We start from the raw sequence: 56,316 nt of genomic DNA on the forward strand, positions 1-56,316 counted from the left end.
TGCCGTTCCTCGACTACGACATCGAGGTCCGGAGGGTGATCTGTACGACGAACGCGATCGAATCGTTGAACGCCCGCTACCGGCGAGCGGTCCGAGCGCGAGGGCATTTCCCCAGCGAGCAGGCCGCGATGAAATGTCTGTACCTTGTCACCCGCAGCCTCGTCACCCGCAGCCTCGACCCGACCGGACGAGGCCACACCCGATGGATGATGCGCTGGAAGCCAGTCCTCAACGCCTTCGCCATCACTTTCGGTGACCGCTGGCCGGGCGCCGAGCACTACTGACAACATCGCCGGAACCACCGTTCTCGTTACAGACCCACGGACCCCAGCACGACCAGGGCGAGCACGCACCGCCAGAACGACGCCGTCGCCGGGTCGGTACCCGCCATCGCGACGAGGATGCCGGTCCAGGCCAGGACGGAGGCGCCGGCGAGCAGGAGCAGGGCGGAGTGCGGGTCGGGGGCGGTGCGTGCGTTCACGTGATCCACGATCCCTCTCCGCACCGCGAAGATCCAATGATTGTTCCTACCCGATACCGCTAAGCTAGGCTTTGTGATTTCCTGGGACCGGCTGCGCGTGTTCGATGCCGTCGCCGAGCACGGCTCGGTCGGCGCCGCCGCGGCCGCACTGCACATCACCGGGCCGGCGGTGACCCAGCAGCTGCGCAAGCTCGAACGCGAGACCGGCACCCGGCTCGTCGAACCGGACGGGCGCGGCATCCGACTCACCGCCGCCGGGCACGTGCTGGCCGGGCACGCGGCCGCCGCGGCGGCGACCGTCGCCGGTGCCGAGCGCGACCTCGCCGCCCTGCACGACGACGCCGCCGGACCGCTGCGGATCGGCTCGGTCGCGAGCGCGCTGCGCACGCTGCTGCCCGAGGTCATCGACGGGCTGGCCGCCGCACACCCCCGGCTGGTCCCCACCGTCGACGACGGCGAGGTCGTCGACCTGCTGCCCGCCCTGCAGTCCCGCGACCTGGACGCGGTGCTCATGGAGAGCTGGACGCAGGCCCCGGCCCGGCTGCCCGCCGGGATCCGGGTGACCGCACTGGCCACCGAGCCCGCGATGCTCGCCGTCCCCGCCGACGACCCGCTCACCGGGCCCGACCCGGTGCCGCTGCGCACCCTGGCCGGGCGGGTGTGGACCTCCGGCCCGGTCGGCACCGAGCCCTACGCGGCGCTGCTGCAGCTGCTGCGCGGCGTCGGGTTCGAGCCGGACATCCGCTACCGGGTCGGTGACTTCGCCACCCAGCTGGCACTGGTCCGCGCGCGGCTCGCGATCGCGCTGGTCCCGGGCATGGCGGTGGCGGGGTCGGCCGTCCCCGGCGGCACCGGACCGGTCCCGGTCACGGCCGACGACGGCGTCCGGCTGCTCCCCTGCCGGCCCGCGGCGGGCCGCTCACTGGTGCTGGCCACCCGCGGGTCCGACGCCGACCTGCCCGCGCTGCGCGCCCTGGTCGACGGCCTGCGCGCCGCGGCGGCCCGCATCATCCCCACCTGACCGCAGCCCACCACCAGCCCGCACCCACACCCCCTGGCCGCCATCCACACCCGTCGCAACGGGTGTGGCTGCCCGGGGGCGGGTGTGGATCCGCTCAGGCGAGCATGTCGCGGACCATGGGGATCACGCGGGTGCCGTACAGCTCGACGGCACGGAGGCGGGCCGAGATCGGCTGCGGGCCGACGGTGTAGATCAGGTCGAAGCGCTGGGCGCCCAGCGACCGCACCGAGTCGGCGATGCGGCGGGCCACCGTCTCCGGGGACCCGACGTGCAGCGCCCCGCCGGAGATCTCGGCCTCGAACCGGGCGCGGTCCAGCGGGGGCCAGCCGCGCTGGGCACCGATCCGGTCCATCTGCGCCTTGTACGGGGCGAAGAAGATCTCCTTCGCCTCGGCGTCGGTGTCGGCGACGAAGCCCGGCGAGTGCATGCCCACCGGCTTCGCCGCGTGCCCGAACTGCTCGACGGCGCGGTGGTAGAGGTCGACGTAGGGCGCGAACCGTCCGGCGGGACCGCCGATGATGGCCAGCATCAGGCCGAGGTCGTGGCGGGCGGTGCGCACCACCGACTCCGGCGAGCCGCCGACGCCGACCCACACGGGCAGCCGGCGGCCCGTCGTCGGGAAGACCTCGAGGCCGTCGATCGCGGCGCGGGTCCCACCCGGCCAGGTCACCGGCTTCTCGTCGAGGAGCTGCACGAACAGCTCGAGCTTCTCCTCGAACAGCCGCTCGTAGTCGTCCATGGAGTAGCCGAACAGCGGGAAGGACTCGGTGAACGAGCCACGGCCCACGATCACCTCGGCGCGTCCGTCGGACAGCGCGTCGAGCGTGGCGAAACGCTGGTACACCCGCACCGGGTCGTCCGAGCTCAGCACGGTGACGCCGGAGGACAGCCGGATCCGGGAGGTCCGGGTCGCGATCCCGGCGAGCACCGTCTCCGGGGTGGAGATCGCGTACTCGGGGCGGTGGTGCTCCCCCAGCGCGACGACGTCGACGCCCACCCCGTCGGCCAACACCACCTCGTCGACGACCTGACGGATGGCCTGCGGGTGCGACAGCAGCGTCCCGTCGTCGCCCACCGGGACGTCGCCGAAGGTGTCCATGCCGAAGATGATCTCGCTCATCCGGTCCCCCAGTTGGTTGATGGCTCAATCATGCCACGGGTTCCACGGGCCGGAGGCACCGCACGGCAGGGGGCGCCGGTCGAGCCCCGACGGGACTAGCGCTCGCGGGCCCCCAGGCGACGCAGCAGGTTCGCTCCGAACCGGTCCCCGGTCACGTCCATCGTCGCCTTCATCGTGCGGGTCACCACCGGCGCCGCGAGCCGCGACAGCGGCATGTCGACGTCGACGGTCAGCGAGATCTCCAGATGTGTCGCGGGCGTGCCGTCCGGTTCCGGCTCGGCGTCGCTCAACGCGTAGTAGCCCTCCGCACCCGCCCACTCGGTGGCCCCGGCGGGCGGTGCGTGGGTGAACTCGATCCGCTTGCCCTCGACGAAGGTCATCCGCTCGGTGAACACCGGCTTGATGCCCACTCCGAGCACCGCGATTCGCACCATGTGCCAGCGCCACAGCTCGTAGCCGTCGACGGCCGCGTCCCGCGCGGAGTCGGCCTCGATCCGGTTGAGCAGCGGCGTCAACGTCGGCAGCACAGCGGGGTCGGTCAGGACGCGCCAGACGTCGTCACGCGAGGCCGTGACGACGGCCTCGGACGCGGTGGTCGCGGAGAAGCGGGTCAGGACGCCCCGTCCCCACCCAGCGCCCCACCGGCGGCCGGGCTGTCGTCCCCGCCCGCCACGTCGGGCTCCGGCTCCTCGGTGCCGCGGTTCACGGCCGGCAGCAGGTCCGCCAGCGCCGCACCCTCGAGACGACGGAAGGTCCGCCGCGGGCGGGTCCGGTCGAGCACCGCGACCTCGAGCGCCTCGGCACCCAGGACCCGCGGCTGTGCGTTCGCGCCGTTGCCGGGCGACGCCGGGTCCGCCCCGGGCACCTGCAGCCCGCCGAGCGCGACCTCGATCGCCGCGCCCAGCTCCAGGCCGTGCGCGTAGGTCTCGGAGAGCTTCTGGGAGATCGGCTCGGTCTGCCCGCCCATGACGACGAACCGCGGCTCGTCGGTGATCGAGCCGTCGTAGGTGATCCGGTACAGCTGGTCCCCGGAGGCCTCGACACCCACCTCGGCGACGCACAGTTCCACCTCGAACGGCTTCTGCTGCTCGACGAACGCCGTGCCCAGCGCCTGGGCGTAGGCGTTGGCCAGCATCCGGCCGGTCACGTCGCGCCGGTCGTAGGTGAACCCGCGGAAGTCGGCCATCCGGATCCCGCCGGTGCGCAGGTTCTCGAACTCGTTGTACCGGCCGACCGCGGCGAAGCCGATCTTGTCGTAGATCTCGGAGACCTTGTGCAGGGCCGTCGACCGGTTCTCCGCGACGAACAGCACGCCACCGGCGTAGGTCAGCACGACCACGCTGCGGCCGCGCGAGATGCCCTTGCGGGCCAGCTCGGAACGGTCGCGCAGCAGCTGGTCGACGGAGGAGTAGAACGGCATCGTCATGGGGAGGCGCTCCAGGCTCGTGCTTCGTGCGGGGAGGGGGTCAGCGGGACGGGCCGCCCGGGCGCTCCCGGCGCCCGGCGATCACCTGGTCGACGACGGCGGCGATCTCGGCCTCGTCGCGGCGCACGGCGCCCTCGGCGGTGATGCCGACGACCACCGGGTAGATGCGCCGCACCGTGTCCGGCCCACCGGTGGCGGTGTCGTCGTCCGCGGCGTCGTAGAGCGCCTCGATCGCGGTGCGCACCGCACCGTCGAAGTCCGCGGCCGGGTCGTGCAGCTTCTTCAGCGAGGACTTGGCGAACACCGAGCCCGATCCCACGGCGTGGAAGCCGAGGTTCTCGTCGTACCGGCCGCCGGTGGGATCGAAGGTGACGATCCGGCCGGCCTGGGCCGGGTCGGCGGCGTCGGTGTCGTAGCCCGCGAACAGCGGGACGACGACGAAGCCCTGCATCGCCGCGCCCAGGTTCTGGCGGACCATCCCCGCGAGCTTGTTGGCCTTGCCGTCCAGCGAGAGCGGGACACCCTCGAGCTTCTCGTAGTGCTCGAGGTCCACCGAGAACAGCCGGACCATCTCCAGCGCGATCCCCGCGGAGCCGGCGATGCCGACCGCGGAGTGGGTGTCGGTGACGAACACCTTCTCGATGTCGCGCTGGGCGATCACGTTGCCCGCGGTCGCGCGCCGGTCACCGGCGATCACGACGCCGCCGGAGAACAGCAGCGCGACGATCGTGGTGCCGTGCGGGACGCCCAGGGCGTCGGCGGAGGTGCCGGGACCGGCTGTCCGGTCCCGGCCCGCGCCGGGGAGCAGGTGCGGGGCCGCGCCGCCGACGAAGTCGGAGAACGACTGCGACCCGGTCAGGAAGGTGCCGAGCTGACCCGTGTGGTGCCCGGGCACCAGCCCGGAGGTGACCGACGGCCGGAACTCCATCTCTCGGACGTGCCTTTCGTTCGAACTGCGTGCGCCGGGGGTCCCGCTCCCCCACCTCGGCGGGGGTCGGCGGCCCTTCCGGCACGGCCGGGCCCGCAGGTGCGGACCCGGCCGGGACGGTACTGCTGGTGCCGGGGTGCGGCACGGTGAATGGCCCCGTGGAGCTCACTCACCGCCCTTCTGCACGTAGGACCGCACGAAGTCCTCCGCGTTCTCCTCCAGCACGTCGTCGATCTCGTCGAGGATGGTGTCGACGTCCTCACCGAGCTTCTCGCGGCGCTCCTGGCCGGATCCGGACGCGTTCTCGCCGGACTCGTCGTCTCCGTCGCCGCCACCCTGGCGCTTGGTCTGCTCCTGGGACATGACGCTCCTCCTTGCAGATCTCCTCGCAGAGAATTGCCTGCGTGTTCACCCTACCTACCGGGGGCGACAAAATCGCCTGTTGCGCAGCGGCGTGTGATCCGCTTCCCGGCGGGACGGCTCAGGAGGCGGTGAGCTTGTCGACCAGCTCCTCGGCCGTCGACACCGCCTCGAACAGCTCCCCCACGTGCTTGCGGGTTCCGCGCAGCGGCTCCAGCGTCGGGATCCGGACCAGGGACTCGCGCCCCAGGTCGAAGATCACCGAGTCCCACGACGCGGCGGCGACCTCGACCGGGAACCGGCCCATGCAGGTGCCGCGGAAGTAGGCCCGGGTGTCCTCGGGCGGCTCCGTCATCGCCGCGGCGACCTGCTCCTCGGTGACCAGCCGCCGCATCGACCCTCGGGTGACCAGCCGGTTGTAGAGGCCCTTCGCCAGCCGGACGTCGGAGTACTGCAGGTCGACCATCCCGAGCCGGCCCGACGCCCAGGTCAGGCCGTCGCGCTCGCGGTAGGCCTCGAGCAGCTTGAGCTTGGCCGTCCAGTCGAGCCGGTCGGCGGTCAGCATCGGGTCGCGCTCCAGGTCGACCAGCACCGACTCCCACTCCTCCACGACCTCGCGGGTGTCGGGGTCCCACTCCTCGCGGCGCGGGGAGACCGTCTGCTCCAGGTGCTCGACCGCGCGGGCCAGGTACTCCTGCTGGATCTGCACCGCGGTGAGGTGACGGCCGTCGGCCAGCGGGACGGTCCGCTGCAGCGTCGGGTCGTGGCTGATCCGCGAGACCGACTTCACCGGCTCGGCCAGGCGCAGGTCCTCGAACGAGCGCCCCTTCTCGATCATGTCGAGGACCAGGGCGGTGGTGCCGACCTTGAGCAGCGTCGCGACCTCGGACAGGTTCGCGTCGCCGATGATGACGTGCAGGCGGCGGTACTTGTCGGCGTCGGCGTGCGGCTCGTCGCGGGTGTTGATGATGCCGCGCTTGAGCGTGGTCTCCAGGCCGACCTCGACCTCGACGTAGTCCGAGCGCTGGGCGATCTGGTAGCCGGCCTCGTCGCCCTGCTGGCCCAGGCCGACCCGGCCGGCACCGCAGACGACCTGGCGGGTCACGAAGAACGGGGTCAGCCCGGTGACGATCGACGGGAACGTCGTCGAGCGGGCCATCAGGTAGTTCTCGTGGGAGCCGTAGCTGGCGCCCTTGCCGTCGACGTTGTTCTTGTACAGCTGCATCCGCGGCGCGCCCGGCACGGTGGCCGCGCGGTTCGCCGCCTCCAGCATGATCCGCTCGCCGGCCTTGTCCCAGGTCACGACATCGCGCGGGGACAGGACCTCGGGCGTGGAGTACTCCGGGTGGGCGTGGTCGACGTAGAACCGCGCACCGTTGGTGAGGATGACGTTCGCCGCACCGAGGTCGTCGAGGTCGGTGTCGAGCTGCGGCGCCAGCGACGGCGCCGACAGGTCGAACCCGCGGGCGTCGCGCAGCGGCGACTCGACCTCGTAGTCCCAGCGCGCCCGACGGTTGCGGGGCACGTCCGCCGCGGCGGCGTAGGCGAGCACCACCTGCGTCGAGGTGACGACGGGGTTCGCGGTGGGGTCACCCGGCACGGCGATGCCGTACTCCACCTCGGTGCCCATGATCCGGCGGGCCGTCACGACCGGCCCCCTGCGCGAGAGTGCATTGCACGAGACTAACCGTCCGCGCCCCGGTCCGGGGTGCACCGCGGCCCGGCGGGATCATCGTGGCGTGACCGATCCCGCACGTGAGCGCCTGACCGTCTTCGACGACGAGGGCACGCCCACCGGCGTCGCCGAGCGCGGCGAGGTCTACGCGCGCTCGCTGTGGCACGCGACGACGGCGGTCCTGCTCCGCTCGGCCGACGGCACGCGGGCCTACGTGCACCGGCGCACCGACACCAAGCTGGTCATGGCGGGGATGTGGGACTGCCTGGCCGGCGGGGTCCTCGACGAGGGCGAGACGCCCGACGCCGGCGCCGCCCGCGAGCTGGGCGAGGAGCTCGGCGTGACCGGCGTGCCGCTGGAGAAGCTCGCCGTGGTCCCCTTCGACGCCGCCGCGCTGGGCGTCGACACCGGGCCCGGCACCGGCCCGGACGGGCTGCGGGCCCACGTGCACGTCTACCGCGCCTTCTCCGACGGCCCGGTGACCCACCAGCCCTCGGAGGTGGCCGAGGGCGGCTGGTGGACCCTCGACGAGCTGGTGGCCCGGGTCGGCACCCCGGACCGGCCCTGGGTCCCCGACGGCCTCTACGTCACCCGCCTCCTCCTGACAGATCTCGTCCGTTAAAGTCCTCGGGCCAGCGCGTTTACCAGTGGGTAACATATGTCACCCACACCGGTACCTGAATCGGTCCATGCCGAGCGGGTCGCGCGACGCCACCCCGGGAAGGGCCCAGCGTGAGGCCTCCCCGACGGACCACCACACCCACCACGCGACAGTTCCAGGAGCCACCATGGTCAGCATCTCGGTCTCGGCCCGATCCCTCGCCGCCGCCAGGCTGATCGATCCCGATGTCAACACCGCCGCCGTGCAGGCCGCGGTGGAGGCGGCACTGGCCGCCGAGCGGCACGAGCAGCGCGTCGCCGCGAGCTCGACCACGCGTCGCGAGCACACGGCCCGGCGCGAGCCGGACGCCCGCAGGTCCTGACCCCCGGTACGCCGACGGGCCCGCACCCCGGGGTGGGGATGCGGGCCCGTCGCGGCCGTCGTCAGAAGTTGATCATGTGGCCGGCCAGGCCGTGGATCGCCTCCTGCAGGCACTCCGACAGGGTCGGGTGCGCATGCACGTTGCGCGCCATCTCGTGGACGGTCAGGTCCCACTTCTGGGCCAGGGTCAGCTCGGGCAGCAGCTCGGTCGCCTCGGCGCCGATGATGTGCCCGCCGAGCAGCTCGCCGTAGGTGTCGTCGGCGATCAGCTTCACGAAGCCTGCCGGCTCGGCCAGGCCGTGCGCCTTGCCGTTCGCGGTGAACGGGAAGGTCGCGGTGTTGACCTTCCAGCCCTTCTCGTCGGCCAGCTGCCGGGCCTCGGCCTCGGTGTAGCCGAACGACGCGACCTGCGGATTGCAGAAGGTCGCGCGCGGCATCATCTTGTAGTCCAGCTCCTGGGTCTCGGCGCCCGCCAGGGTCTCGGCGGCGACGATGCCCTGCGCCTCGGCGACGTGGGCGAGCATGAGCTTGGCGGTGACGTCACCGATCGCGTAGACGTGCTCCACGCTGGTGCGCATGTAGTCGTCGATCTCGATCGCGCCGCGCTCGGTGAGGTTCACGCCGAGCTTGTCCAGGCCGTAGCCGTCGACCCGGGGCGCGAAGCCGATGGCCTGCACGACCTTGTCCGCGCGCAGCTCCTCGCTGCCCTTGGCGGAGGAGACCGAGACGGTGACGCCCTTGCCGTCGTCGGTGATGGACTCGACCTTGGTGGAGGTCCGCACCGTGACGCCGAGCTTCTTGTAGGCCTTGGCCAGCTCCTTGGACACGTCCGCGTCCTCGAGCGGGAGCAGGCGGTCCAGGTACTCGACGATGGTGACGTCGACGCCGTAGTTCGCCAGCACGAACGCGAACTCGACGCCGATCGCACCGGCACCGGCGATGATCACGCTCTCCGGCAGCTCACGGGTGAGGATCTGCTCCTCGTAGGTGACGACACGGTCGGAGAGCTCCGTGCCCGGCAGCAGCTTGACCGTGGACCCCGCCGCGATGATCACGTCGTCGTAGGTGACGGTCTCGTTGCCGCCCTTCGACAGCTCGACCTCGATCTCGCCCGGCTTGGTGAACCGGCCGAACCCGTCGAACTCGGTGATCTTGTTCTTCTTCATCAGGAAGTGCACGCCCTTGACGCGCCCGTCCGCGACCGAACGGCTGCGGTCGAAGGCGGCGCCGAAGTCGAGCGACACCTCACCGGACAGGCCGAAGGTCTTCTGCTCCTTGGTGACGATGTGCGCGATCTCGGCGTTGCGCAGCAGCGCCTTGGACGGGATGCAGCCCACGTTGAGACAGACACCGCCCCAGTACTTCTCCTCGATCACCGCCACACTGCGGCCGAGCTGGGCGGCACGGATGGCCGCCACGTATCCACCGGGTCCGGCTCCGAGTACGACGACGTCGAAATGAGGCATGTGCCCAGCCTAGGACGCCTGAGCCGGGCTCGGGCCGTCCGGTCCCGAGTCCCGGGTCACCGGCCACTCCCCGCCACCGGACAGGTGGGCGACGACGGCCTCGCAGGCCTCGCGCAACCCGGCCTGCTGAGCAGGGGTCAGGCCGTCGAACACCGCCTCGCGGACGCTCTCGACGTGGTCCGGGGCGGCGCCGGCCAGGACCTCGAAGCCGCGGTCGGTCAGATGGGCGAGCTGGCCACGCCGGTCGGTGGGGCACGACCGCCGTTCGATCCAGCCCGCCTCCTCCATCCGGGCCACCGCGTGCGACACCCGGCTGCGCGAGGACAGCGCGGAGTCCGCGAGGACGCTCATCCGCAGGGTCCGCTCCGGCGCCTCGGACAGCCGGACCAGGATCTCGTAGTAGGCCTGGGGCATCCCGGCCCCGGACTGCAGCCGTCGCTCGACCTTCTCCGAGACCAGCCGCTGCGCGGCCAGGAAGGCGCGCCAGGTGCGCTGCTCCTCGTCGTCGAGCCAGCGTGTGTGACCCACAGCACCCTCCGAAACATTTGGACGTTCGATCCGTTGGTTCTAGTATCGCTCTCAACAAGTGAGAGTTCAACTAGTTCTTCGGGAGAGATCATGACCACCGCCACCGCCATCCCCGGCTACGTCGTCGGCACCTGGGACATCGACGCTGCGCACTCCGACGTCTCCTTCTCCGTCCGTCACATGATGGTCAGCAAGGTCCGGGGCCGTTTCACCGGTGTGACCGGCGAGCTCGTCACCGCCGAACGCTTCCAGGACTCCAGCGTGACCGCGACCGTGGACGCCACCTCGATCACGACCGGCCAGGAGCAGCGCGACGGCCACATCCGCTCCGCCGACTTCTTCGACGTGGAGAAGTACCCGGAGTGGACCTTCCGCTCCACCGGCCTCGTCGCCAAGGGCGGCGACGACTACGTCCTGGCCGGCGACCTGACCATCAAGGGCGTCACCCGCCCCGTCGAGTTCGCCCTCGAGGTCAACGGCTTCGGCCCGGACGCCTACGGCGGCACCCGCGCCGGCTTCACCGCGACCACCACCATCAAGCGCTCGGAGTTCGGTGTCGACATCGAGATGCCGATGGACGGCGGCGGCGTCGTGGTCGGCGACAAGGTCAGCGTCGAGCTGGAGATCGAGGCGGTCCTGCGCGCCTCCTGAGCTCCGCACACGCGGCCACGGCCCCGGACCGGCGACGCCGGTACCGGGGCCGTGCCGCGTCCGTAGGCTGGCGCGGTGCGCAGCTACGCCGAGACGCCCCCGACCGGACCGCTGCGCGCCGTCGTCGAGGTGGCCTGGCAGGCACGCTCGGGTGCCGAGCCGCACACCCAGCGGGTGCTGCCCGACGGCTGCATGGACCTCCTCCTGTCCGGTGGTGACGTCGTCGTCGCCGGACCGGACACCACCGCGCACCTCGCCGCCTCGCCCGCGGGCGGGGTGACCACCGGCCTGCGGTTCCGTTCCGGCGCCCTCCCGGCCCTGCTGGGCGTCCCGGCGGACGCGCTGCGCGACCGCCGCGTCCCCCTCTCCGAGGTGCTCGACCCCGGACGGCGCAGGCTGCTCCGACCCGACGCCCCCGGGACCGGCGGCGACCGCAGGGGCGACGTCGTGTGGCTCGCCCGGCTGGCACTCGCCCTGCGCACGGCCGCCGTGGACCGTCCGACGCCCGCCCCGCTGCCCCACGCCGCGCTGGGCGCCCTGGCCGGGGGCGTGCCCGCCGCCGAGCTGGCCGACCGGCTCGGCGTCACCGCCCGCACGCTGCACCGGCGCTGCGTCGCCACCCTCGGCTACGGCCCGGCCGTCGCGCGGCGGGTGCTGCGCTTCCGGGCCGCGGCCGCCCTGCTGTACGACGGCGTCACCCCGGCCGAGGTCGCCGCCCGTACCGGCTACGCCGACCAGCCCCACCTGTCCCGCGAGGTCCGCGCCCTGGCCGGGGTGTCGCCGGGCTCGCTGCGGGCCGTCCCCGCCGCGGACGCCGACGACGTCCGCTAGCTCCCGTCGCCGGTGCCGGATGCCCCGTCCGGTGGCGCCCACCGGGCGTGCGCCGGCAGCGACGGACGCCGTGCGGAGCCGGTGAGCAGCCCGGCGAAGGCGGCGGCGGCCGGGACCGGCTGCCGTCCCCGCGGCAGGACCAGCGCGATCCGCCGTCGCACGACCGGGTCGGTCAGCGGGACCGCGGTCAGCCCGGCGAAACCGGTGAGCGGCACGACCAGCCCGGGGACCGCCGTCGCACCGAGGCCGGCGGCGACGAGACCCGCCACCGCGGCGATGTTGCGGGCCGCGAGGCCACGGCCGGGCCGGCATCCCGACTCGTCCAGGGCGCGGTCCACGTGCTGGCGGATGCTCGTGGAGGAGTCGAAGTCGACGAACTCGACGCCGTCGAGCTCGGCCCAGCGCAACGTGCTGCGCCCGGCGAGCGGATGGGTGGCGGGCACCAGAGCGCAGAACCGGTCGGCCGCCACCGGGGTGACCACGAGGTCGTCGGGGACACGGCCGTGCACCACGGTGACGGCGAGGTCGGCACGCCCCGAGCGCACCCGCGCGGTCACCTCGTCGGCCAGGGCGTCGGAGATCTCCGGGCGCACACCCGGCCGCTCCCGCCGGAACGCCGACACCACCCCGGGGAGCAGGATCGCGGCCAGCGAGGGCAGCGTCGCGATCCGCACGGTGCCCGCCCTCCCGTCCAGGACGTGTTCGACGTGGCGCAGCTCGGTCGCGACACCGTCCAGCGCCCGGCGGGCGGCCGCCACGACGGTCTCCCCCACCGGCGTCGGCTCCAGCCGCCGGGTGGTCCGCTCGAACAGCCGCACCCCGAGGAGCCGCTCCACGTCGGCGACCGTGCGGCTCAACGACGGCTGCGCGGTCCGCAGCACGGCCGAGGCCGCGGTGAACCCACCCGCCTCGTGTACCGCGACGACGGCCCTGAGCTGCTGCAACGTCAGATCCATGTGCCCACCGCATCAGTCCATCCGGATTCGGTCTTTGACGATCATAGGTCCGCGCGCGCACCGTTCCCCCGGGCCGACGCCGGTCCGCCCCGCCGACGAGGAGGTCGACGATGCTCGCCGCGATCGGATTCCTGACCATCGCCGTGTTCCTGGCGGCCGTGCTGTCCGGGCGGGTGTCGGTGCTCCTGGCGCTGACCGTCGTGCCCGCGGCCGCCGCCGTCGGCGCCGGGCTGGGCGGCGGGCTGGACGAGTACGTCGCGACCGGCCTGGAGACCGTCGCGCCGGTCGCCATCATGATCACCTTCGCGATCCTGTACTTCAGCCTGATGCTCGACACCGGGCTGTTCGACCCGGCGATCCGCCGGGTGGTCCGGTGGGCGGGCGGGGACCCGCTGAAGATCTGCGTCGGTACGGCCGCGCTGACCGTGCTCGTCGCCCTCGACGGTGACGGCGCCTCCACCTTCCTGATCATGGTGAGCGCCATGCTGCCGCTCTACGACCGGCTCGGCATGCGGCGGATCGTCCTGGCGGCGCTGGTGTGCCTCGGCGCCGGGGTGATGAACATGATCCCCTGGGGTGGCCCGACGGCACGGGCGATGGCCGCCCTCGACCTCACCGCCTCCGACGTGTTCGTGCCGCTGCTGCCCGCCATGGCCGCCGGCATCATCTGGGTGCTGGTCGCGGCCTGGGTGATCGGCCGCCGCGAGCGTGCCCGGCTCGGCGTCGTCGCGCTGCCCGAGCCCGCCGACGCGCCCGGGGCCGCCGAAGCACCCGCCGTGCGGTCGCGGGCCGACCGGGTCAGGTTCGTGGTCAATGTCGTGCTGACCCTGGCCCTGGTGGTGGTCCTGCTCCTGCAGCTGGCCGACCTGCCGGTGGTGTTCCTGTGCGCCTTCGTCGTCGCGCTGCTGGTCAACCGGCCCACCTGGGACGGCCAGCGCGCGCTGTTCGAGAAGCACGGCCACAACGTCGTGCTGGTGACCGCGATGATCTTCGCGGCGGGTGTGTTCACCGGTGTCCTCGGCGGCGCCGGGATGATCACCGCGATGGCGCAGTCGCTGGTCGGGCTCGTCCCCGACGGCGCGGGCGGAGCGCTACCGGTGGCGGTGGCGCTGACCTCGATGCCGCTCAGCCTGGTGTTCACCCCGGACGCCTACTACTTCGGTGTCCTGCCGGTGCTGGCGGAGACCTCGGTGGCGCTGGGCGGCGACCCCGCGGAGGTCGCCCGGGCCGCGATCCTGGGCCAGATGACCTCCGGGTTCCCGCTCAGCCCACTCACCGCCTCCACCTTCATCCTGCTGGGGCTCACCGCCGTCGAGCTGGGCCGCCACCAGCGGTTCGTGTTCGGGTGGGCGTTCGGCACCACCGCCGTCATGACCGTCGTCGCGCTGCTCACCGGCGCCCTGAGCATCTGAGGAGACCCGATGACCCGGACGAGCACCCGGATCGGCAGCGGTGCCGGCTTCGCCGGCGACCGGATCGAGCCTGCCGTCGACCTGGTCCGCCGCGGCGGGCTGGACGACCTCGTCCTGGAGTGCCTGGCCGAGCGCACCATCGCGCTCGGCCACCTCCGGCGTCTCGCCGACCCGGCCACCGGGTACGACCCACGGCTCGGACAGCGGCTGACGGCGCTGTTGCCGGACCTGCTGGCAGGTGGTGTCCGGCTGCTCACCAACATGGGCGCGGCGAACCCTCCCGCGGCCGGTCACATCGTCCGCGAGCACCTCGACGGTCTGGGGTCGGTGGCCCCGGTGGCCGTCGTGACCGGCGACGACGTGCTCGACGTGGTCGATCCGGCGGCACCCGCGGCCGAGGACGGTGTCCCGCTGGGTGAGCACGGGGAGCTGGTGTCGGCCAACGCCTATCTCGGAGCCGACGCGATCGCGCCCGCGCTGGACACCGGGGCCGCGGTGGTCGTCACCGGGCGGGTGGCGGATCCGTCGCTGTTCCTCGCGCCGTTGGCGCAGCGGCTCGGCTGGGACCTCGACCGCCCCGACCGGGCGGCCGCAGGCACCCTGGTGGGCCACCTGCTGGAGTGCGCAGGGCAGCTGACCGGCGGGTACGCCGCCGACCCCGGGCACCTCGACGTCCCCCGGCTGGCCGAGCTCGGGTTCCCGTTCGCCGACGTCGCCGCGGACGGGAGTGCCCACTACGGCAAGCTCGACGGCACCGGCGGCCGCCTCGACCGACACACGGTGCGCGAGCAGCTGCTCTACGAGGTGACCGACCCCACCGGGTACCGCACCCCCGACGTCGTCCTGGACCTGCGTGGCGTCTCCGTGGACCACGACGGCGCGGACCGGGTCCGCGTCTCCGGCGCCACCGGCCGCGCCCGCCCGGACGAGCTGAAGGTCAGCGTCGGCTACCGGGCCGGGCACCGCGTCGAGGCCGGGATCTCCTACGTGGGCCCGAACGCCGCCGCCCGGGCCCGGCTGGCCGCCGACGTGGTCGCCGAGCGGGTCCGCGGGCTCGCCGTCGCCCCCCGGATCGAGGTCCGCGGCGGCGACACCGACGCCCGGCTGCGGGTCGCGGCGCTGCACCGCGACCCGGGCCTGCTCGACGTCCTCGCCCACGAGGTCGAGGCGCTCTACACCAACGGCCCGGCGGGCGGGGGCGGCGTGCGTACCCGGCTCGACGAGGTCGTCGGTGTGCTGTCCACCCTCGTCCCCCGTGCGGCCGTCGTCCCGCGGGTCACCGTCCTGGAGGCCGGCCGTGCTGCTGCATGAGATCGCGCACTGTCGCGCGGGCGACAAGGGAACGGTGGCGACGCTGACGGTGGTCCCGCACGATGACGCGACCTACCCGCTGCTCGTCGCCGTGCTCACCCCGCAGCTGGTCCGGACGGGCCTGAGCCGCTGGGTCGGCGGCGAGGTCACCCGCTACGAGCTGCCCCGGGTGAGCTGTCTGCAGTTCGTCTGCACCGGGGTCCACGGCGGCGGGGTCACCGTGTCGACCCAGCTCGACACGCACGGCAAGTCGCTGTCGTCGCGGCTGCTCGCACTGGAGCTCCCCCTGCCGGCCGGCTCGCGGTGACGTGCTCCTCCGGGTCGGTCAGGCCCAGGCGAACAGGTCCAGCGACGACCCGTCGGGGTCGGCGACGGTCGCGTAGCGCTGGCCCCACGGGGCGTCGAACGGGTCCAGCACCGAGGTGTGCCCGGCCGCCGTGACCCGGCCCCACGCCTCGTCGACGGCGGCGGCGCTGGGCAAGCGGAACGCCAGCGCGACCCGGCCGTTGCCGACCGGCGCGACGCCCGGGTGGAAGCCCTCCACCGCCGACTGCAGGTCCAGGGCCAGCCTCAGGCCGCCGCGCAGGGTGGTCTCCACGTGCGTCTCGGTATCGGAGCCCTCGGGGAAGTCCAGCCCCAGCAGACGGTAGAAGGCCAGCGAACGGGTCATGTCGGTGACCACGATGCCGATCATGTCGAGCTCGGCGCCGATCGAGGTGTCCATGCCCACGACGCTAGGCCGCGGGCGGCCCGGCGTCGTGAACGGATCGGACAGGGGTCAGCGCTTGCCGCGGAAGCGCCGCAGCATGTCCTGTGCCTTCTGCCGGTTGCGCGGATCGCTCGCCATCCGCTTGGCCTGGTCGGTGTAGCGACGTCCCTGCGGGCTCTTCAGGAATGCGGTGATCCGCCCGATGATGCCGGCCATGTGTGGTCCTCCGTGGTGCGGGCCGCGACACGGACGTGCACGGCTCCCTGCACAGGATGCCCGTTTCGTCCGGCCCTCACTCCTCCGGGGCACCGCCACCGGACGCACGACGGGCCCCGCCGCGGGATGCGGCGGGGCCCGTGCGAGCAGAGCGTGCCTACAGGTACTGGCCGGTGTTCGACGCGGTGTCGATCGCGCGGCCGGTGGCGTCGTTCTTGCCGGTGACCAGGGTGCGGATGTAGACGATCCGCTCCCCCTTCTTACCCGAGATCCGCGCCCAGTCGTCGGGGTTGGTCGTGTTCGGGAGGTCCTCGTTCTCGGCGAACTCGTCGACGATCGCGTCCAGCAGGTGCTGGACCCGCAGGCCCGGCTGGCCGGACTCGAGCACCGCCTTGATCGCGGACTTCTTCCCGCGGTCGACGATGTTCTGGATCATCGCGCCGGAGTTGAAGTCCTTGAAGTAGAGCGTCTCCTTGTCACCGTTGGCGTAGGTGACCTCCAGGAACCGGTTCTCCTCGGACTCGTCGTACATCCGCTCGACGATCCGCTGGATCATCGCGGAGGTGCAGGCGCTCCGGTCCCCGCCGAACTCGGCCAGGTCGTCCTCGTGGATGGGCAGGGTGTCGGTGATGTACTTCGAGAAGATGTCGATCGCGCCCTCGGCGTCCGGACGTTCGATCTTGATCTTCACGTCGAGCCGGCCCGGGCGCAGGATGGCCGGGTCGATCATGTCCTCACGGTTCGAGGCGCCGATGACGATGACGTTCTCCAGGCCCTCGACGCCGTCGATCTCGGCGAGGAGCTGGGGGACGATCGTCGTCTCCACGTCGGAGGACACACCCGAACCACGGGTCCGGAAGATCGAGTCCATCTCGTCGAAGAACACGATCACCGGGGTGCCGGCGCTCGCCTTCTCCCGCGCGCGCTGGAAGATCAGCCGGATGTGCCGCTCGGTCTCGCCGACGAACTTGTTGAGCAGCTCGGGGCCCTTGATGTTGAGGAAGAACGCGCGGCCCTCGTCCGGGTCGTCGCCCCGCTGCTTGGCGATCTTCTTCGCCAGCGAGTTCGCGACGGCCTTCGCGATGAGCGTCTTCCCGCAGCCGGGCGGCCCGTAGAGCAGCACGCCCTTGGGCGGACGCAGCTCGTACTGGGTGAAGAGCTCGGTGTGCAGGAACGGCAGCTCGACCGCGTCCTGGATCTGCTCGATCTGCCGGGTCAGGCCACCGATGTCGGAGTAGGCGATGTCCGGGACCTCCTCCAGCACGAGGTCCTCGACCTCGGCCTTGGCGACCCGTTCGTAGGCGTAGCCCGCCCGCGAGTCGACCATGACCGAGTCACCGGACTTGAGCGGGCTGGTGCCCTCCTCCTGCCCGAGCTCGAACAGCGGCGCAGCCAGCCAGACGACGCGCTCCTCGTCGGAGTGGCCGACGACCAGACCGCGACCGGCCGACCCGTCCTCCCCCGGACGGGAGATGATCTCCCGCAGCGAGTAGAGGTCACCGACCTGCTCGAAGCCCATGGCCTCGACCACGGTGAGTGCTTCGTTGAGCCGGACGGACTGGCCGCTGCGCAGCGTCTCGCCCTCGACCGCCGGGGACACGGGAACCCGCATCCGGCGGCCGGAGGTGAAGACGTCGACCGTGTCGTCGTCGTACCGGCCGAGGAAGACCCCGTAGCCGGACGGCGGCTGCGCGAGCCGGTCCACCTCCTCGCGGAGCGCGACCAGCTGGCCGCGGGCCTCCTTGAGGGTCTCGGTCAGCTTCTCGTTCCGAGCGTTGAGCGCGGACAGCCGGCTCGTGGTCTCGGCGAGACGCTGTTCCAGCACTCGGGCGTGCCGGGGCGTCTCGGTCAGCCGTTGACGCAGTGTGGAGATCTCGTGCTCGAGGTGACGGATGTGCTCGGCGGTCTCAGCGGGGCTGAGGTCGCGGTCAGACTGGAAACCCTGGTTGCCGGGACCGTCGTCGTAGGGGTGGTTCACGGCAGCCTCCCTCCGTGTTCCGTCTCACCACGGTACCCGTGACGGGTGACCGCGACGGTGCGTCGAACCGGTGATCCGGGCCTCAGCCGGTCGGCACCATGTGGTCACTCTGCGGCTTCGCGGGCGTCACCGCCACGTCCACACGGAGGGTAGTTCGTAACGTTCTCGTTCCGCGCTCGGGCGCGTCGCGGTCACCATCCGACCGAAACCGGACACAACGCCCAGGTCAACGGCCGGTCGGTCGCCGCTGCTGCCGGGGCGGCGTGACGCCGTCGGCGAGCCGCCGGGTGGTCAGCAGGAAGGCCGTGTGGGCGATCATCCGGTGCTCCGGACGGACGGCGAGACCGACCACGTGCCAGGGGCGGACCATCGCCTCCCAGGACTCGGGCTCGGTCCAGCACTGCATCTCGCGCAGCGCCTCGGTGAGCACCGACAGCTGGGGTGGTGGTCGCGACGTAGCCGACGAGGATCCCGCCCGGCACCAGGCAGTCGCGGACGGTGTCGAGCACGTCCCACGGGGAGAGCATGTCCAGCACGACCCGGTCGACCTCGCCGCGGTGGTCCCGGACGTCGCCGACGGTCAGCTCCCAGTGCGGGGGCCGCTGCCCGAAGAAGGTCTCGACGTTGGTGACCGCGTGCGGGGCGTGGTCCTCGCGGACCTCGTAGGAGATCACCTTCCCGGTCGGCCCGACGGCCTGCAGCAGCGAGCAGGTCAGCGCGCCGGACCCGGCGCCGGCCTCCAGCACCCGGGCGCCGGGGAACACGTCGCCCCACATCAGGATCTGCGCGGAGTCCTTCGGGTAGATCACCTGGGCGCCACGCGGCATCGACAGGACGTAGTCGGCCAGACGGGGGCGCAGCGTCAGGTACGGCGTGTTGGCCGCCGAGTGCACGAGCCCGCCCTCGGGCTAGCCGATGATGTCGTCGTGGTCGATCTGGCCGCGGTGGGTGTGGTACGACCCGCCCGCCTGCAGGACGACGGTGTAGTGGCGCCCCTTGGGGTCGGTGAGCTGCACCCGGTCGCCCTCGCGGAACGGCCCGCCACGGCGCGGGGGGACCCAGGTGGCCGGCTCGGTGCCGGCGGACTCGGCGCCGGCGGACTCGGTGCCGGCGGACTCGGCGCCGACGGGCTGGGGGGCGACGAGCTCCGCGTCGACGGGTTCCTCGGTGCGGGACTCGGCCTGGGGGGAGTCGAGGGGCGCGGACTCGGTCGGCGCGTCGGGCGTCGGGGCGTCGTGCACGGACGACGACGCTATCCGCGCGCACCCCCGGCCCCGACGCCGGGGCACAGGGCAGGCAGCTCCGGGCCGCACCGGGCCGCCCGGAACCGTCGGGGGTCGCGGCTAGCCTGCCGCCATGACCGCAGCCCCCTCCGACGAGTCCGGCCCGTTCCCGGCCGAGGCGGGCCCCGAGGTCGTGCCCCCGGCCGTCCGCCCGATCGTCGGGGCACCACCGCGCCCGCCCGCGCTGTCGCCGTCGCGGGCGGCGGACTTCCGCCGCTGCCCGCTGCTCTACCGGTTCCGCGCGGTCGACCGTCTGCCGGAGCCGCCGTCGCGCGCGCAGGTCCGCGGCACCCTGGTGCACGCCGTGCTGGAGCAGCTGTTCGCCCGGGAGCCGGCCGACCGGACCCCACGCGCGGCCCGGGAGCTGCTCGGCCCCTGCTGGGACGACCTCGCCGCGGCCGATCCCGCCGTGGCGGCGCTGTTCACCGGCCCGGAGGACCCGCAGCTCGCGCTCTGGCTGGACTCGGCCTCGGCACTGCTGGACCGCTACTTCGCGCTGGAGGACCCGGCCGGCGTCACCGCGACGGCGGTGGAGGCCCGCATCGAGGCGACCCTCGACGGTGCGGACGGCGCGGTCCCGGTACCGCTGCGCGGCATCCTGGACCGGCTCGACGACGGCCCCGACGGCCTGCGGGTCGTCGACTACAAGACCGGCGCCACGCCCGGGGAGGGCTACGAGTCCGGTGTGCTGTTCCAGCTCAAGTTCTACGCGCTCGCGGTCCTGCTGACCCACGGCCGCGTCCCCGACGAGCTGCGCCTGCTCTACCTGGCCGACGGCACCGCCCTGACCTACCGGCCCGACGCCGAGGAGCTCACCCGGTTCGGGCGCCTGCTCGACGCGGTGTGGACCGCCATCCGGCTCGCCGCCCCCACCGGGGACTTCCGGCCCCGCCCCGGCCCGGCCTGCCGCACCTGCGACCACCAGGCCCGCTGCCCCGCCTGGGGCGGCACTCCCCCGCCGTACCCCGGCTGGCCGGGCGGCGGGGCATGATCGACGGGTGAGCGCACCGCCCCCGATCCCGCCCGGCCCGTTCTACCTGCCCCGCGGCGAGCACACCGCCGACGGCGTCACCCACGCCGCGTTCGAGGCGACCCCGTCGACCACCGGCCCCTGGTTCGCCGACGCCCAGCACATGGGACCGCCCTCGGCGCTGCTGGTCCGTGCGCTCGAACGGCTGCCCGCGTCCCGGCCCGGCGGCGCCGAGGACGACTGGCGGATCGCCCGCGTCACCGTCGAGGTGCTCGGGGCGGTGCCCGCCGGGCCGGTCACGGTGACCGCGGGCGTCGAGCGGCCCGGGCGGACGATCGAGCTGCTGTCGGCGACGATGCGCGCCGGCGACCGCGACGTGCTCCGGGCGCGGGCCTGGCGGCTCGTCACCTCCGACACCGCCGCCGTCGCGGTCGGGCAGGCACCGCCGCTGCCCGGCCGGGACACCGCCGTCGTGCGGACCGAGCGGCCGGACGGCTGGCTGCCCGGGTTCCTCGACGCGGTCGAGTGGGCCTGGCTCGACGGCGGCCGCCTCGGCACCGAGGGCCCGGGACGGGGCTGGATCCGGATGCGGGTCCCACTCGTCGAGGGCGAGGAGCCGAGCCCGGCACAGCGGCTGATGGTCGCCGCGGACTGCGCGAACGGGCTCGCCGCACCGCTGGACGTGACCCGCTGGCTGTTCGTCAACACCGAGCTGACGGTGCACCTGCACCGGGCCCCGGCCGGTGAGTGGATCGGCGCGGACGCCGCGACCGTCGTCGGGCCGGACGGGCTGGGCACCTGCTCGGCAACCCTGTTCGACGACCACGGGCACACCGGTCGGAGCGCCCAGGCGCTGACCGTCCGGGCCCGCTAGCGGCCCGCTGGAGACCCCGGCAGCACGACGGCGGCCCGCCCACCGGAGTCACCGGGGGCGGGCCGCCGTGGGGGGAACGGACGTCGGACGGGGACGTGCTCAGTGGCCGTTGACCGTCATCGCGCGGCAGGACCGGATCTCCGAGGTGAGGATCGCGGTGGCGCCGATGTCGGCGAGCTTGTCCATCACGCGGTTGGTGTCCTTGGTGCGCACCATCGTGCGGACCGCGACCCAGCCCTTCTTCGACAGCGGCGAGACCGTCGGCGCCTGCAGGCCCGGCGCGACCTTCTCCACGGCCTCGAGCAGCCCCTCCGGGCAGTCGAAGTCCATCATCAGGTACTCGCGGGCCACGACGACGCCCTGCAGCCGGTCGGCGAAGACCTTCTTCAGACGGGTGGTCTCGGCTTCCTCGGCGCGGTCGTGCCGCTTCTCCCGCTCGATGAGCGTGGCCTGCGAGGTGGCGATGGCCTCGCCGATGATCTGCAGACCGTGCTGGCGCAGCGTGCGGCCGGAGGACACGACGTCGGCGATCGCGTCGGCCAGGCCGAGCTGGATGGAGATCTCCACCGCGCCGTCGAGCTTCACGATCTCGGCGCCGATCCGCTTGCCCGACAGGTAGGAGCGGACCAGGCGGGGGTAGGATGTCGCGATCTTGCGGCCGTCGAGGTCCTCGATCTTCCAGTCGGCGCTGGCCGGGGCGGCGAAGTGGAACCGCGACCTGCCGAAGCCGAGCGGAATGATCTCCTGGGTCTGGCTGCCCGACTCCTCCATGAGGTCGAAGCCGGTGACGCCCAGGTGCAGGTCACCCTTGCCGACGTAGGTCGCGATGTCCTTGGGCCGCAGGTAGAAGAACTCGATCTCGTTCTCCTCGTCGACCACGCTGAGGTCACGCGAGTCGGACCGCTGGCGGTACCCGGCCTCGCGCATCATCGTCGCGGCGGGCTCGGCCAGGGTGCCCTTGTTCGGCAGTGCCACGCGGAGCATTTCCGCTCTCCTGACGGTCGTCATCGGTGGTGGTGTCGGTGTGGCCGGATCGGCCTACAGATGCTTGTACACGTCCTCGAGGGTGAGCCCCCGCTGAAGCATGATCACCTGCAGCCGGTACAGCAGCTGCGAGATCTCCTCCGCCAGCTCGTCGTCGCCCTGGTACTCGGCGGCGATCCAGACCTCACCGGCCTCCTCGAGCACCTTCTTGCCCTGGGCGTGCACCCCGGCGTCGAGCGCGGCGACGGTCCCCGAGCCGGCCGGCCGGTCCCGGGCCTTGGCCGCCAGCTCGGCGAACAAGTCGTCGAAAGTCTTCACGTGTACCAGTGTGAACGGTGACCTACGCCGCATGCCGGGCGCATCCGGGGTGGTAAGCCGTGTGGGCAACGGACCGCGCCGGGTGGTTCACCCGGAGTGAGCAACACCCGGCTGCGGTGCCGTTCGTCGCCGCGAACGGTCCGCTCACGCCGGCGCCTGCGCCGTTCAGCGGGCCCGGACCTCCGCGAGGACCGCCCCGAGCTCGGCCGGGCCGATCCCGGCGAGGGTCTCGCGCAGCACCCGGCGCGGTCCGGCGGGCACGTCGAGCTCGCAGGGCACCACCAGCACCGCGCAGCCGGCCCGCTCCGCCGAGAGCGCACCCGTCGGTGAGTCCTCCACCGCGACGCAGTCGCCGGGGTCGACCCCGATCAGCTCGGCACCGCGCCGGTAGGGCTCGGGCTGCGGCTTGGGCTCGCGCACCTCGTCGCCGGGCACGACGGCGACGAAGTGCTCCCGGCCCAGCGTCTCCAGCGCCCGCTCCACCAGCACCCGGATGGTGTTGGTGACGAGCACGGCCGGGATGCCGGCCTCGCGCAGCGCGGTGAGCAGCTCCCGGGCGCCCGGCCGCCACGGCACGCCGTGGGTGAACAGCTCCCCGGCGCGGTCGTAGAGCCACTCGCCGGTCTCGCGGTACTCGTCGGCGGGCACGGTGTCCGGGTCGCGTCCGGCCTCCCGGAAGCAGATCCGCAGCGACGAGTCCAGCGAACCGCCGACGGACTCCAGCCGCGCCCCGAGGCTCAGCTCGGGGGCACCGAGGTGCTTCATGAGGTCGTTGAGGGCGACCTCCCACACCTTCTCCGAGTCGATCAGGGTGCCGTCCATGTCCAGCAGCACGCCCGCGGGCCGGATCGTCGTCGGCTCAGGCATCGGGGGTGTAGCCCAGGTTCGGGCGCAGCCACTTCTCGACGACGGCGACGTCCACGCCGAGCCGGCCGGCGTAGTCGGCGACCTGGTCGGGCCCGATCCGGCCGACGGTGAAGTACCGCGACTCCGGGTGGGCGAACATCATGCCGCTGACCGCGGCCGCCGGGGTCATGGCGAAGGACTCGGTGAGCCCCACCCCGGTCTCCTCCGCGCCCAGCAGGTCGAACAGCGGCCGCTTGAGCGTGTGGTCCGGGCAGGCCGGGTAGCCGAACGCGGGCCGGATGCCCCGGAAGCGCTCGGCGTGCAGGTCCTCGACGGCCTGGTTCGCGTCGGGTTCGAACCACTCGCGGCGGGCCTGCCGGTGGGCGTACTCGGCGAAGGCCTCGGCGAGCCGGTCGGCCAGCGCCTTCACCATGATGGCCTTGTAGTCGTCGAGCGCGGCCTCGAACTCGGCGGCCATGTCCTCGGCGCCGTGGATGGACACCGCGAACGCGCCGAGGTGGTCCCCCTGGGGCGCCACGTAGTCCACGAGGCTCCGGTTGGCCCGCCCCTGCGGCTTGACGGTCTGCTGGCGCAGCATCGGCAGCCGCACGTCGCCGCCGTCGGGCGAGATCACGATGTCCTCGCCCTCGGCGTGGGCCGGCCAGAAGCCGTAGACGCCGCGGGCGGTGAACCGGTCCTCGGCGATGATCTGGTCGAGCATCGCGTTGGCGTCGTCGTAGAGCTCCTTCGCGACCGGCGAGTTCAGGATCTGCGGGAACTTGCCCTTCAGCTCCCAGGCCAGGAACAGGAACTGCCAGTCGATCAGCTCACGGAGCTCGGCGATCGTCGGCTCGCAGGGCCGGACCCCGGTGAACTCCGGGACGGGCAGCTCGCCGAAGTCGACGACCTCGCGGTTGGCGACGGCGTCGGCGAAGGGCAGCAGGGGCTTGGCCTGCCGTCCCTCGTGCTGCTCGCGCAGCCGCTGCTGGTCGGCGTCGTTGCGCTGGGACAGGGCCTCGGCGCGGTCGTCGTCGAGCAGGTCGGACACGACCCCGACGACGCGGGAGGCGTCGAGGACGTGCAGCACGGTGCCCTGGTACTGCGGGGCGATCTTCACCGCGGTGTGCTGGCGGGAGGTGGTGGCGCCGCCGATGAGCAGCGGCAGCTTCAGGCCGCGCCGCTCCATCTCGGTGGCGACGTTGACCATCTCGTCGAGCGAGGGGGTGATCAGGCCGGACAGCCCGACGACGTCGGCACCCTCGGCGACGGCGGTGTCGAGGATCGTCTGGGCGGGCACCATGACGCCGAGGTCGATGACCTCGTAGCTGTTGCAGCCCAGCACGACGCCGACGATGTTCTTGCCGATGTCGTGCACGTCGCCCTTGACCGTGGCCATGACGACCTTGCCGTTGCCGCGGGTGTCGATCTCACCGCGGGCCTTGGCCTCCTCCTTCTCCTTCTCCATGAAGGGCTCGAGGTAGGCGACGGCGCGCTTCATCACGCGGGCGGACTTCACGACCTGGGGCAGGAACATCTTGCCGCCGCCGAACAGGTCGCCGACCACCTTCATGCCGTCCATCAGCGGGCCCTCGATGACGTCGAGCGGCCGGGCGGCCTGCGCCCTGGCCTCCTCGGTGTCGGCCTCGACGAAGTCGACGATGCCGTGCACGAGGGCGTGCTCCAGGCAGGCGCGGACGTCGTTCTCCCGCCAGGTCAGGTCGACCTTGCGCTGGGTGCCCTCGCCCTTGAACCGGTCGGCGTTCTCCACGAGCCGGTCGGTGGCGTCGGGCCGGCGGTTGAACAGGACGTCCTCGACCATCTCGAGCAGGTCAGCCGGGATGTCCTGGTAGACCGCGAGCTGGCCGGCGTTGACGATGCCCATGTCCAGGCCGGCCTTGATGGCGTGGAACAGGAAGGCCGAGTCCATCGCCTCGCGGACCACGTTGTTGCCGCGGAAGGCGAAGGACAGGTTCGAGACACCACCGGAGATGTGGACGCCGGGACAGCGCTCCTTGATCCGGGGGCAGGCCTCGATGAAGGCCTTCGCGTAGTCGTTGTGCTCCTCCATGCCGGTGGCGACGGCGAGGATGTTCGGGTCGAAGATGATGTCGTGCGGGTCGAGCCCGGCCTTCTCGACGAGCAGGTCGTAGGCGCGTCCGCAGATCTCGACCTTGCGGTCGGCGGTGTCGGCCTGGCCGTCCTCGTCGAAGGCCATGACGACGACGCCCGCGCCGTAGGCCTTGACCTTGCGGGCCTGCTCCAGGAAGGGCTCCTCGCCCTCCTTGAGGCTGATCGAGTTGACGACGCCCTTGCCCTGCACGCACTGCAGGCCGGCCTCGATCACCGACCACCGCGAGCTGTCGATCATGATCGGCAGCCGGGCGACCTCGGGCTCGGTGGCCAGCAGGTTGAGGAAGGTGCGCATCTCGTCGGCGGACTCGAGCAGGTCGGCGTCCATGTTGACGTCGAGCATGTTCGCGCCACCGCGGACCATGTCCAGCGCGACGTCCAGCGCGCCGTTGTAGTCCTTCGACTCGATGAGCCTGCGGAACCGCTTGGACCCGGTGACGTTGGTGCGCTCACCGATCATCACGAAGCCGGTGTCGGGGCCGATCTCGAAGCGCTCCAGACCGGAGAAGCGGGTGCGCTGCGGCGGCTCGGTCGGTACCCGCGGCGGCAGCCCCTTGACCCGGTCGGCGATCTGCCGGATGTGCTCCGGGCCGGTGCCGCAGCAGCCGCCGACGATGTTGACCAGCCCGGACTCGGCGAACTCCTTGAGGTAGTCCGCGGTCTGCTCGGGGGTCTCGTCGTAGCCGCCGAAGGCGTTCGGCAGGCCCGCGTTGGGGTAGGTGGCGACGAACGCGTCGCTGATCTCGGCGAGCGCGACGGCGTGCGGGCGCATCTCGTCGGCGCCCAGCGCGCAGTTCAGCCCGACGACGAGCGGCGCGGCGTGGCGCACCGAGGTCCAGAACGCGTCGACGGTCTGCCCGGACAGCGTGCGCCCGGAGCGGTCGACGATGGTCACCGAGATCCACACCGGCAGGTGCGGGGCGACGTCGTGCGCGGCCTGCAGTGCGGCCTTCGAGTTCAGCGTGTCGAAGATGGTCTCGATCAGCAGGATGTCGACGCCGCCGGAGTCGAGCGCGGCGATCTGCTGGGCGTAGGAGTCGTAGACCTGCTCGTAGGACACCGCGCGGTAGGCGGGGTCCTCGACCTTCGGCGACAGCGACAGCGTGACGTTCAGCGGACCGATCGAGCCGGCCACCCACTTCGGCTCGCCGGTGGCCTTCTCGGCCTCGTCGGCGGCCTCGCGGGCCAGCCGCGCCGCGGCCACGTTCATCTGGTCGACCTTCGACTCCAGGCCGTAGTCCGCCTGGCCGATCGTGGTCGCGGTGAAGGTGTTGGTCGTCGTCAGGTCGGCGCCCGCGTCGAAGTAGTTGCGGTGCGCCTGGAGGATCAGGTCCGGACGGGTGAGGTTGAGCAGGTCCGGGTCGCCGTTGGTGTCCTTGGGGTGGCCCTTCAGCCAGTCCGCGGAGTAGTCCTCCGGGGTCAGGCCGAGGCCCTGGATGACGGTGCCCCAGGCGCCGTCGATCACAGCGATGCGACGGCCGAGGAGCTCCGTCAGCTGCTCGGTACGCTGCGCAGCCCGCCGGACCCGTTCGGGGTCGACCGGGCGGAGGGTGCTGTCGTGCGCCGAGGTGCCCACCGAGTGATCCGCTCCCGTCGTAGATGACACGATCCCCCAGGGTACCTGCTGGAGGGGTAGCGACCAGGCCCCGCGCCCGCGGGGTCGTAGGCTGGGGAGATGACCGACCGAGAGCCGAGCATCACGGGTGGCGACAGCACTCCGCACCTGGTCGATCCGGTCCTCATCGCCGCGTTCGAGGGATGGAACGACGCCGGTGAGGCCGCGAGCACCGCGCTGGAGCACCTCGAGCTCAGCTGGGACGCGAAGCCTCTGACCTCGATCGATCCAGAGGAGTACTACGACTTCCAGGTCACGCGTCCGCACGTCAAGCTCGCCGACGGTGTCACCCGACGGATCGAGTGGCAGACCACCCGGCTGTCCTGGGCGACGCTGCCGGGCACCGACCGCCATGTCGTCCTGGTCAACGGGATCGAGCCGAACCTGCGCTGGAAGACGTTCTGCGCCGAGCTCGTGGGTCACACGGAGCGTCTCGGCGTGACGAAGGTCATCACCTTGGGGGCCCTGCTCACCGAGGTCCCGCACACCCGGCCGACGCCGGTGAACGGCACGTCCTGGGACGCGGAGTCGCAGAAGGCGATGGGCACCGAGCCGTCGAACTACGAGGGCCCGACCGGGATCGTCGCGGTCTTCCAGCAGGCCTGCGTGCAGGCCGGCATCCCGGCCGTCTCCTACTGGGCCGAGGTGCCGCACTACGTCTCGCAGGCCCAGGTCCCCAAGGCCGCGGTCGCGCTGCTGCACCGGATCGAGGAGTCCCTCGACGTCGAGGTGCCGCTCGGGGTGCTGCCGGAGAAGGCCGAGGAGTGGGAGCGGACGGTGTCGGAGATGGCCGACGCCGACGACGAGGTCCGCGAGTACGTCCGCCAGCTGGAGGAGCAGGCCTCGGAGTCCGACGACGAGGAGGCCCGCACCGAGCTGCGCGAGACCTCCGGGGACTCGATCGCGGCGGACTTCGAGCGCTACCTGCGCCGCCGCGGCCCCAACTCCTGACCCGCCCGGTGGTCACCGCCCTGCGCCGGGGGGCGCTGTTCGCCGGGGCGTTCCTCGGCCCGTTCGGCGGCGGGATGACCGCGGCGATGCTGCCCGAGCTGGGCACCGAGTTCGGCGTCCCGACGGCGACCGCGTCGGTCTCGATCACCGCGTACCTGCTGCCGTTCGCCGGGGTCATGCTCGTCTCGGGCACCCTCGGCGACCGTTGGGGGCGGGGGCGCACCGTCGTCGCCGGGTACGCGCTCTACGTCGTCGCCTCGCTGGTCTGCGTGCTGGCGGTGTCCTGGCCGCTGTTCCTGGCGGGGCGGGCGCTGCAGGGCGTCGCGAACGCGTTCACCACTCCCCTGCTGCTGGCGGCGCTGGCCGCCACGGTGGAGCCGGACCGCCTCGGCCGGGTGCTGGGCTGGTTCGGGTCGCTGCAGGCGGCCGGACAGACCTCGGCGCCGCTGGTCGGCGGGCTGGCCGCGGAGGTGGACTGGCGGTGGGCGTTCTGGGGCGCCGCGGGCGTGGCCCTGGTGCTGGCGGTGATCGGCATCCCCGGCGGCGGGGCGCCGTCCGACGGCGCCCCCCGGCCGCGGCTGCGGGCGGCCTGGACCGGCCCGGTGCTGCGGCTCGGGCTGGTCGCCGGGATCGGCTGGGGTTGCCTGGCCGGGCTGAACTTCCTGCTCGCGCTGCGGCTGGAGGAGGTCTTCGGGCTCGGCTCGGGGCCGCGCGGGCTGGTGCTGACCGCGCTGGGGGTCGCCGGGATCCTGACCGCGCGGGTGATCGGCGGGGCCGTGGACCGGTTCGGGGCGCGGCGCTGCGTGCTGGCCGGGTCGGTCGTCGGCGGCGTGCTCGTCGCGGCGATCGGGCTGGTCCCGTGGCTCGGGGTGGTCGTCGCGCTGTGGGCGGTCGGCGGGGTGTGCAGCCAGCTCGTCCTGGTCGGGGTGAACGCGCTGGTCCTCGGTCCGGCCGGGGGCGGCGGGGGCGGGGCGGTGTCGGTGGTGCAGGCGGTCCGCTTCGCCGGGACGGCGGCGTCGCCGGTGGCGCTGACGCCGGTCTACCACGCGGACCCGCTGGTGGCGTTCCTCGCGCCGGCGGCGCTGCTCGCGGCGGGCGCACCGGCCGTCCTCGCTGTCGACCGGGCGCGCCGCGTCTGAGGCTCACCCGACGGCGTGCGCCCGCAGGTCGTCGAGCGCGACCCGTTCCAGGGTGCGGACGTGGGTGGCCTCCGGCACCACCGGCGGCGCCGCACCTCCGCTCAGCGCGGTGCGGGCCACACGGTCCGCAGCTGGTCTACAGCCGCACCCCGAGCAGCGCGTCCAGCGCGGTGCGCACCTGCTGCGGGGCCGCGGTGTCGGTGCCGCGGCGGGTCAGCGCCTCCTCGGCCCAGGCGTCGACGGCGGCGAGCGCACCGGGGGTGTCGAGGTCGTCGGCGAGGTGGGTCCGCACCTTGGCGACCAGCTCGGTCGCGTCCGGCCCGGCGTCGAGCCCCACGGCCTCGCGCCAGCGGGTCACCCGCCGGTCGCCCGTCGCGTGCACCTCGTCGGTCCAGGCCCGGTCGGTGCGGTAGTGCCCGTCGAGCAGGGCGACCCGGATGACGTTCGGGTCGACGCGGGCGTTGCGCAGCTTGGAGACGAAGACCAGGTTGCCCTTGGACTTCGACATCTTCTCGCCGTCGAGGCCGATCATGCCGGTGTGCACGTAGTGCCGGGCGAACGGGTGCTCGCCGGTGAGCGACTCGGCGTGCAGGGCACCGCACTCGTGGTGCGGGAAGATCAGGTCAGAGCCGCCGCCGTTCAGGTCGACCTGCGGGCCGAGCCGGTTCAGCGAGATCGCGGCGCACTCCACGTGCCAGCCGGGACGACCGCGCCCGAGACCCGAGTCCCAGGCCGGCTCACCGGGTCGCGCGGTGCGCCACAGCAGCGGGTCGAGCCGGTTGCGCTTGCCCGGCCGGTCCGGGTCGCCGCCGCGCTCGGCGGAGAAGGCCAGCATGGTGTCGAGGTCGTAGTTCGACTCGTAGCCGAAGTGCCCGGTGGCGGACACGTCGTGGTAGACGTCGGGGTACTCCGGGTCGTCGATCCGGTAGGCCGCGCCGGAGGCGACGAGCTTCTCGACCAGCTCGGCGATCTCGGGGATCGCCTCGACCGCGCCGACGAACTCCCGCGGCGGCAGCACCCGCAGCGCCTCCATGTCCTCGCGGAACAGGGCGGTCTCGCGCAGGCCCAGCACGATCCAGTCGTCCTGGTCGCGCTCGGCGCGCTCCAGCAGCGGCTCGTCGATGTCGGTGACGTTCTGGACGTAGTGCACGTCGTGTCCGAGGTCGCGCCAGTAGCGGTTGACCAGGTCGAACGTCAGGTAGGTGGCGGCGTGGCCGAGGTGGGTCGCGTCGTAGGGGGTGATCCCGCAGACGTACATCGTCGCGACCGGACCGGGCGCCGTGGGCCGGACCCGGCCGGTGGCGGTGTCGTGCAGGCGCAGCGGCGGGCCGCTGCCCTCCAGTGCCGGGACGTCGGTCGGGGCCCAGGTCTCCATGCGGTCAAACCTACCTAGCTCTCGGAAGCGGTCACGCATGCGAACGCGCGGTGCCCGTCGCAGATTCCGGCGCGGGCCTGGCGCCGGTCACCACCACCGGTGGTCGAGCTTGGACTCGATGTCGCGGACGTGGCGGCGGGCACAGGCCGGGCAGAGCCGCCCGTCCCGGCCGCGTTCGTCGCGGTCGGTCACCCAGCCCGCGACGGCGGCGACCCCGGCGTCGTCGGGGCCGGGGATGCCGCAGAGGCGGCAGGCGGACGGCGTCACGCCTGCGATGCTGCCCCGGCGGCCTGCTCGGTGTCGAGTGCCGCGCGACGCCGGCCGACCCGCTCGGCGATCAGTGCGCAGGCCATCAGCTGGATCTGGTGGAACAGCATGAGTGGCAGGACGACCAGTGCCCCGGCGGGGCCACCGAACAGCACACCGGCGATCGGCAGTCCGCTGGCCAGCGACTTCTTCGACCCGCAGAACACGATCGCGATGCGGTCGGCGTCGTCGAACCCGAGCGCGCGGGACCCGTACGCGGTCGCGGCGAGCACCAGGGCGAGCAGCACCAGGCAGATCCCGAGCAGCACGAGCAGCGAGACCGGGGTGAGCCGTCCCCAGATCCCCGCCACGACGCCCTCGCTGAACGCGGCGTAGACGACCAGCAGGATCGATCCGCGGTCGACCAGCGCCAGCCGCGTCCGGTGCCGGGCGACGAACCGGCCGATCAGCGGCCGTGCGGCCTGCCCGGCGAGGAAGGGCACCAGCAGGCGCAGCGCGATGTCGCCGAAGCTCGACGCGTCGACACCGCCGCTGGTCGCCAGCAGCAGCGCGGCCAGCACCGGGGTGAGGACCACGCCGAGCACGTTCGACACCGACGCCGCGACGATCGCGGCGGGCACGTTGCCGCGGGCGACGCCGGTGAAGGCGATGGAGGACTGCACGGTCGAGGGCAGGCAGCACAGGAACACGATCCCGGCGGCGAGCGGCGCGGGCAGCAGCCACTGCGGCAGCAGCAGCACCGACAGCCCGAGCAGCGGGAACAGGACGAACGTCGCCGCCAGGACGGTGCCGTGCAGCCGCCAGTTCCGCAGCCCGCCCAGTGCCTCCGCGGCCGAGAGGCGGGCGCCGTAGAGGAAGAACAGCAGCGCGATCGCCGCGGTGACGGCGACGTCGACCACCCCGACCGCCGCACCGCGCGCGGGGACCAGCGACGCGACTCCGACCGTCACGAGGAGCAGCACCAGGAAGGGATCGGGACGGACACGCATGGTTCCATCCTGCAAGCCGCGTTCCGATCGGGAAACCGGCTGATCACCATGACTGTGTCCGCGAACTACGATGACCGGGTGCTCGACCCCGTGCAGCTGCGGTCCTTCGCCGCCGTCGCGCGCGCCCGCAGCTTCACCCGGGCCGCCGCGCGGCTCGGCGTCGGCCAGTCCACCGTGAGTCAGCACGTGCGACGCCTGGAGGCGACGGTCGGGCGCCCGCTGCTCGAACGCGACACCCACTCGGTGTCGCTCACCGTCGACGGCGAGGCGATGCTGGAGTTCGCCGCCACCATCCTCGACGCGGGTGACCGGGCGATGGCGCACTTCCGGGCCTCGCGGGTGCACGGCCGGGTGCGGTTCGGGGTGTCGGAGGACCTGGTCCTGACCCGGCTGCCCGCGGTGCTGGCGGACTTCCGCCGTCGCCACCCCGAGGTCGACCTGGAGCTGACCGTCGGCCTGGCCGGCGATCTCGAACGCCGCCTCGCCGCCGGGGAGCTGGACCTCATGTTCGCCAAGCGCCTGCCCGGCCCCGACGACGGCCGGCTGGTCGTGCGCCGCGACCGGTTCGTCTGGGTGGGGGCGCCCGGGCTGCCGCTCGGCCCCGGCGACCCGGTGCCGGTCGTCGCCTATCCCCCGCCGAGCCTGTCGCGCACCGCCGCCGTCGGGGCCCTGGAGGCCGCGGGGCGGCCGTGGCGGATGGCCTGCACCAGCGGCAGCCTGTCCGGGCTGCGGGCCGCCGCGCTCGCCGGGCTGGGGGTACTCGCACACGCCGCGACGCTGGTCCCCGACGGGCTCGAGGTCGTCGCCGAGCACGCCGGGCTGCCCGACCTGGGTCCGGTCGACGTGGTGCTGGCGCACGGACGACGCCGCAGCGGCCCGGCCGAGGCGCTGGTCCGCAGCATCCGCTCGGCCGACCTCCGTCCGGAGTCCTGGACTCCCCCGATCGGCGGCTAGGGTCCCGGACCGTGCGCCGCCTGCCGATCGTCCTGCTGCTCCTGCTGCTGGTCACCGGGTGCGGCGCGCCCGCCGCACCGGGGTCCCCGACGCTGGAGCGGGTCGCGTCGTCGCAGGTGCTGCGGGTCTGCTCGACCGGTGACTACCGGCCGCTGACCGCGCTGGCCGCGGACGGCACCTGGTCCGGGATCGACGTCGACATGGCCCGCGACCTCGCCGCCGAGCTCGGCGCCCGGGCCGAGCCGGTGCGCACGACCTGGGCGACCCTGCTCGACGACGTCGTCGCCGGGCGCTGCGACATCGCCGTCGGCGGCATCTCGGTCACCCCCGACCGCGCGGCGCGGGCGGCGTTCACCGAGCCCTACCTGCGCGACGGCAAGACGCCCGTCGTGCGCTGCCCCGACGTCGCCCGCTACGGCACGGTCGCCGACATCGACCGGCCCGGCGTGCGGGTCGTGGTGAACCCGGGCGGGACCAACGAGCGCTTCGCCCGGGAGACCTTCACCCGCGCGACGATCGTCGACCACCCGGACAACTCCACGATCTTCGACGAGATCGTGGCCGGCCGCGCCGACCTGATGGTCACCGACGCGATCGAGACCCGCTGGCAGGCCGCCCGGCACCCCGGGGTGCTCTGCGCGGTGCACCCCGACGCCCCGTTCACCGACTCGGAGAAGGCCTACCTGATGCCGCCCGGCGATCCGGTGTTCGCCGCCCGCGTGGACGACTGGCTGCGCACCGCCCGCACCGACGGCACCTGGGACCGCCTCGCCCGCCCCTGGCTCGGCTGACCCCACACCCGCTGTCGGACCCCTGTGCGACGGTGCGGGCATGCGCATCGTCGTGACGACACCGACCGGCACCGTCGGCTCCCGGGTCCTGCGTCTGCTCGTGCAGGCCGGAATCCGGCCGGTGGCCCTGCTCCGCGACCCGGCACGACTGCCACCGGACCTGGCCGGTCTGGTCGAGCCGGTGGTCGCGGACCAGACCGACGCCGACGCCGTCGTCGGCGCCACCCTGGGCGCGGACCGGCTGTACTGGGTGAACCCGCCGGGCCCGCCCGGCACCGACCCGCTCTCCCACCACGCGGCCTGCGCGGCCGCCGTGGCGGAGGCGGTGCGCCGCAACGGGATCGGCGCGACGGTGTTCCAGAGCAGCGGTGGGGCGGAGCTGCGTCGCGGGGTGGGGGACATCGACGGCCTCGCCGCGACCGAGCAGGCCCTCGACGCGACCGGTGCTCCGGTGCTGCACCTGCGGTGCGGCTACGTCATGTCGAACCTGCTGCACGCGGCCGACGAGCTCGCCGGCGGGACCCTGTCGACGCCGTGGCCGCCGGACCATCCGCTGCCGTGGGTGGCGCCCGGTGACATCGCCGCCGTCGCCGCGGTGCGGCTGCTCGGTCCGGTGTGGTCGGGGCGGCTGGTCCAGGCGGTGCACGGGCCGGCGGACCTGACGTTCGACGAGGCCGCGGCGGTGCTCACCGAGGTCCTCGGCCACCCGGTCCGTGCGGTGCCCCTCGGGAGCCGGGAGTTCCGGGAGATCCTGGCCGGGGCCGGGATGACCCCGGCCGAGGTCGACGCGGCCGCCGGGATGGCGGAGGGGCTCGCCGCCCCCGGGTACGTGCCCGAGCAGCGCCGCGACGCGGTCTCGACGACCCCGACGACCCTGCGGAGCTGGGCCGCCGAACACCTGCGCGCCCCGGAACCCGCCTGACCACAGCGGGCCGCCGACGCTGCTTCGGCTCAGCCGGTGCGGCGGCGCAGGTAGTCCGAGACCACCTCGGCGCCGAGACCGTCGAGGTCGGGCTGCACCACCCGTCCCCCGGCTCGGCGGGCGAGCCGGTTCACGAACGACAGCAGCCCCGGGTCGTCGCCGAGCACGAAGAAGGTGAACGCCGCGTCCATCCCGATCAGCTTGTCCAGCCCGTCCACGGTCGCCCGCAGGGTGTACGGGCTGGGCGGGTAGTCGAAGAACGCCTCGCCGTCGCGCTCCAGGTGCGCCGTCGGCTCGCCGTCGGTCACCACCAGGACCACCGGCGTCGCGTCGGGCTGGCGGGCCAGCCGTTCGCGGGCCAGGAGCAGGGCGTGGTGCAGGTTGGTGCCCTGCATGTACACGCCCTCCAGCCCGATCAGCTCGCCCAGTTCGACGGTCTGCGCGTGTCGGCCGAAGGTGATCAGCGAGAGGTCGTCGCCGCGGAAGCGGGTGGAGATGAGCTGGTGCAGGGCCAGCGCGGTGCGCTTCATCGGCACCCACCGGCCCTCGGCGACCATCGACCACGACGTGTCGACCAGCAGCGTGACCGCGGCCCGGGTGCGCTGCTCGGTCTCGACGATCTCGACGTCGCTGACGTCGAGGGCGCGGTCGTCGCCACCGGCGCGGCGCAGCTGGGCGTTGAGCAGGGTCCGGGGCACCGACCAGGCCTGGGTGTCCCCGAAGGCCCACGGCCGGGTCGCCCCGGTCGCGTCGCCCGCCGCTCCGGCACGCCGGGTGTCGCGCTGCCCCGACCGCCCGGAGATCCGGTCGGCGACGTCGCGCAGCACCGACTGCCCGAGCGTGCGCAGCGCCTTCGGCGAGAGCAGCAGCGAGCCGTCGGGTGCGCGTCGGAACAGGTCCTGGCGCTGCAGCTCGCGCTCCAGCTCGGCGAGGGTGCGGGCGTCGGCGGCGGCCTCCGGGCCGAGCATCTCGGTGAGTAAGTCGAGGTCGATGTCCTCCATCCGCGCACCGGGGTAGCTCTGCGCCAGCTGTTCGGCCAGCGCGTCGAGCTGCCCCAGCTCCTCCAGGGCGCGGGTCGCCTCGCCCATGCCCATCGGGTTCTCGCCGCGGAAGTTCCCCTTCCCCGACCAGTCCTCGCCCGGGCGCAGGCCCTGCAGCTGCGCGTCGAGCCGGGCCAGCGACTGGGCCAGCCTCGGGTCGCCGAACGCCTGCTGGGCCAGCTCGGCCAGCTCGGCGCGCTGCTCGGCCGACATCGAGTTCATCATCCGCTGGGCCGCGGCGGCCCGGGCGGCGAGCGCGTCGACCAGCTCCTCGGTGGTCTGCGGGTTCTCCGGGAAGTGCTCGCCGTGCGCGCGCATGAACTCGGCGAACCGTTCGGTGGTGTCCTCGCCGCGGGCGTGCCGGTCGAGCAGGTCGTTGAGGTCCTCGAGCATCGCGTTGATCCGCTCGACGTCCTCCGGCGTCGCGTTCTGCATGGCCTGCTTCATGCCCTCGAAACGCTGGTCGAGCATCTCCCGGCCGAGCAGGTCACGGATCTCCTGGTAGGCCTCGCGGGCCTCGGAGGACCGCCAGTCGTACTCGCCCAGCTCGCGCACCGCGCCGCCGGTGTCGGTGGGCAGCGCGTCGAGCTGCATCTCGCGGAACCGGGCGTCGTCGGAGTCCTCGTTGTCCAACGACTGCCGCTCGGCGTCCAGCGCCCGCTGCAGGAGCTCACGGACCTCCTGCAGGGTCCCGTCGATCCGGTTGTCGCGCTGCAGGTCCCGCCGACGCTCCCACACCCGACGGGTGAGGTCGTCGAGGCCGCGCCGCCCGTCGAGACCGCGACGCAGCAGCTCCTGCAGCGCCTGGCGCGGCGAGGAGCCCTCCATGACGTCGCGGCCGATCTGGTCCATCGCCGCGCGGATGTCGTAGGGCGGCGCCAGCGGGTCGGGCCCGCCGGCGTAGGGACCGTAGGCGTAACGGCGGCGACGACGCCTGGGATCAGCCATACGACACCGTGTCGCCGTCGTCGGACTCGTCCTTGGCCAGCTTGCGGGTCAGGAACAGGTACTCCAGCGTCAGCTCCGCCGCCGAGGCCATCGGCCCCGGGTCCTCGGTGCCCGAGGCGCCCAGCTTCGCCGCGATCTCGGTGAGCGCGTCGACCTGCGGCAGCGCGGCGACGACGTCCTTCGCCGGGATCCGCTCGCCGGTCCGGACCGGGCGGGTCGAGACCGCGTCGGCGAGCTCGTCGAGGTCGACACCGCGCAGCGCGAACCGGGCGGTGTCGGCGGTGGCGCGACGCAGCAGGTGCTCCAGCACCTCGTCCTCGCGCCCCTCCTCCCCCGACGCGAACTCGATCTTGCCGCGGAGCACCGCAGGGACCGACTCCAGGTCGACCGGGCGGGCGTAGGGGGTCTCCTCCCCGGTCAACGCGGCACGGCGCAGTGCCGCCGCGGCGACGGTCTCGGCGGCGGCCACGGCGAACCGGGCCGACACCCCCGAGCCCTGGTCGACCGCGGAGGAGTCGCGCAGGTGCCGGGTGAACCGGGCGACGACCTCGAGCAGGTGTCGCGGCACCTCGGCGACGAGGTCGGCCTCCTGTGCGACGAGCTCGACCTCGGGGGCCAGCTCCAGCGGGTAGTGGGTGCGGACCTCGGCGCCGAACCGGTCCTTGAGCGGGGTGATGATCCGCCCGCGGTTGGTGTAGTCCTCGGGGTTCGCACTCGCGACGAGCAGCACGTCCAGCGGCAGCCGCAGCGTGTAGCCGCGGACCTGGATGTCGCGCTCCTCCATCACGTTGAGCAGCGCGACCTGGATCCGTTCGGCCAGGTCGGGCAGCTCGTTGATGGCGACGATCCCGCGGTGCGACCGCGGGACGAGCCCGAAGTGGATCGTCTCGGGGTCGCCCAGCGAGCGGCCCTCGGCGACCTTGACCGGGTCGACGTCGCCGATCAGGTCGGCGACCGAGGTGTCGGGCGTGGCGAGCTTCTCGGTGTAGCGGTGGTCGCGGTGCACCCACGCGACCGGCAGGTCGTCGCCGAGCTCGGCGGCGCGCCGGATCGAGGCGGGCACGATCGGCTCGTACGGGTGCTCGCCGATCTCCGAGCCCTCGATGACCGGGGTCCACTCGTCGAGCAGCCCGGCCAGCGAGCGCAGCAGCCGGGTCTTGCCCTGGCCCCGCTCACCGAGCAGCACCAGGTCGTGGCCGGCGATCAGGGCCCGCTCCAGCTGCGGGACGACGGTGTCGTCGAAGCCGACGATGCCGGGCCAGGGGTCGCGGCCCTCGCGCAGGGCCGCCAGGAGGTTGTCGCGGATCTCGTGCTTCACAGGGCGCTGTACGTGGCCGGACGCACGCAGTGCGCCGACGGTACGGGGAAGGTCAGGTGTGACGGGCACGCTCTCCACGCTACGCCCGCTCGTGGGGTGCAGCGCGTCGTCGCGGAACGATGTTCCGCGGGACCGGACTGGAATCTGTCTGGCTGTACAGATAGTTTGTCGGGTATGGCCGATGCCCGCCCCGACGGACGACGACGACGTGGGGCCGACACCCGTCGCGCGCTGGTGCGGGCCGCCGTCGATGTCGTCGTCGCCCACGGCTTCGACCGGCTCACGCTTCGCCAGGTCGCGGACCGTGCGGGCGCCTCCGCCGCGTCGGCGACCTACCACTTCGGCACCGTCGACGCGCTGCTGGAGGCGGTCGTCGTCGAGCTGGAGCGCGACGCCGTCGCACGGCTGGGCGAGCTCACCCGCCGGGCCCGCTCCGGCGAGCTGACCCTGCTCGATGCGTGCACCGCCTACCTGGCCGACCTGCTCGGCCCCCGCCGCCCGGTGTTCCTGACCATGCTGGAGCTGCGCGTCCGCATCGCCCGGGGACACGGCGGCGCCGGCCTGCCCGGCACGGAATCCGACACGGAACCCGACGCGGCCCTGATCGACCTCATCCAGGACCACGTCGGGAACCGGGAACGGGCCCGCGAGCTGTTCGCCGGGGTCTTCGGGCTGTCCGCGCTCGCCGTGTTCGCCCCCGCGCCGCCGACGGAGCACGAACTGCGGGCCCGGATGGCGCGGCTGCTCGCCGGAGCCGGGCTCCCCACCGACGACGACCGCGAGACCCGCCGCCAGATCCGCCGACGGCCGCGGCCCGAGACCCAGGAGGACCGGTTCCCGTGACCGCCACCCGATCCCCCGGCGCGCCCGACCGCGACGCCGTCGCCGCCCGCTTCGGCCCCGCTCGCGCCGACCTCGCGCTGCGCGCCAGGACCACCGGCGACCCGCTCGCCGACGCCGTCGTCGCCGAGATCCGCGCCGCGGGACGCGAGGGCGGCCGGGCGCTCACCGCCCAGCTGCAGCGCGGCATCCGCGAGGGACTCGCCTCGCTGACCGACCCCTCCCCCGCCGTCGCGGCCCTGCTCGGCTCCGCCGAGTCGGTGCCCGCGGGCACCGACCCCGCGATCCTCGACACCGGGGTCCGGCCGATGTTCACCGCGCCGCCCGCGGTGCACACCCTGTCGCTGTCGGCGGGGGCACTGCTGCGCACCTACGGTTCGCCGTCGATCGCGGTGCTGCTCGGCACCACCGGACGGCTGGTGGAGTCCGCCGAGCGCCGCCTCACCGAGACCGGCGCCTGGCTGCTCGCCGCCACCCTGCCCGGCGGCATGCGGCCCGGCAGCCCTGGTTACGTCAGCACCCTGCAGGTCCGCGTGCTGCACGCCCACATGCGCGTGCTCGCCCGCGACCGCGGCCTCGACGAGGCCGTGCACGGCACCCCGGTCAACCAGCTCGACCTGGTCCGGACCTGGCTGGACTTCACGCTCGTCTCGATGCGGGCCGAGGCGACGATCGGGTTCGGGCTCACCCCCGCCGAGATCACCGAGGTCTACGCCTGCTGGCAGCTGCTGGCCCACCAGCTCGGCATCGACCCCGAGCTGGTCCGCGACGTCACCTCGCACGCCACGGCCGAGGAGCTCGACGCGCTGGTCAGCGCCGTCAGCGGGCCGCCCGCTCCCGAGTCACGCGCCCTGGCCGGGGCGCTGATCGGGGCGGTCGCCGCGCTGCTCGTCGAGCCGCTGCGCCTGCCCGTGCCCCACGGCCGACGCCTGCTGCAGGCACTGGCGCGGCGCTTCCACGGCGCCGCGGTGACCACCGGGCTGGGTCTGCGGCGCAGCCCGGGCTGGGAGCTGGCCGTCGCCGTCCTCGGACGGATGGTCGCGCTGCAGCGCCGGTGGGTCCGGCGCAGCCCGGCGTCGCTGGAGGCCGCGCGGGTCCGCAACATCGCCGCGACCCGGGCGCTGCTCGCCGACGACGGCCCCACCCTGTTCGAGGCCTACGGCGCCTGAGGGCAGTCCGGCGCGTCCCACCAGCGCGACGACAGCCCGGCCGACCCGACGGCCGCGGCCAGCGCGGCGCGCCGCCGGTCCGGCCCGATCAGGACCATGCCTCCGCCGTGGCCCAGTGCGGCGGCGACCCGGTCCGCGGGCTGCAGGTGCAGACCCGGCCCGAGGTCCGGCGACCCGAGCTGCGGGTAGGTGTCGGCGACGGCGAGCAGCGGCCCGGCCGGGGCGTCCCGGCGCCCCCACAGGGCGACGACGTGCGCGACCGACCAGTCCGGCCCCGGGCGGGCCCCGGCGTCGAGGTCGGCGACCGGGGTCGCGGCGGCGCCCAGCTCGCCGGTCGCGACCGACGCGAGCACTCCGACCGGGCCGTCGCCGGTGACCGCAGCGAGCAGCCCCACGAGCCGGTCGCCGGTCCACTCCCCGGTCGCCGGGACCGCCGCGAGCGATTCGCCGGAGAACTCCTCGACCGCGCGTCCGAGCCCGGCCACCGGGGTGCCAGAGCGCTCGTCGTCCGCGGCGACCGGCAGTCCCTGCAGGTAGTCGGCGTCCGCAGGCGCGCCGGGCGGCCGCGACGCCACGTCGTCGCCGGGCCGCACCCGGGTGCCCGCCGCGTGGGCGAAGGCCGCCACCGTCGGTGCGGGCAGCGGCGAGAGCGCGGCGACCAGCAGCCGGGCGACGAACGGCCCGGCCAGCTGGTCGGGCTGGGGCAGCGACGCCGCGTGCACCCGCACCAGCGCCTCCGCCCCGGGGAACGCCCGGACCGGGCCGCTCACGGGGCCACCAGCAGCCACACCGGCACCGCCACCAGCGCGACCGCGACCAGCCGGACCAGCCCGTGCACGACACGCGGCAGCGGGGCGGGCGGCGCGGTGATCCGGTCGATCCGGGCCTCCAGCGCATCGGTGAACGACGACAGCGCCGCCGCCGGCGCGGACCCGCCGACGGCCTTGAGCGCGGTCGCCAGCTCGGTCGGGTCGCAGAGCTTGCGGGCGACGTCGTCGGCCCGCATCTCGATCAGCCGGGCCACCGCGAGCTGGGCGTGCACCATGCCGCGTACGGACGGCGCCGTTGCACCCCACGCGACGAAGGGCAGCACGACCAGGTCGTGGCGTTCACGCAGGTGCGCCCGCTCGTGCGCGAGCACCGCGACGACCCCGGCGGTGTCCAGCGCGTCCAGCACCCCCGCCGACACCACCAGCCGGGAGCTGCGCCCGGGCAGGCAGTAGGCGACCGGTACGGGATGGTCGAGCACACGGGTACCGGAGGCGTGGGGCCAGGGCGACGCGAGCACGTCGAGCAGGTCACGGTGGCGGCGACGGGCCCGCAGCGTCCGCACGGTGGTGATCACCAGCACCGACAGCAGCCGCAGCAGCACCCCGACCGCGATCAGCAGCGCCCCGACGTGCAACGGGTCCATCTGCTCCGGCCACTCCCCGGCCGACACCGACGACGCCAGCGCGGCGGCCGCCGAGGGAAGGCTGTCGCCCATCGGGGAGAGCCCGTAGGCCAGCCCGGCACCGAACAGCGAGATGCCGCCGCCGAGCCCGACGGCCTGCCACAGCAGCAGCGCGCCGACCGGGTCGCGTCCGGGCCAGCGCGCCCGGGCCAGGGCACGGCTGACCGGCTCGGCGAGCAGTACGCCGAGCAGTCCGAGTCCGAGCGCGGTCAGCTCCATCGCGTCACATCGTCGCGGAGGGCGCGCCGCGGCGCCGCATCACCCCCGCGACCGGACAGGATCCTCGACCGTCCGGCGCTCAGCCGAGCAGGTCACGCAGGCGCGACCGCTCCTCCTCCGACATCGAACCGAGGAACCGCGCGAGGGCGGCACCGCGGTCGGACGCGTCGTCGAGCGCGTCGGTCATCAGCTCGGCCACGTGGTCCTCCCGGCTGGCCACCGGGCGGTAGTGGTGGGCCCGGCCGTCGCGGATGCGCCGGACCAGCTGCTTGCGCTCGAGCCGACCGAGGACGGTGAGCACGGTCGTCGTGGCCAGGTCGCGGTCGGCGAGCTGATCCTGCACCTCACGGGCCGTCATGTCCCGGTCCGACTCCCAGAGGACGTTCATGACCGCCCGCTCCAACTCGCCCAGACTCGTCACGTAGGTCATCCTACGCGAACCTTTCTACTGCGCGTAGAACCCCCGCGGGAGATGGCTCACACCCGGGTGTGTCGTCAGTGGATCTGCACCTGGTCGCCGACCTGCAGGTTCTCGAACCACTGGCGCGCATCGGACTCGCCGAGCTTGACGCACCCGGCCGACGGGGTCGAGAGGTCGCCCTGGTGGAAGGCGATCCCGCCCTGGGCGAAGAACACCGACCACGGCATCTGGGTCAGCCGCTCCCGGCTGGTCCACTGCTCGGCCTTCCACTGCACGGCGAAGGTGCCCGTCGGTGTGGGGGCCTCCGGGTCGCCCGGGCGCATCGCGACCGGTCCGGCGACGACCTGGCCCGCCTCGATCAGCCAGGTGGAGCGGCTCGCGAGGTCCACACAGGCGCGCGCCGAGGAGGTGCACGGCGTCCCGGCGACGAGCGAGCCGGTCGCGACCTGCCGGTCGGTGGGGTCGGGCTGCTCCGACGGCTCGGCGAGGGCGGGGCCCACCACGAGCCCGGCGAGGGCACCGCTCAGCGCGACACCCGCCACGAGGAGCCCGACGATCCGGCTCCGTCCCCGTGCCCGCATCCGTCCGCTCCTCCGTCGGGTCCGGGCGGGCTCGGCCCGCCCGGACCGACCGGATGCACAGCGCCACCGGTCGTGCTCGAACCGTAGTTGATCACGATCTTGGACTGAACGGGTGCATCGCGTACCACCGATCGGCGGTACGCGAGGCGCGCCGGACGGTCGGCGCCGCCGGTCAGCGGCCCCGGAACACCGGGACGCGCTTCTCGGTGCGGGCGGCGCGGCCCTCCGCGATGTCCTCGGCGGTCCAGCAGCCGCGGAAGTCCGCGGCGAGCCCGTCGACGACGGCCGGGTCGGTGTGCCCGCCACGGCCGAACGCGTTCACCGCACGCTTGTTGTAGGCCAGGGTGAGCGGGGCCATGGTCGCGATGTCACGGGCCAGGGCGAGCGCGGCGTCGCGGTCGCCGAGGGTGTCGGCGAGGCCGCGGGCGTGCGCGGTGGCGGCGTCGACCGTGGCGCAGGCCAGCAGCAGGCTGCGGGCCGTGCCGCCGCCGGCGATCTGCACCAGCCGCTCGATCGTCCACGGGTCCACGGCCAGCCCGAGCCGCGCGGTCGGCAGCCCGAACACCGCCTCCGGGGCGGCGACCCGCAGGTCACAGGCCAGGGCCAGCTGCAGCCCGCCGCCGATCGCGGGCCCGGTCACCGCGGCGACGGTCGGCATCGGAAGATCGGCGACCGCGTGCAGGCCGGTGTAGAGCGCGTCGAGGAACTCGTCGGTGTAGACCTCGCCGAAGTCGGCGCCGGAGCAGAACGCCGACCCGTTCCCGGCGACGACGACCGCCCGCGCGCCGGCCGCGCGGACCTCGGCGGCCGCGTCGACCAGCTGCCGGCAGGTCGCGATGTCCAGGGCGTTGCGGCGCTCGGGGCGGTTCAGCTCGATCAGACCGACGTCGTCGTGGGTGCTCACGGAGATCACGGGCCGGACCCTAACCCGCGGTCGACGCCCCGGACCCGTCCGCGTGACCGGCGCCGCGCCCGGCGGGCGCGGGCTCGCTCCAGCTCTGTCCGCACAGCTCCCGGGCCAGCCCGACCGCGAGCTGGTCGATCCGGCGCAGCATCCGCGCCGCGGCCAGCCGCCGCGTCCGCTCGGTCCCGGGGCCGACCACGGCCCGCGAGGCGGCGTCGGCCTCGGCGGCGTCGAGCAGCTCCTCCGCGGAGCCGACGCCGTAGTCGGCGGGGCTCGCGCCGGGCGGGTGCTCGCGCCGGGCGGTGGGGCCCCACCCGTCGTCGAGGATGCGGCGAAGGCCGTCGAGGTCCGCGCGGACCCGCTCGGCCGCGGGCTCCAGCGTCGCGGCCCAGCCGGGCGCCGACGCCGTCGCGGCCTGGGCGGCGAGCTGGCGGGTGTAGTGGTCGATGGCGCCGACGACGCGGACGGTGTGGTGCACCCCGCGGCGCAGCGGCCTGCGGGCGACAGGGTGCTCCAGCGGCACCGCGCGGGTCCGCACCGTGGCCACCGCGGCGTCGACGGCGCGGGCCCGCTCCAGCGGGTCACCGGCTCCGGGGCGGCCCAGTGCCGCGTCGACCGAGGTGCGCAGGGAGACGTCGACCGCGGTGAGTGCGTCGTCGAGGGCCTCGGCAAAGGCCGTGCGCGAGCGGGTGGGCAGGATCAGGTAGGCGGCGAGCATGCCCAGCGCGCCACCGACGACGGTCTCCTCCACCCGCAGGACCAGGGTCTGCACGCTGAACTGGCCGATCACGCCGTAGAGCAGGGCCAGCACCGCGGTGATCCAGAACGCCATCATCGCCTGCGAGATCCGCACCAGGTACAGGGCGAGGAACACGCAGACGAACAGCAGCGCGAGGCTGGCGACGACGTTGCCGCCCACCAGCAGCGCCAGCAGCATCCCGGCCACGACGCCGCCCGCGGTGCCCACCGCGCGGGCCCAGCCGCGGCTCAGGACGTCACCGCGGCTGGCGGTGCCGGCGAACACGACGAACGCGGCGATCACCGCCCAGTACCAGCGGGCCGGTGAGATGAGCTCGCCGACCACGATCGCGAGGCTGGTGGCGACGCCGACCTGCACCGCCTGGCGGGTGTGCAGCGCGAGCCCCTCGAACCGGTCCCGGCCCGCCGGGGTGTCGCCACCGGTCTCACCGGAGGGAGCGGTCTCACCGGCCGGGGCGGGGTCGCCGGAGGGGACGGGGTCGCCGCCCGCGGTCGCCCGGTCGGTGTCGTGGTGCTCGGCGATCCGCAGCCGGGCCTGCTCGACGGTGGTCTGCATCGCGTCGGCGAGCCGGACGACGGCGAACCCGATGCGCTGCTCGCGGGCGGCGGGCCCGACCCCGGACGGCCGGTCCACGATGTCGGCGACGGCGGACCGGGCGCCGTCGTAGAGGCGGGCGGCGATCGCGCCGGGCGTCCCGACGGCGGTGGCCGCGGCGAGGGCCCGCAGTCCCTCGGCCAGCGCGGCGCGGTCCTCGTCGGGGATCGGGTCGTGGTGCTCGACCGACCGGCGGACCGACATCGCGACCCGTTCGGCGGCCAGCTCGGAGTCGATGATCCACTGCCGCAGGCCGGCAGCGGGTCCCCCGGTGGCGGTCGGGGTGGCGGTCGGGGTGTCGGTCCCGGCGGCGGTGTCGGCGTCGGCGTCCGTGTCGGGGCCGGTGTCGGGGTCGGTGTCGTCGAGCCGGTCGGTCACCAGCAGCGCGGTCTCGTTGAGCCGGGCCTGGGCGCGCACCAGCGGGTCGAGGTCGGGCTCGCCCTCGGTGGTCCGCACCGCCTCGACGGCGGTGAGCAGCCGCGCCTCGAACGCCCGGAACAGCGCGTCCAGCACGGCCTCGGAGCGGCGGGTGAACACCAGGCAGCGCAACAGGAAGGTGCTGCCGATGCCGATCACCACGCCGGCCAGCAGGTACGGCAGCTCGGCGGGGCCGGCGTGCAGGAACTGCACGAAGAAGAACGGCATGAACGCCGCCATGCCCAGCGCGACCCCACGCGGCCCGTACCGCCGGACCGCGACGGCGACGACCATGACCAGGACGAACACGACATCGGCCGCGACCCGGTTCGTCGACAGCAACGCGGACACCGTCGCCGACGCCACGGCGGGCAGCACCATCAGCGCGGTGGTGACCCGCCGCCGTCGCAGGTCGTTCTCGTTCACCGCCAGGTTGCTGATCATCGCCAGCACCACGGAGAACAGCACGATCGTGACCGGCTGCCCGGTCAGCGCGCGCAGCACGCTCGCCAGCACGGCGGCGAGCAGCATCGCCGCCGTCGCGACCGAGGCCAGGTGCAGCCGGGTGTGGCCGGGGTCGACCGCGGCCGCCCACGTCCGCAGCTCGCCCCACCGGGCCGGCACCGGCATGCGCCGTCCGCGCTCGACCGTCCGCGTCACGGTGCGAGTCTGACACGCACCGCGACCGCCGGTCCGGGGGTCAGCCCGCGGTGCGGGCCTGCGGCGGCAGCGATTCGGTCGGCACCGGGTTCGTCGCCCCCGGGACCGGCTGCGAGGCCGGCCGGGCGACCGGGATGCCGAGCACGTCGCCCGCGGCGGCGGCCATCGCGCGCATGCCCTGGGCGTTCGGGTGCACCGGGGCGGCCGGCGAGGTCGGGACCAGGCCCTCGACCCACTTCACGCCGGGCAGCGTGCAGGCGTCGTGGCCGATGGTCGGGGTGTAGGTGTCGACGTAGTCCACCCCGGCGTCGCGCGCGGCGCCGGCCAGCATCGCGTTGAGCTTCTTCTCGGTCTCCCGCAGGTAGGCGGTGTCGCCCGCGCTGAACGGCATGACCGGGTAGCAGCCGGGACCGGTGTCCGGGAGGATCGACGGGTACCCGACGACGGCGACCCGCGCGGCGGGCGACCGCTCGCGGATCTGCTCGAGCACGTCGGAGACCTTCGACTCGGTGCCGTCGATCCGCTCGGCGAGCTGGTCGGTGCCGCCCGCGGTGAAGAAGTCCTTGCAGGCCGCGCCGAACAGGTTCGCCGAGGAGCGGCGCACGCACTCGCTGATGATCCCGGAGAACCCGATGTCGTTGCCGCCGATGGTCAGCGTGACCAGCGACTCGGAGCCGTCGAGGGCGTCGAGCTGCGGCGGGTTCGGGCCGGCCTTCACCTCCTGCGGGGCCGTCATGTCCTCGGTCGTCGCACCGCTGCAGGACACGTCGGTGAACCGGCCGATGCCGGCGGAGCGGGCGAGCACCGAGGGGTAGTTCTGGTTCGAGCGCAGGCACCCCGACGGCGTGCCCTGCTGCACCGGGACCAGCGGGCCCGCGGCATAGGAGTCGCCGAGGGCGACGAAGCGCCCGACCGGGGCGGAGTCGAGGTTGCGCGCGGACAGCGTGGTCTCGGCGAACGTGGTCGGCGCCTCCGCCTGCGCGGGCGCGAGGGCGCTCATCCCGGCCGAGCTCAGCAGGGTCATGGTCGCCACGGCGAGCCACCGGGACGGACGGGGACGGCGCACGGGTTCTCGGACCTCCGGTCGGACGTCACCGGCGTGGGCACGCCGGTCCTGACCGACCAACGATCATCGTCGCGGACCGGTTACGCCCCGTTCGGCGCACGTGACGGGCCGGGACCTCCCGGCCCGTCACGCACCGTGGACGGGGCTCGCTCAGTCGGTGAGCCTGCGCAGCGACAGCGGCGCGACCAGACGGTGCCGCAGCGCGGTCGCGTCCCACAGCTCGGGCTGCGACGGCATCGACGCGAGCCGCTCGGCGGCCACCGCGCCGGGGTCGGCCATCGGCTCGCGGACGCCGGCGAGGAAGGCCCACTCGTGCTCCTCGCACCCGATGTAGACCCCGCGACCGCCGGTCTCGCCGAACACCCCGGCGAAGCGCTGCCAGGCCGAGCGCAGCGTCGCGTCCCGCCACACGGCCGGGCTGCCCGCCTGGAACACCAGGACCCCGCCCGGGGTGAGCCGCTGTGCGCAGGCCCGGACGAACTCCTCCTCGTAGAGCCGGTTGATCTGGGCGTCGGGCTCGTCGGGGCGCTCGTCGGGCAGGTCGACGATCACCAGGTCCCAGTACTCACGCGCGTCCAGGACGAACTGCCGCCCGTCGCCGTAGGTCAGGTGCACCGGGCCCTCCCCGCGCTCGGCCGCGGCCAGGGACTCGGGGGTGTAGCCGTAGGGCAGGTGCTCGGCGCAGATCCGGACGGCCTCGGCGTCGATGTCGACGTGGTCGACCCGGCTCGCGCCGGCCGCGACCGCCATCTCCGACGCGACGCCCTCCGAGGATCCGATGATCAGCACCCGGTCCAGCTCGCGGGCGAGCAGGGCACCCGGCCACACCAGTGCCTCGTGGTAGGTGAGCTGGGTGTGCTCGGTGGACTGGCGCTCGTCGTCGCAGAAGAGGGTGACGCCGTGGGCGGTGTCGGCGACGACGACGTGCTGGAACCCGGTGTCCGCGACGTGGTGGACCCGGCCGAGGTCCCAGCGCCGGGTCAGGCCGGGCGAGAGGGGTTCGGTGACCGTGCGCGGGGCGCCGCCGCGGTCGACGACCTGCAACGCGGTGTCGGTCGCGCCGACCCGGTCGGCGAGGCGGCGCACGGCGTCGACCGGGTCGGCGCTCTCACCGCAGGTGAACACGTCGACGTGCATGCCGCCGTGCTCGGGCCAGGTGTGGATCGAGGCGTGCGACTCGGCCAGGACCGCGACGACGGTCGCCCCCTGCGGTTCGAACCGTTCGACGACCACCTGGCGGACCTGGGCACCGGCCTCGGTCAGCGCGGCGGTCAGATCGCTGCGCAGGCGGGCGCAGTCGTCGAGGATCTCGGGGGCGATGCCGCCGAGCTCGGCCAGGACGTGCCTGCCGACCGGCGACGAGGTGCTGGGCAGTGCGGGCGCGCCCGTCCCGAGCCCGGTGCCCGGATGCAGTTCTCCGGCCGCGGTGGCGGGCTCGGACATGATGGGCGAGGTGGAAGATGACACGTCCGGACACGTTAACCGCGATGTGGGAACGCCGCCCCCTCCTCGCCGACGACCACGTCCAGCGGTCCGAAGCCGTTGAACCCGACCGAGGCGTAGCTGGAGGTGTAGGCGCCGGTCCCGAGCAGGTCGACGACGTCGCCCGCGGCCAGGTCCAGCGGCAGCGCGACCGGGGTCCGGCGGTAGACGACGTCGTCGCCGTCACAGGTGGGGCCCGCCACCACGACCGGTCCGCACGGGCCGGAGCGGCCGGGCACGCGCAGCGGGTAGGCGATCGCCTCGCCCTCGGTCTCGGCCAGGCCCTGGTAGCGGCCGACGTCGAGGTACACCCAGCGACGGTGGTCGACCCCCGGACGGCGGGACACCCGCAGCACCCGGGCACGCAGCACCCCGGCCGGGGCGACCAGCGCGCGACCCGGTTCGAGCAGCAGCGTCGCGTCGTCCACGTGCCCGGCGGCGACGGCCGCGGCCACCGCGCTGCGCACGGCCGCGGCGTAGTCCTGCGCGGGGGCGACGGCGGTGCGGTAGGCCACCGGCCAGCCGCCGCCCAGGTCCAGCTCGGGTCGGCGCAGCCCGGCCCGCCCGGCGACCCGCAGCGCGAGCGCGACGGCCCCGGCGTAGGTGGCGGGGCGGGTCTGCTGGGAGCCCGCGTGGAAGGTGACCCCGGCCGCGTCCAGGCCGCGGTCCGCGACCCGGCCCAGCAGCGCGACGGCGGCGTCGGGCGGCGCGCCGAACTTGCCGTGGAACGGTGTCGCCGAGCCGGTGTCGTCGACCGAGAGGCGGACCTGCACCCGGGCGCCGGGGACCTCGGCGGCGAGGGCGTCGACGTCCTCGACGCTGTCGGTGACGAACCGGGTGACGCCGTCGCGGGCGGCCCGGGCGGCGGCGCCGGGGCCGCGCACCGGGTTGCCGTGCTGCAGGGTCGCCGGGTCCGCCCCGGCGGCCAGGCACAGGTCGATCTCGGCCTGGGAGGCCACGTCGAACCCGGCCCCGGCCGCGACGAGGGTGCGCAGCACGGCGGGTTCCGGGCAGGCCTTGACGGCGTAGAGGATGCGGGCATCGCCGAACGCCGCGGCCAGCGCGCGGTACCGCTCCCCGACGACGACGGGGTCCAGCGCGAGGTACGGCGTCGGACGGTCGGTGGCGAGCAGCCGTTCCAGGCCGGGGCTCAGGGTGTCGGGCACACCGCGATCGTCTCCCGGGCCGGGCCGCGCCCCGCCGCCGGGGCGCGACCTGCGGGGCCACGACCCGCCGGGGCCCGGACCGGCCCGACCGGACCGCTCCGTGCGCCGGGCCCCTGATCTAGGTTCGACCCATGACCGCACCGAAGCCGCAGCGCCGCGCACGGAAGATCGCCATGACCCCGGAGGAGGTCACCGCGTTCCTCGACGCCGAGCGCACCTGCCGGGTCGCCACCAACGGCGTGAACGGCCCGCACGCCACCCCGCTCTGGTACGTGTGGGACGGCGAGGCGCTCTGGCTGACCTCGCTGTCGCGCTCGCAGCGCTGGACCGACCTGCAGCGCGACCCGCGGATCGCCGTCGTCGTCGACGCCGGGCACGACTACGCCGAGCTGCGCGGGGTCGAGCTGCGCGGCTCGGTCGAGGTCGTCGGCGAGGTCCCGCGCACCGGGGAGCCGCACCCCGAGCTGGAGCGGGTCGAGCAGGCGATGGCCGACCGCTACTTCGGCGGGCAGGTCGTGATCGACGGCCGGCACGCCTGGCTGCGGCTGCGCCCGGAGAAGATCACCAGCTGGGACTTCCGGAAGATGTGATCGGCGGACGCGAGGGGATCGGTGCCGGATGTGGCACCGATCCCCTCACTCGTGACGATCACCGGGTTCCGGCCGGGGTCAGGGCCGCCCGGTCACCAGCGGCCAGAGGCCGTCGGCGCCCGCGGCCAGGGCGGCCGCACCGACCCGGTCGTTCCAGTACGCCTCGTTGCCGTCCTCGTCCCGCCAGGCCCACAGCCGGGTCGTGACCAGCCGCAACGCGTGCTCACGGGTGAACCCGATCGCACCGTGCACCTGGTGGGAGATCCGGGCGACGGCCGTGGCCGCCTCCGAGCAGCGGGCCTTCGCCGCGGCGACGGCGAACGCGGTCTCCGCGGCGGCGAACCCCGCGCGCTGCGCGGTCGAGGTCGCCGCGGCGGAGGCGGCCGATGCGGCGGCGACCTCCGACCCGGCCTCGGCGAGCATCTGCTGCACCGCCTGGAAGCGGCCGATGGGGCGACCGAACTGGGTGCGCTCCCCGGCGTAGGCGACCGAGGCGGCCAGCGCGCCGCGGGCCGCGCCGGCGAGCAGCAGCGATCGTGCCAGCGCCGCCCGCAGGGTCAGCTCCGTGGCCGCGCCGGCCGGGGCGGTGCCGGTGGCCGTCGGGGTGACCGCGTCGAGGGTCAGTCCGTCGCGGGGCTCCTCGGCGAGGTTGACGCCCTCGGTGACCCGCGCCGCGGCCGCGTCGAGCACGAGCACCCGGTCGCCGTCGAGCACGACGACGGCGGCGAGCGAGCGCCCCCACGGCACCCGGGTCAGCTCCGCCGACACGGTGCCGCCGTGAGTGCCGCCGCCGGTGAGCGCGCCCCCGGCGGCCCCGGCCGGACGGTCCCCGCCGGTCGCGTCGGTGACGACGGCGGCCAGCGGCCCGTCCGGCACGGCGAGCCCGGCGGCGCGGGCCAGCCACCCGACGAGCAGGTCGGTCTCGGCCAGCGGCAGCCGGGCCGCCGCCGCTCCGGCGACCTCCAGCAGCACGGCGGCGTCGTCGAGGGTGCCGCCGGTCTCCGGGTCGGTCAGCGAGGTCAGCCCGGCCCCGGCGCACGCCTTCCAGGCGGCCGTGTCCAGGCCGCTGCCCTCGCGGTCGTCGGACCCGGCGGCCAGGATCGAGGCGGCCAGGTCGGCGAGGTCGCTGTTGCGGGCCATCAGCGCAGTCCCATCCCCCGCGCGACGATGCCGCGCAGGACCTCGTTGGTACCGCCGCGCAGGGTGAACCCGGGCGCGTGCAGCACGGCGTCGGCGAGCAGCCGGGCGAACCCGGACTCCGCGCCGGGGTCCGGTGGGATGTCGACCAGCAGCCGGGCGGCGTCGACGATCTCGTTCTCGAAGCGGGTGCTGAGGTCCTTGACCAGGGCCGCGGCCAGCTCGGGCGCCTCACCGGACTCCAGCGCCCCGGCGACGGCCAGCGACATGGCCCGCAGCGTCCACAGCCGCGACACCAGCGACCCGACCCGGCGCCGGGTGCCGGTGTCGACACCGCCCGCCGCCGCGGTCAGCTCCCCGACCAGCGACGACAGCAGCGGGTAGGTCGACAGGAACCGCTCCGGCCCGGACCGCTCGAACGCCAGCTCCCCGGTGACCTGGGCCCAGCCGTTGCCGATCTCGCCGAACACCCGCGAGTCCGGGATGAACACGTCGTCGAAGCGGACCTCGTTGAAGTGGTGCGCCCCGGTGAGCAGCGGGATCGGGCGGATCTCCACCCCGGGCGAGTCCAGCTCGACCAGGAACTGGGACAGGCCCGCGTGCCGGTGGGCGTCGTCGCGCGGCTCGGTGCGCACCAGCGCGAAGAACGCGTGCGCGTGGTGGGCCCCGGAGGTCCAGACCTTGGTGCCCGACAGCCGCCACCCGCCGTCGACGCGGGTCGCCCGGGTCCGCACCGACGCCAGGTCGGAACCGGAGTCCGGTTCGGACATGCCGATGCCGAAGTACACCTCGCCGCGGGCGATGCCGGGCAGGAACGCGCGACGCTGCTCCTCGGTGCCGTGGCGCAGCAGCGACGGCCCGATCTGGCGGTCGGCGATCCAGTGCGCGGCCACCGGGGCGCCCGCGGCGAGCAGCTCCTCGGTGACGACGTAGCGCTCCAGCGCGGTGCGGCCGTGCCCGCCGTACTCGGTGGGGATGGTCATACCGAGCCAGCCGCGCTCCCCCAGCCGCCGCGAGAACGACTCGTCCCAGCCGGAGAGCCACACGTCCGCGCGCGGGGTCCAGCGGCCGGCGCCGCGCTCCTCGTCGAGGAAGGACCGGACCTCGGCCCGCAGGTCCGCCAGCCCGGCGGGGAGCTCGACCGGGTCGGGCACGAGCTCGGGCAGCGCCGCTGCCGCTGTCGATGTCACTGCCACGGGCCTCATCATGACCCAGCCCCGCCGACGCCGCCGGTGTCTATGGGCCGACTCACCGGGGTACGTTCCGGGCATGACCACCAATGCTGACGAGCGCAGGGTGCTGGATGCCGTCCCCACCGGCCTGTTCATCGGCGGCCAGTGGCGGCAGGCGGAGAACGGCGCGACCGCGAAGGTCGAGGATCCGGCCACCGGAGAGGTCCTGACCGAGGTCGCCGACGCCTCCCCCGCCGACGGCATGGACGCCCTCGCCGCCGCGCACGCCGCGCAGCCCACGATCGCCGCGATGGCACCGCGGGAGCGCAGCGAGATCCTGCGCCGCGCCTACGACCTGCTCCACGAGCGGATCGACGACCTGGCCCTGCTCATGACCCTGGAGATGGGCAAGCCCTTCGCCGAGGCCAAGGGCGAGGTCACCTACGCCTCGGAGTTCCTCCGCTGGTTCTCCGAGGAGGCCGTGCGCATCGACGGCGGCTACCAGGTCGCCCCGAACGGCCAGACCCGCTTCCTCACCATCCGCCAGCCCGTCGGGGTCTGCGTGTTCGTCACCCCGTGGAACTTCCCGCTGGCCATGGGCACCCGCAAGATCGCCCCGGCGGTCGCCGCCGGCTGCGCCTCGGTGATCAAGCCCGCACCCCAGACCCCGCTGACGATGCTCGCGTTCGCGCAGGTGCTGGCCGACGCCGGCCTCCCCGACGGCGCCCTGAACGTCATCAACGCCACCGACGCCGGCGCGGTCATCGAGCCGATCCTGCGCGACGGCCGCGCCCGGAAGATGTCGTTCACCGGATCCACCCCGGTCGGGAAGCTGCTGCTGTCCCAGGCCTCGGACAAGGTGCTGCGCTCGTCGCTGGAGCTGGGTGGCAACGCCTCGTTCATCGTGCTCGACGACGCCGACGTCGACGCCGCCGTCGAGGGCGCCATGATCGCCAAGATGCGGAACATGGGCGAGGCCTGCACCGCGGCGAACCGGTTCTACGTCCAGCGCGGCGTCGCCGAGGCGTTCACCGCCAAGCTCGCCGAGCGGATGGGTGCGCTCAAGGTCGGCCGTGGCACCGAGGAGGGCGTGAACGTCGGCCCGCTGATCGACGCCAAGGGCCGGGACAAGGTCACCGACCTGGTCGCCGACGCCGTCGCCGCGGGCGCCTCGGTCGCGCTCGGCGGGAAGGCCCAGGACGGGCCGGGCTACTTCTACCCGCCGACCGTGCTCACCGACGTGCCGGTCGACTCCCGGCTCAACCACGAGGAGATCTTCGGCCCGGTCGCGCCGATCACCGTCGTCGACACCGCCGACGAGGCACTGGCCGCGGCCAACGCGACCGAGTTCGGCCTGGTCAACTACGTGTACACACGCGACCTGAACCGGGCGCTGCACATCGCCGAGAACCTCGAGAGCGGCATGATCGGGCTCAACACCGGGCTGGTGTCGAACCCGGCCGCCCCGTTCGGCGGGGTGAAGGAGTCCGGGCTGGGCCGCGAGGGCGGCGCGATCGGCATCGACGAGTTCCTCGAGACCAAGTACGTGGCCATCGGCTACAGCGGCTGACCACGGGCACGGACGAGGGCCCCGGCGCCGTACGGCGCCGGGGCCCTCGTGGTTCGCGGACCGGTCAGTTGGCCGGGGCCGCGGGTGCAGCAGGTGCCGCGGGCGCCGGGGCCTGCGGCTGGATCGGCACCGCCGCATCCTGCCCGGGCACCGGCTCGGCGGGCTGGGTCACGTCGGCCTGACCGCCCGAGACGAGCTCGACCAGCTCGACACCGCCGTTGAGGGTCAGCATCACGATCAACAGCGCCACCGAGGCGACGGCGGCCGCGGTGAGTCCGCGTTGCGCGGACCCGCTGGTGACCAGCCGGCCACGGCTGGTCTCCACCACCCAGGCGCGGGCGGCGAACACCGCCAGCATCAGGCCGAAGGCGAGCCAGGTCAGGAGGAATCCGTTCACGGGTTCGGCACCTCCCCGCCGGCCGCCGGTGCCGGGCCCGTCGCCGGTGCCGGGACACCCGGCGCCGGGGGCGGGTCGTTGCGCACCAGGATCGCGTCGAAGCCGCTCTCGTAGGTCGCGCGGTACTGGCCCGACGCGATCAGCTGGTTGCGGATCTCGAGCGTCCAGCCCGGCTGGCGGTCGTTCAGGACGACGCCCTGCTTCTCGATCGCCGGGTAGAACAGGAGCGTCTGCGGCTGGACCTGGTCGATGCAGCGGAACGGGTCCGCGGCGAGGACCGCGCAGCCCTGACCGCCCGAGGCCATGTTGTTGTGCTCGCCGACGCCCTCCAGGGCGTACGGCCCGACCGTCGACAACGGCTGCACCGTCGCCCCGGGCGGCGCCTCGTCGTAGGCCTTGCGGGTCATCTGGACGTCCTCGGTGGTGACGTCGGTGTAGGCCTCGTTGCCGCCGCGGATGAAGATCAGCAGACCGAAGACCACCACCATGCCCACCGCGAGCAGCCGTTCGCGTTTGCGGTCGACCCGGGCGAAGGCCCGCAGCGCGTCGACGGCCAGGATCGACAGGATCGGCAGGCCGTAGAGCAGCACGCGCAGGAGCAGCTCGCCGCCGTAGCTCTGCACGACCGCCATGCCCATCGGGATGATCGCCAGCAGGATCGGCACGAGGTCGCGCCGGCGGCGCCAGTAGACCCACGCACCGGCGAACCCGAGGACGTAGGTCAGGCCGGTCATGACGACCCGGAGCCCCTTGCCCACCAGCTGACCCGTGTCGCCCTGGAACCGGTCGGCGACGCCGGCCTGCAGCGCACTGCCCTCGTCGCCGCTGCCGATGATCATGCTGATCTGGTTCATCCAGAAGTCGCGGGCGCCGATCAGCACGAACACCGCCACCGCGGCGATCGCGACGATCACCAGCCCGCGGCCGCGGAACCGGCCCACGATCGCCAGTACGACCAGCTGGCCGATGATGGCGAACGGGGTCAGCTGGTGGGCCGGGGCCACCGCGATCACGCACAGCGCCGCGCAGAAGTAGATCAGCAGCAGCTGCCGGGCGGGCAGCGTCGGTGTGTTCGGCGGGGTCAACGCCGACACCAGCCAGCGCCGCCACCGGGGCAGCGGTGGTGCCCCACGGTGCGCCCGTGGCCAGCCCGGCACCCCGGCGTTGTCGACACGACGGGTGGCCAGCGGGCCGAGCGCGAAGGTCAGCACCGTCAGCAGCAGCACGATCGCGGTCGCCTGCGGCGAGAAGTAGTCCTGCTCGATCCAGTTCAGGCCGATGAACAGCCAGGCAGCCACCCACGGTGCGCGGGTGCCCCCGAGCATCGAGCGGGCGAGCGCATACACACCGATCGCCCACACCGCGGTGACGGCGGGCGGGTACCAGCGCAGGACCGTGTCGAGCTGGTCGGCGCCCGCGGCGTCGCGGATCCACGCCCACTGGGCGAAGAACGCCGGCCAGAAGAACCGGGCGTCCACACCGGTGGGCGGGACGCCGTTGTTCCTCGCCACGGCATCGACGAAGCCGGAGATCAGCCAGGCGGTGGTGAACCGGGCCTGGGGCTGCACGACCGAGGGCAGTCCGGTGGAGCACAGCAGCAGCACACCCGTCGCGGCGCCCAGCATCGGGATCCGCGGCCGGCGCGACCACAGCTCGACCAGGCAGGCCCCGATCGCGAGCAGCAGGGCCACCCACGCGAACGGGCTCAGCGCCGGGGCCAGGCCCCAGCCGCCCAGGTCGGACAAGTCGGTCGTCGCCGCGGCGACGGGCAGCAGCAGCACCGCGAGCACGGCCAGGACCGGGGCGCCCCAGACCCACAGCGGGGACAGCGGCTCGGCGGTCTCCGGCGCGGGCGGCGGAGGCGGTGGCGGGCCGTCACTGGGCGGGCGCGGGACCGGGCCGCGGACGGCCATGGTCGGCGAGTCCGGACCCGGCGGCGTGACGAACTGGGTC

Annotated in this window: 55 protein-coding genes and 1 pseudogene (1 of these 56 only partly in view); 20 read left to right on the plus strand and 36 right to left on the minus strand. The window is 73.9% G+C overall.

Annotation, left to right across the window (positions count from 1 at the left end; all coding sequences use genetic code 11):
• Positions 1–284 (plus strand): transposase (locus FVA95_RS04930; RefSeq protein WP_149663143.1); only part of this gene is annotated, 284 nt, incomplete at its 5' end.
• A 26-nt stretch (positions 285–310) separates the two neighbouring features.
• Here the strand turns inward: FVA95_RS04930 and FVA95_RS30725 are convergent.
• Positions 311–481, minus strand: coding sequence for a hypothetical protein (locus tag FVA95_RS30725; RefSeq protein ID WP_161992200.1), 171 nt, complete (start codon positions 479–481; stop codon positions 311–313).
• Between the two features lie 73 nt (positions 482–554).
• On the opposite strand from FVA95_RS30725, the gene FVA95_RS04935 reads away from it, so the two are divergent.
• The gene (locus FVA95_RS04935; RefSeq protein ID WP_149663144.1) at positions 555–1,502 is read left to right on the plus strand and encodes a LysR family transcriptional regulator; all 948 of its coding nucleotides are present in this window, start codon (positions 555–557) and stop codon (positions 1,500–1,502) included.
• 94 nt (positions 1,503–1,596) lie between these two features.
• On the opposite strand, the gene FVA95_RS04940 is transcribed toward FVA95_RS04935, so the two are convergent.
• The 6 genes from FVA95_RS04940 to dop form a co-directional block, all read right to left on the minus strand.
• Positions 1,597–2,622 (minus strand): LLM class flavin-dependent oxidoreductase, encoded by a 1,026-nt coding sequence (locus FVA95_RS04940; protein WP_149663145.1) that lies wholly within the window; start codon positions 2,620–2,622, stop codon positions 1,597–1,599.
• Between the two features lie 95 nt (positions 2,623–2,717).
• Positions 2,718–3,149 carry a hypothetical protein gene (locus FVA95_RS04945; protein ID WP_060711847.1) on the minus strand — a complete coding sequence of 144 codons (432 nt, stop codon included), beginning with the start codon at positions 3,147–3,149 and terminating at the stop codon, positions 2,718–2,720.
• 83 nt (positions 3,150–3,232) lie between these two features.
• Entirely contained in the window at positions 3,233–4,048 is an 816-nt protein-coding gene (gene prcA / locus FVA95_RS04950) for a proteasome subunit alpha (protein ID WP_149663146.1), read from the minus strand.
• A gap of 40 nt (positions 4,049–4,088) precedes the next feature.
• Positions 4,089–4,976, minus strand: a complete 888-nt coding sequence (gene prcB / locus FVA95_RS04955) for a proteasome subunit beta (RefSeq protein WP_149663147.1) — start codon at positions 4,974–4,976, stop codon at positions 4,089–4,091.
• 165 nt (positions 4,977–5,141) lie between these two features.
• Positions 5,142–5,339: a ubiquitin-like protein Pup gene (locus FVA95_RS04960; RefSeq protein ID WP_020626587.1), complete on the minus strand. Its 198-nt coding sequence runs from the start codon at positions 5,337–5,339 to the stop codon at positions 5,142–5,144.
• Positions 5,340–5,457: 118 nt separating this feature from the next.
• The gene (gene dop / locus FVA95_RS04965; RefSeq protein WP_075311775.1) at positions 5,458–6,966 is read right to left on the minus strand and encodes a depupylase/deamidase Dop; all 1,509 of its coding nucleotides are present in this window, start codon (positions 6,964–6,966) and stop codon (positions 5,458–5,460) included.
• A gap of 109 nt (positions 6,967–7,075) precedes the next feature.
• Here dop and FVA95_RS04970 point away from each other — a divergent pair, with 109 nt between their 5' ends.
• Positions 7,076–7,633 (plus strand): NUDIX domain-containing protein, encoded by a 558-nt coding sequence (locus FVA95_RS04970; protein ID WP_205015761.1) that lies wholly within the window; start codon positions 7,076–7,078, stop codon positions 7,631–7,633.
• Positions 7,634–7,799: 166 nt separating this feature from the next.
• A complete protein-coding gene (locus FVA95_RS04975; RefSeq protein WP_020626584.1) occupies positions 7,800–7,994 on the plus strand; it encodes a hypothetical protein in 195 nt (64 codons plus the stop codon).
• A gap of 61 nt (positions 7,995–8,055) precedes the next feature.
• Here the strand turns inward: FVA95_RS04975 and lpdA are convergent, their stop codons facing one another.
• Entirely contained in the window at positions 8,056–9,459 is a 1,404-nt protein-coding gene (lpdA, locus tag FVA95_RS04980) for a dihydrolipoyl dehydrogenase (RefSeq protein WP_149663149.1), read from the minus strand.
• 9 nt (positions 9,460–9,468) lie between these two features.
• Positions 9,469–9,987 carry a MarR family winged helix-turn-helix transcriptional regulator gene (locus tag FVA95_RS04985; RefSeq protein WP_020626582.1) on the minus strand — a complete coding sequence of 173 codons (519 nt, stop codon included), beginning with the start codon at positions 9,985–9,987 and terminating at the stop codon, positions 9,469–9,471.
• A gap of 90 nt (positions 9,988–10,077) precedes the next feature.
• Here FVA95_RS04985 and FVA95_RS04990 point away from each other — a divergent pair, with 90 nt between their 5' ends.
• Entirely contained in the window at positions 10,078–10,638 is a 561-nt protein-coding gene (locus tag FVA95_RS04990) for a YceI family protein (RefSeq protein ID WP_149663150.1), read from the plus strand.
• A 75-nt stretch (positions 10,639–10,713) separates the two neighbouring features.
• Positions 10,714–11,469 (plus strand): helix-turn-helix domain-containing protein, encoded by a 756-nt coding sequence (locus FVA95_RS04995; RefSeq protein ID WP_205015762.1) that lies wholly within the window; start codon positions 10,714–10,716, stop codon positions 11,467–11,469.
• Here the strand turns inward: FVA95_RS04995 and FVA95_RS05000 are convergent.
• Positions 11,466–12,425, minus strand: a complete 960-nt coding sequence (locus tag FVA95_RS05000) for a LysR family transcriptional regulator (RefSeq protein WP_149663151.1) — start codon at positions 12,423–12,425, stop codon at positions 11,466–11,468. The two genes, FVA95_RS04995 and FVA95_RS05000, sit on opposite strands and share 4 nt — an antisense overlap.
• A gap of 110 nt (positions 12,426–12,535) precedes the next feature.
• Between FVA95_RS05000 and FVA95_RS05005 the strand changes: the two genes are divergently transcribed.
• The 3 genes from FVA95_RS05005 to FVA95_RS05015 are packed head-to-tail and all read left to right on the plus strand — an operon-like array spanning position 12,536 to position 15,455.
• Positions 12,536–13,837 (plus strand): CitMHS family transporter, encoded by a 1,302-nt coding sequence (locus tag FVA95_RS05005; RefSeq protein ID WP_149663152.1) that lies wholly within the window; start codon positions 12,536–12,538, stop codon positions 13,835–13,837.
• A 9-nt stretch (positions 13,838–13,846) separates the two neighbouring features.
• Entirely contained in the window at positions 13,847–15,148 is a 1,302-nt protein-coding gene (locus tag FVA95_RS05010; protein ID WP_149663153.1) for an acyclic terpene utilization AtuA family protein, read from the plus strand.
• Positions 15,135–15,455 (plus strand): hypothetical protein, encoded by a 321-nt coding sequence (locus FVA95_RS05015; protein ID WP_149663154.1) that lies wholly within the window; start codon positions 15,135–15,137, stop codon positions 15,453–15,455. The genes FVA95_RS05010 and FVA95_RS05015 overlap by 14 nt, the downstream gene beginning before the upstream one ends.
• 18 nt (positions 15,456–15,473) lie before the next feature.
• Here the strand turns inward: FVA95_RS05015 and FVA95_RS05020 are convergent, their stop codons facing one another.
• The 4 genes and pseudogenes from FVA95_RS05020 to FVA95_RS05030 form a co-directional block, all read right to left on the minus strand.
• On the minus strand, positions 15,474–15,872 hold the full coding sequence (locus FVA95_RS05020) for a VOC family protein (protein ID WP_149663155.1): 399 nt from the start codon (positions 15,870–15,872) through the stop codon (positions 15,474–15,476).
• Positions 15,873–15,926: 54 nt separating this feature from the next.
• Positions 15,927–16,073: a hypothetical protein gene (locus FVA95_RS31475; RefSeq protein WP_020624749.1), complete on the minus strand. Its 147-nt coding sequence runs from the start codon at positions 16,071–16,073 to the stop codon at positions 15,927–15,929.
• Between the two features lie 157 nt (positions 16,074–16,230).
• On the minus strand, positions 16,231–18,051 hold the full coding sequence (arc, locus tag FVA95_RS05025; RefSeq protein ID WP_149663156.1) for a proteasome ATPase: 1,821 nt from the start codon (positions 18,049–18,051) through the stop codon (positions 16,231–16,233).
• Between the two features lie 226 nt (positions 18,052–18,277).
• A pseudogene (locus tag FVA95_RS05030) lies at positions 18,278–19,067 on the minus strand (tRNA (adenine-N1)-methyltransferase).
• Between the two features lie 340 nt (positions 19,068–19,407).
• Between FVA95_RS05030 and FVA95_RS05035 the strand changes: the two are divergent.
• Both FVA95_RS05035 and FVA95_RS05040 read left to right on the plus strand, forming a co-directional pair.
• Positions 19,408–20,325, plus strand: coding sequence for a PD-(D/E)XK nuclease family protein (locus FVA95_RS05035; protein WP_149663157.1), 918 nt, complete (start codon positions 19,408–19,410; stop codon positions 20,323–20,325).
• 7 nt (positions 20,326–20,332) lie between these two features.
• Positions 20,333–21,178: a thioesterase family protein gene (locus FVA95_RS05040; RefSeq protein ID WP_149663158.1), complete on the plus strand. Its 846-nt coding sequence runs from the start codon at positions 20,333–20,335 to the stop codon at positions 21,176–21,178.
• A gap of 99 nt (positions 21,179–21,277) precedes the next feature.
• On the opposite strand, the gene hisG is transcribed toward FVA95_RS05040, so the two are convergent.
• The 4 genes from hisG to metH form a co-directional block, all read right to left on the minus strand.
• Complete coding sequence (gene hisG / locus FVA95_RS05045) at positions 21,278–22,162, minus strand: ATP phosphoribosyltransferase (protein ID WP_149663159.1); 885 nt, start codon at positions 22,160–22,162, stop codon at positions 21,278–21,280.
• A gap of 54 nt (positions 22,163–22,216) precedes the next feature.
• Positions 22,217–22,480 carry a phosphoribosyl-ATP diphosphatase gene (locus FVA95_RS05050; RefSeq protein WP_020625548.1) on the minus strand — a complete coding sequence of 88 codons (264 nt, stop codon included), beginning with the start codon at positions 22,478–22,480 and terminating at the stop codon, positions 22,217–22,219.
• A 165-nt stretch (positions 22,481–22,645) separates the two neighbouring features.
• Positions 22,646–23,347: an HAD family phosphatase gene (locus tag FVA95_RS05055; RefSeq protein WP_149663160.1), complete on the minus strand. Its 702-nt coding sequence runs from the start codon at positions 23,345–23,347 to the stop codon at positions 22,646–22,648.
• On the minus strand, positions 23,340–27,062 hold the full coding sequence (metH, locus tag FVA95_RS05060) for a methionine synthase (protein WP_255474613.1): 3,723 nt from the start codon (positions 27,060–27,062) through the stop codon (positions 23,340–23,342). Before metH ends, FVA95_RS05055 begins: the two co-directional genes overlap by 8 nt.
• A gap of 69 nt (positions 27,063–27,131) precedes the next feature.
• Between metH and FVA95_RS05065 the strand changes: the two genes are divergently transcribed.
• Both FVA95_RS05065 and FVA95_RS05070 read left to right on the plus strand, forming a co-directional pair.
• Positions 27,132–28,022 carry a PAC2 family protein gene (locus tag FVA95_RS05065; RefSeq protein ID WP_149663161.1) on the plus strand — a complete coding sequence of 297 codons (891 nt, stop codon included), beginning with the start codon at positions 27,132–27,134 and terminating at the stop codon, positions 28,020–28,022.
• Positions 28,023–28,030: 8 nt separating this feature from the next.
• The gene (locus FVA95_RS05070) at positions 28,031–29,161 is read left to right on the plus strand and encodes an MFS transporter (RefSeq protein ID WP_240051278.1); all 1,131 of its coding nucleotides are present in this window, start codon (positions 28,031–28,033) and stop codon (positions 29,159–29,161) included.
• A 136-nt stretch (positions 29,162–29,297) separates the two neighbouring features.
• Here FVA95_RS05070 and mshC read toward each other — a convergent pair whose 3' ends face one another.
• From mshC to FVA95_RS05090, 3 genes are all read right to left on the minus strand, one after another.
• Entirely contained in the window at positions 29,298–30,536 is a 1,239-nt protein-coding gene (gene mshC, locus FVA95_RS05080; RefSeq protein WP_149663162.1) for a cysteine--1-D-myo-inosityl 2-amino-2-deoxy-alpha-D-glucopyranoside ligase, read from the minus strand.
• An 87-nt stretch (positions 30,537–30,623) separates the two neighbouring features.
• A complete protein-coding gene (locus tag FVA95_RS05085; protein ID WP_149663163.1) occupies positions 30,624–30,803 on the minus strand; it encodes a hypothetical protein in 180 nt (59 codons plus the stop codon).
• On the minus strand, positions 30,800–31,792 hold the full coding sequence (locus tag FVA95_RS05090; protein WP_149663164.1) for a bile acid:sodium symporter family protein: 993 nt from the start codon (positions 31,790–31,792) through the stop codon (positions 30,800–30,802). The genes FVA95_RS05085 and FVA95_RS05090 overlap by 4 nt, the downstream gene beginning before the upstream one ends.
• 78 nt (positions 31,793–31,870) lie before the next feature.
• Between FVA95_RS05090 and FVA95_RS05095 the strand changes: the two genes are divergently transcribed.
• The 3 genes from FVA95_RS05095 to FVA95_RS33635 are packed head-to-tail and all read left to right on the plus strand — an operon-like array spanning position 31,871 to position 34,459.
• Positions 31,871–32,746 (plus strand): LysR family transcriptional regulator, encoded by an 876-nt coding sequence (locus FVA95_RS05095; RefSeq protein ID WP_149663165.1) that lies wholly within the window; start codon positions 31,871–31,873, stop codon positions 32,744–32,746.
• Positions 32,747–32,757: 11 nt separating this feature from the next.
• A complete protein-coding gene (locus tag FVA95_RS05100; RefSeq protein ID WP_164514838.1) occupies positions 32,758–33,537 on the plus strand; it encodes a transporter substrate-binding domain-containing protein in 780 nt (259 codons plus the stop codon).
• 40 nt (positions 33,538–33,577) lie between these two features.
• Complete coding sequence (locus tag FVA95_RS33635; protein WP_149663166.1) at positions 33,578–34,459, plus strand: NAD(P)H-binding protein; 882 nt, start codon at positions 33,578–33,580, stop codon at positions 34,457–34,459.
• Positions 34,460–34,488: 29 nt separating this feature from the next.
• On the opposite strand, the gene FVA95_RS05110 is transcribed toward FVA95_RS33635, so the two are convergent.
• Together FVA95_RS05110 and FVA95_RS05115 are read right to left on the minus strand one after the other, a co-directional pair.
• Positions 34,489–36,447: a VWA domain-containing protein gene (locus FVA95_RS05110; protein WP_149663167.1), complete on the minus strand. Its 1,959-nt coding sequence runs from the start codon at positions 36,445–36,447 to the stop codon at positions 34,489–34,491.
• Positions 36,440–37,834 (minus strand): sigma 54-interacting transcriptional regulator, encoded by a 1,395-nt coding sequence (locus FVA95_RS05115; RefSeq protein ID WP_149663168.1) that lies wholly within the window; start codon positions 37,832–37,834, stop codon positions 36,440–36,442. Before FVA95_RS05115 ends, FVA95_RS05110 begins: the two co-directional genes overlap by 8 nt.
• 105 nt (positions 37,835–37,939) lie before the next feature.
• Here FVA95_RS05115 and FVA95_RS05120 point away from each other — a divergent pair, with 105 nt between their 5' ends.
• Positions 37,940–38,608 (plus strand): TetR/AcrR family transcriptional regulator, encoded by a 669-nt coding sequence (locus tag FVA95_RS05120; RefSeq protein ID WP_149663169.1) that lies wholly within the window; start codon positions 37,940–37,942, stop codon positions 38,606–38,608.
• Complete coding sequence (locus tag FVA95_RS05125) at positions 38,605–39,774, plus strand: oxygenase MpaB family protein (protein WP_149663209.1); 1,170 nt, start codon at positions 38,605–38,607, stop codon at positions 39,772–39,774. Before FVA95_RS05120 ends, FVA95_RS05125 begins: the two co-directional genes overlap by 4 nt.
• On the opposite strand, the gene FVA95_RS05130 is transcribed toward FVA95_RS05125, so the two are convergent.
• The 9 genes from FVA95_RS05130 to FVA95_RS05170 all read right to left on the minus strand — a co-directional run bounded on the left by FVA95_RS05130 (position 39,762) and on the right by FVA95_RS05170 (position 49,497).
• On the minus strand, positions 39,762–40,544 hold the full coding sequence (locus FVA95_RS05130; RefSeq protein WP_149663170.1) for a hypothetical protein: 783 nt from the start codon (positions 40,542–40,544) through the stop codon (positions 39,762–39,764). The two genes, FVA95_RS05125 and FVA95_RS05130, sit on opposite strands and share 13 nt — an antisense overlap.
• Complete coding sequence (locus FVA95_RS05135; RefSeq protein WP_149663171.1) at positions 40,541–41,446, minus strand: M56 family metallopeptidase; 906 nt, start codon at positions 41,444–41,446, stop codon at positions 40,541–40,543. Before FVA95_RS05135 ends, FVA95_RS05130 begins: the two co-directional genes overlap by 4 nt.
• A gap of 79 nt (positions 41,447–41,525) precedes the next feature.
• Positions 41,526–41,867, minus strand: coding sequence for a BlaI/MecI/CopY family transcriptional regulator (locus tag FVA95_RS05140; RefSeq protein ID WP_139318712.1), 342 nt, complete (start codon positions 41,865–41,867; stop codon positions 41,526–41,528).
• Between the two features lie 74 nt (positions 41,868–41,941).
• The gene (locus FVA95_RS05145) at positions 41,942–42,448 is read right to left on the minus strand and encodes a L,D-transpeptidase (protein ID WP_075333456.1); all 507 of its coding nucleotides are present in this window, start codon (positions 42,446–42,448) and stop codon (positions 41,942–41,944) included.
• Between the two features lie 172 nt (positions 42,449–42,620).
• The gene (locus tag FVA95_RS05150) at positions 42,621–43,361 is read right to left on the minus strand and encodes an enoyl-CoA hydratase (RefSeq protein ID WP_149663172.1); all 741 of its coding nucleotides are present in this window, start codon (positions 43,359–43,361) and stop codon (positions 42,621–42,623) included.
• A gap of 10 nt (positions 43,362–43,371) precedes the next feature.
• Positions 43,372–45,783, minus strand: a complete 2,412-nt coding sequence (locus FVA95_RS05155; protein WP_149663173.1) for an FUSC family protein — start codon at positions 45,781–45,783, stop codon at positions 43,372–43,374.
• A gap of 40 nt (positions 45,784–45,823) precedes the next feature.
• Complete coding sequence (locus FVA95_RS05160) at positions 45,824–46,807, minus strand: SGNH/GDSL hydrolase family protein (protein ID WP_240051280.1); 984 nt, start codon at positions 46,805–46,807, stop codon at positions 45,824–45,826.
• Between the two features lie 192 nt (positions 46,808–46,999).
• On the minus strand, positions 47,000–48,292 hold the full coding sequence (gene speD / locus FVA95_RS05165; protein WP_149663175.1) for an adenosylmethionine decarboxylase: 1,293 nt from the start codon (positions 48,290–48,292) through the stop codon (positions 47,000–47,002).
• A gap of 35 nt (positions 48,293–48,327) precedes the next feature.
• A complete protein-coding gene (locus FVA95_RS05170) occupies positions 48,328–49,497 on the minus strand; it encodes a type III PLP-dependent enzyme (protein ID WP_240051281.1) in 1,170 nt (389 codons plus the stop codon).
• Positions 49,498–49,628: 131 nt separating this feature from the next.
• Here FVA95_RS05170 and FVA95_RS05175 point away from each other — a divergent pair, with 131 nt between their 5' ends.
• Positions 49,629–50,087 (plus strand): pyridoxamine 5'-phosphate oxidase family protein, encoded by a 459-nt coding sequence (locus tag FVA95_RS05175; protein ID WP_149663176.1) that lies wholly within the window; start codon positions 49,629–49,631, stop codon positions 50,085–50,087.
• Between the two features lie 78 nt (positions 50,088–50,165).
• Here FVA95_RS05175 and FVA95_RS05180 read toward each other — a convergent pair whose 3' ends face one another.
• On the minus strand, positions 50,166–51,227 hold the full coding sequence (locus FVA95_RS05180; RefSeq protein ID WP_149663177.1) for an acyl-CoA dehydrogenase family protein: 1,062 nt from the start codon (positions 51,225–51,227) through the stop codon (positions 50,166–50,168).
• On the minus strand, positions 51,227–52,429 hold the full coding sequence (locus tag FVA95_RS05185) for an acyl-CoA dehydrogenase family protein (protein WP_240051282.1): 1,203 nt from the start codon (positions 52,427–52,429) through the stop codon (positions 51,227–51,229). Before FVA95_RS05185 ends, FVA95_RS05180 begins: the two co-directional genes overlap by 1 nt.
• Before the next feature lie 64 nt (positions 52,430–52,493).
• On the opposite strand from FVA95_RS05185, the gene FVA95_RS05190 reads away from it, so the two are divergent.
• Positions 52,494–53,966: an NAD-dependent succinate-semialdehyde dehydrogenase gene (locus FVA95_RS05190; protein ID WP_149663179.1), complete on the plus strand. Its 1,473-nt coding sequence runs from the start codon at positions 52,494–52,496 to the stop codon at positions 53,964–53,966.
• Between the two features lie 64 nt (positions 53,967–54,030).
• On the opposite strand, the gene FVA95_RS05195 is transcribed toward FVA95_RS05190, so the two are convergent.
• Together FVA95_RS05195 and FVA95_RS05200 are read right to left on the minus strand one after the other, a co-directional pair.
• Complete coding sequence (locus tag FVA95_RS05195) at positions 54,031–54,363, minus strand: hypothetical protein (protein WP_149663180.1); 333 nt, start codon at positions 54,361–54,363, stop codon at positions 54,031–54,033.
• A protein-coding gene (locus tag FVA95_RS05200; protein ID WP_149663181.1) for a hypothetical protein crosses the window boundary here: on the minus strand, positions 54,360–56,316 show its 3' portion. It continues 113 nt past the right edge of the window; only the last 1,957 of its 2,070 coding nucleotides appear in the window; its start codon lies off the right edge, out of view; its stop codon occupies positions 54,360–54,362. The genes FVA95_RS05195 and FVA95_RS05200 overlap by 4 nt, the downstream gene beginning before the upstream one ends.

Origin of the sequence: Pseudonocardia sp. EV170527-09, assembly GCF_008369905.1 — a bacterium.
Classification (GTDB): domain Bacteria; phylum Actinomycetota; class Actinomycetes; order Mycobacteriales; family Pseudonocardiaceae; genus Pseudonocardia.

Excerpts from the sequence above, each read along its gene's own strand:
- FVA95_RS04940 (WP_149663145.1), bottom strand. The coding sequence starts at position 2,622 with ATGAGCGAGATCATCTTCGGCATGGACACCTTCGGCGACGTCCCGGTG.
- prcA (WP_149663146.1), bottom strand. The coding sequence starts at position 4,048 with ATGACGATGCCGTTCTACTCCTCCGTCGACCAGCTGCTGCGCGACCGT.
- prcB (WP_149663147.1), bottom strand. The coding sequence starts at position 4,976 with ATGGAGTTCCGGCCGTCGGTCACCTCCGGGCTGGTGCCCGGGCACCAC.
- FVA95_RS04960 (WP_020626587.1), bottom strand. The coding sequence starts at position 5,339 with ATGTCCCAGGAGCAGACCAAGCGCCAGGGTGGCGGCGACGGAGACGAC.
- dop (WP_075311775.1), bottom strand. The coding sequence starts at position 6,966 with ATGGGCACCGAGGTGGAGTACGGCATCGCCGTGCCGGGTGACCCCACC.
- FVA95_RS04975 (WP_020626584.1), top strand. The coding sequence starts at position 7,800 with ATGGTCAGCATCTCGGTCTCGGCCCGATCCCTCGCCGCCGCCAGGCTG.
- lpdA (WP_149663149.1), bottom strand. The coding sequence starts at position 9,459 with ATGCCTCATTTCGACGTCGTCGTACTCGGAGCCGGACCCGGTGGATAC.
- FVA95_RS04990 (WP_149663150.1), top strand. The coding sequence starts at position 10,078 with ATGACCACCGCCACCGCCATCCCCGGCTACGTCGTCGGCACCTGGGAC.
- FVA95_RS05000 (WP_149663151.1), bottom strand. The coding sequence starts at position 12,425 with ATGGATCTGACGTTGCAGCAGCTCAGGGCCGTCGTCGCGGTACACGAG.
- FVA95_RS05005 (WP_149663152.1), top strand. The coding sequence starts at position 12,536 with ATGCTCGCCGCGATCGGATTCCTGACCATCGCCGTGTTCCTGGCGGCC.
- FVA95_RS05010 (WP_149663153.1), top strand. The coding sequence starts at position 13,847 with ATGACCCGGACGAGCACCCGGATCGGCAGCGGTGCCGGCTTCGCCGGC.
- FVA95_RS05020 (WP_149663155.1), bottom strand. The coding sequence starts at position 15,872 with ATGGACACCTCGATCGGCGCCGAGCTCGACATGATCGGCATCGTGGTC.
- FVA95_RS31475 (WP_020624749.1), bottom strand. The coding sequence starts at position 16,073 with ATGGCCGGCATCATCGGGCGGATCACCGCATTCCTGAAGAGCCCGCAG.
- FVA95_RS05035 (WP_149663157.1), top strand. The coding sequence starts at position 19,408 with ATGACCGCAGCCCCCTCCGACGAGTCCGGCCCGTTCCCGGCCGAGGCG.
- hisG (WP_149663159.1), bottom strand. The coding sequence starts at position 22,162 with ATGCTCCGCGTGGCACTGCCGAACAAGGGCACCCTGGCCGAGCCCGCC.
- FVA95_RS05055 (WP_149663160.1), bottom strand. The coding sequence starts at position 23,347 with ATGCCTGAGCCGACGACGATCCGGCCCGCGGGCGTGCTGCTGGACATG.
- FVA95_RS05065 (WP_149663161.1), top strand. The coding sequence starts at position 27,132 with ATGACCGACCGAGAGCCGAGCATCACGGGTGGCGACAGCACTCCGCAC.
- mshC (WP_149663162.1), bottom strand. The coding sequence starts at position 30,536 with ATGGAGACCTGGGCCCCGACCGACGTCCCGGCACTGGAGGGCAGCGGC.
- FVA95_RS05090 (WP_149663164.1), bottom strand. The coding sequence starts at position 31,792 with ATGCGTGTCCGTCCCGATCCCTTCCTGGTGCTGCTCCTCGTGACGGTC.
- FVA95_RS33635 (WP_149663166.1), top strand. The coding sequence starts at position 33,578 with ATGCGCATCGTCGTGACGACACCGACCGGCACCGTCGGCTCCCGGGTC.
- FVA95_RS05110 (WP_149663167.1), bottom strand. The coding sequence starts at position 36,447 with ATGGCTGATCCCAGGCGTCGTCGCCGCCGTTACGCCTACGGTCCCTAC.
- FVA95_RS05120 (WP_149663169.1), top strand. The coding sequence starts at position 37,940 with ATGGCCGATGCCCGCCCCGACGGACGACGACGACGTGGGGCCGACACC.
- FVA95_RS05135 (WP_149663171.1), bottom strand. The coding sequence starts at position 41,446 with ATGGAGCTGACCGCGCTCGGACTCGGACTGCTCGGCGTACTGCTCGCC.
- FVA95_RS05145 (WP_075333456.1), bottom strand. The coding sequence starts at position 42,448 with ATGCGGGCACGGGGACGGAGCCGGATCGTCGGGCTCCTCGTGGCGGGT.
- FVA95_RS05160 (WP_240051280.1), bottom strand. The coding sequence starts at position 46,807 with ATGACCCTGCTGAGCTCGGCCGGGATGAGCGCCCTCGCGCCCGCGCAG.
- speD (WP_149663175.1), bottom strand. The coding sequence starts at position 48,292 with ATGTCCGAGCCCGCCACCGCGGCCGGAGAACTGCATCCGGGCACCGGG.
- FVA95_RS05175 (WP_149663176.1), top strand. The coding sequence starts at position 49,629 with ATGACCGCACCGAAGCCGCAGCGCCGCGCACGGAAGATCGCCATGACC.
- FVA95_RS05180 (WP_149663177.1), bottom strand. The coding sequence starts at position 51,227 with ATGGCCCGCAACAGCGACCTCGCCGACCTGGCCGCCTCGATCCTGGCC.
- FVA95_RS05185 (WP_240051282.1), bottom strand. The coding sequence starts at position 52,429 with ATGAGGCCCGTGGCAGTGACATCGACAGCGGCAGCGGCGCTGCCCGAG.
- FVA95_RS05190 (WP_149663179.1), top strand. The coding sequence starts at position 52,494 with ATGACCACCAATGCTGACGAGCGCAGGGTGCTGGATGCCGTCCCCACC.